Consider the following 56,287-nt stretch of genomic DNA (forward strand, 5'->3'; position numbering starts at 1 on the left):
ATAGAGCTAATTAACAATCTTTTCATTGTTATTCTCCTTGTTGTAATTTTTGCTTGTTTAAAAAACATAGCGGAGCGGTTGTAGCACCCCCCCCCCCCCCATTTGCCTTAAAACAAGGCAAATGATAAGAAAAAAGTAAAATGTATGTAACAAAATGTAATAATTTAAGTCAAAATCTCTTGTGGTGTGAGTGGAATCAATACAAATCCCATAAGCAAAACCAATAAAACTACATTAGCACTCTCCACAACCCCATAAAAATACAAAACACTTAAGTTCTATAAAGTCAGAAAATTTTTCATAATCCTTTTGCCTTTTTGTTGCAGAATAGATTCAGGGTGAAACTGCACACCATAGCAATCATAATCCTTAGTCTTAAGCACCATAAGCACATTATTTTCACTATATCCCAACGCCTCACACTCCCCAAGCTTACTGACATAAAGCGAATGATAGAGGGCTACTTGTATGCCTTGTGGGATACCTTCAAACAAAGCATTTGGCGTAAAATATAATCTTACACTCTTTGCGTGAGTGGGATTTGGCAAAGAGATGACTTCCCCACCAAAAGCTTGAGCGATACATTGATGTCCTAGGCAGATTCCTAGAATCTTATGCGTTGGAGCAAAAGTTACAATTGCTTCCAAACACACGCCTGAATCTAGCGGGTGGCTGGGACCGGGCGAGATGATAAGATGAGAAAAATCAAGCTTTTTTATACAAGATAGTGGCGTGTCATTTGGCACAATTTGTGGTTTAACACCAAGGGTTGAGAGCAGATATACGACATTGTAAGTAAAAGAATCATAATTATCAATAATCAATACTTGCTTATGTGAAAAGCTGCTTGTATGGCTTGTGGGGGTTGCATTATTTGTTGGGTTTGCGTTACCTGTGGGGCGTTTTTTATGTTTTTTATGTTGATTATGTTTCATCGCTTATCGCCTTGAAGATTTTTAAGATTCTGCGTTTCTAGCTCCACTTGCACTATGCCCCGCACGGAGTTAAGAGCAAAGATTCTATCTGCCTTATGCAAATGCTTAATTGTGAGCCTTTTTTCAAAAATAAGCCCAGAATCTAAAAGCACATTCCGCAATGTGCCTTGCAGTAGCCCACTTTGTGAATGCGGAGTGCAAAATCTCCCTTTCATCTCGCACACAATATTGCTTCTGCTGCCTTCTGTAATCTCACCTTTTTGATTATAAAAAATCATATCAAAAATTTTTCCCTGCTCTATCATCTTTTGTGCCGTTGAAAAATGTGAGCGGTAGGTTGTTTTATGCGAAACAAGCAAATGAGTAGAATCTAGTGTCTTAGAAGAGATTATCACTTTATTGGTAGAAAGTGGCAATAGGGGTAAGGATTCTAAACGCAAATTGCCATTATGACATAAGGTAAGTCGCAATATACATTCATTACTAAGCTTACTTATATTTTTGCTCCCATTTATGCCAAGATTCTCACAAAACTGCGTTGAATCCTGCCACATCGTGTTATCAATACAAGACAAATCTCCACATTGCATACAAAATGCGTCAAAAGTAGTAATGTCTAGCTGATTTGTGCGTTGCGATGAGACAAGGCGGGAGAGCTGCTCTGTATTGAACCCCAAGGCTAAGGCACTGCTTTGCAATCGCTTCAAATGCCTATCAAGCAGAAAAATACGCCCATTCCTATAAAGCATTGTTTCAAATAAGTCATACTGCCGATTTTGAGCGTTTAAAAACTTACTTTTTAGTTTTAATTCAGCAAACTCATCTTCACATACAGAATCCCACACTACCCCACTTCCCACGCCATAGCGATATATCTTTTCATTGTGAATCTTACTCAAAGTGCGGATAGGTACACAAAAGCAAGTCTCCTTATGTGAAACAACACCCAAAGCCCCACAATACACACCTCTTGGGCGAGATTCTAGCTGTGAGATAAGCTCCATCGTCTTAAGCTTTGGTGCGCCTGTGATAGAGCCACACGGAAAGAGTGCTTGAAAAATCTGTGAAAGCAAAAAGCCCTTATTTACATCATTGTGTAAGCGCCCCTTGATTGTGGAAATCATTTGATGAACGGAGGGGTAGGAATGAATAGCACACAGCTCTTTAACCTTCAGCGAGTTTGGCACAATCACCTTGCTTAAATCATTACGCAATAAATCAACAATCATTAAATTTTCACTGCGATTTTTACTATCCTTTTGTAAGGCAAGTTTCAAGGCTTTATCTTTTGCTTTTTGCTCTTTTATATTGAGATTCTCATCGTGTAATGCCCTTTTTATCGTGCCTTTCATAGGCTGAGTTGTAATGATATTATGTTTTATTTTGAAAAATAATTCTGGCGAAAAACATAGGACTTTAAGAAAAGCATTGCTGATGTATGCCTTGTATGGGGTGTTTTGCCTAAGGGAGAGATGTTGAAAAAGTTGTTTTGATGACAGGGAAGAGTGGAGCAAAATCTCTTGAGTGTAGTTCAGCTGATAGGTGTGTCCTTGTTTAATATTTTCTTTAATGGCAAGAAAATGTTGATTGTAGGCTTTGTAATCTAAGTCTTTAGCGACATTGAGAGAAAACTTACCTTTGGGCTTAAGTGATTTTATTTTTTTTCGCTTATGATAAAGGGCAAAATATAATAGGGGCTGCTTTTTGTGTTGATGTGTGATGACAGGCAGAGTGGCATAGGCATTCATACAATGGGCTTGGAGCAAGATTCCAGCCTCGTAAGTCATATAGCCTAGAAAATAGCCCTTTTGCTTTGTAGTGATAAACTCATCAAGAATCTGTAAAGCTTGAAGTAATCCATTTATATCAAAAGCATAAAGTTTCCGCACACAATGTGTATAACTATAATCCCCATATATCGCTTTCATTTATGTCCTTTTGCCTAAGTCAAATAAAAGGAAAAGTATAGCTTAAAATATGAAAGTCACAGCAATATAACACTCATCATTAAGCAAGGTAACAAAAGATTGAAAGCGGACTAAAAGCGTTGAGAAACAACAATAAAAGAAAGAAATTTAGAAAGTAAAGTAAAAAGCTAGAAATCCTAGCTTTTTACTCATATTACACAAACTCAATGATGGCCATTTGCGAAGCATCACCCTTTCGCAATCTCGTGCGTTGGATTCTTGTATAGCCACCATTTCTATCTGCGTATTTTGGCGAAAGCTCTGTTACAAGCTTTTTTGTCGCTACCTTATCTTGCAAATACGCAAACACATAACGATGCGCGTTTAAGTCATTAGCCTTCCCAGCTGTGATAAGCTTTTCAATATAGCTTTGCAATTCTTTTGCCTTAAATACGCCCGTTTCTATTTTGCCGTGTGTGATAAGGGCAATCGCAAGATTCTTTAACAATGCCTTGCGATGTGATGAAGTCCGCCCTAGCTTTCTGTATCCGTGTCCGTGTCTCATATTCCTACTCCCTAACTATTTCTAATTTTTGCTAATTTGCGATTAAGAAGCTGCAAAATATCATCAGCAATCTCCCCACCAACAGGGTATCCAAGCTCCTCTAGCTTTTCAGCTATCTCATCATAAGATTTTTTGCCCATATTCTTAATGTTTTTAAGCTCATTTTCACTCATAATAACAAGCTCTCCCACATACTTCAAGCCTGATCTGTCAAGGCAGTTAAAGCATCTTGCACTAAGATTCAGCGTATCAATCTTAATCATCAATGTCTTCAACTCCCCAGAATCTTCAGCAATGCTTTTACTGCCATTTGGCGTAGCACTTAAATCAACACCAAAGATACTCATTTGCTTATGCATAACCGATATAGCCTCTTTAAAGGCAGTAAGTGGCTCTATCTGCCCATCTGTCTCTATATCAAAGATAATCTTCTCATAGTTTGGATTGTCCTCAACAAGCACATTTTCAATCTCATAAACAGCCTTTTTCACGGGCGTAAAATATGCATCAAGAGGAATATAATCCTCTGTTATCTTGCCACGGATACTCTCGCTTGGCACATAGCCTATACCCTTTTGCACGATGAGTGAAAAACTAATTGAAGCATTCTCATTAATTGTAGCCAAATACGCCTCAGGATTCACCACATCTACACTTTCATTGGCAAGCTCATTAGCACTTAGCACCATAGGTCCCTTAAACTCATAATGCACCTGCACACTATCAAGTGTCTCATCTTTGATAAGAAAGCGAATGTTTTTAAGATTGCTAATAAAATGAGAAACATCTTCAACAATCCCACGAATAGAATCAAACTCGTGTGTAACACCCTGAATCTTAAGTGCAGTAGGAGCATACCCCACAGAGCTTGAAAGCAACAAGCGACGCAATGGATGTGCCAAGGTAATAGCATAACCAGATTCAAAAGGATAAGCACTGATTTTAATTCTATTGCTTGAAACCTCTTCAATGCTTATATCTGTAGGGATATAAGGCTCAATTTTAATCATATTCATTCTGCGTCCTTAATATTATTTATTATTTAGAGTAAAGCTCAACAATCAATCTTTCTTCAATAGGTATCACTACCTCTTCTCTCTGTGGAAAACGTGTAAAAATACCAAACTTCTTTTCCTTATCCACATCTACCCAAGGCACTATACCTGTTTGAGCTGTCAAATCAATCGCTCGAACAACCTGTGGATTATTCTTGCTCTTTTCTTTTACTTCAATTTTTTGCCCGGGCTTAACCATATATGAAGGAATATCCACACGCTTACCATTTACAAGAATATGCCCGTGTGTAACGAGCTGACGCGCAAAGCGGCGAGTCGTAGCAAAGCCCATACGATACACAACATTATCAAGCCGTTGCTCTATGATACGCACAAGATTTTCACCCGTATTACCCTCTTGTCTGTTCGCCTCTCTAAACAACGCACGGAATTGCTTTTCACTTACACCATACATAATTTTAGCTTTTTGCTTCTCACGAAGCTGTAAGCCATATTCAGAAATTTTACCTCGCTTTTGTCCGTGCTGTCCGGGTCCATAAGGACGCTTATCAAGCGCACTTTTTCCCGCCAATCTTCTCTCACCTTTTAACGCTAAAGAAACGCCAAATCGTCTTTCTAGTTTTTCAACTGGTCCTCTATATCGTGCCATCTCTACCCCTTACACTCTTCTTCTTTTTGGTGGTCTGCACCCATTATGTGGCAGTGGCGTAACATCTTTAAGCCACAATACCTTAATGCCCTCAATCGCACCAACACTTTTTACCGCAGTCTCGCGTCCGCTTCCCGGTCCTTGCACTTTAATGCCAACTTCTTTAATACCGCATTCCTTTGCTTTTTCCATCGCAGATTCTACTGCTTGTTGTGCTGCATAAGGAGTGGATTTTTTACTCCCTTTGAATCCCAAACCACCAGCGGTAGCCCAGCACAACACATTACCCATTTCATCAGTAACAGTTACATTTGTATTGTTAAATGACGCAGAAATACACACAACACCTCGTGCAATATTCTTCTTAGCACCTTTTTTCTTTGTTATACTTTTTTTTGCCATTTGACTACTCCTTACTTGCTACCAACTGTTTTTTTCTTACCTTTGCGTGTGCGGGCGTTATTTTTAGTTGTCTGTCCGCGAACAGGTAAGCCTTTTCTATGTCTTAAACCACGATAGCTTCCCAAATCCATTAAGGCTTTGATATCCATTGTTACCTTTTTACGGAGATCTCCCTCCACCATATAACTCTCTTGAATCTTTTTTGCAATTGATGAAACTTCATCTTCGCTGAGATCAAAAACTCGCTTATCAAAAGAAATATTTACAGCCTTGAGAATATCTCTTGAACTTTTAAGCCCAATGCCGTAAATATAAGTGAGAGCATATTCTACTCTTTTCTTTTTTGGCAAATCTACACCAGCAATTCTAGCCATTGTTTATCCTTGTCTTTGTTTATGTTTTGGGGTTGAGCAAATCACTCTAACCACGCCCTTACGCTTAATAACCTTGCATTTGTCGCACATCTTTTTGACTGAAGGTCTAACTTTCATACCTACTCCTTATGATTTTTTAACTTTTTTGAGTTAAAACCGCGGATTTTACAGAAAAAATATTTAAAAACTACTTACACGAATTATTTATGTCTATAAGTAATCCTACCCTTATCCAAACTATAAGGTGTAAGCTCAATTTTGACCGCATCACCGGGTAAAATCTTAATGTAGTGCATACGCATTTTTCCAGCAATATGACACAACACTATATGCCCATTTTCAAGCTGAACGCGAAAAGTAGCATTTGGCAATGCCTCAATCACCTTCCCATCAACTTCAATCACATCATCTTTTGCCATTTTATACCTCCGTTAAAATCTCTGCCTTGCCACCTACAATAGCAATGGTATGTTCATAATGACTTCCATTTAATCCATCTTTAGCCACAACAGACCACTTATCGCCCAAAATCACAGGCTCACCATCTTTTTGAGCAATCATTGGCTCTATACAAAACACCATACCCTCTTTAATCTTTGGACCCTGCTTCATATTAGGAGATTCTATATAGTTTGGAATCTCTGGCTCTTCGTGGGGAGCTCTCCCTATTCCGTGTCCGCAAAAGCCACGCAATGGCACAAAACCACGCTTTATAATAGAATCTTGTAAAAAAAAGCTCAATTCCTTAAATCGCATACCCACTTTAATGTGTGAAATAGCCTCATACAAGACATCTTTTGCACACGCAATAAGATTCTCATTCTCCGTGCTTATCTCACCAATCCCAACACTAATCGCTGCATCGCCATACCAGCCACCATATTCCACACCGATATCAATCCCCAAAATATCGCCATTTTGCAAACGATACTCATTAGGTATGCCGTGAATGATAACTTGGTTAAGTGATGTGCAGATTGATTGTGGGAATCCATAAAGTTTATAAAAAGCAGCTCTTCCGCCTTGTGAAGCGATAAAATCTTTTGCCATACTATCAAGCTCAAGGAGAGAAACCCCCTCTTTTGCTTGAGAAGCTAAAAGCTGCAAAGTTTGAGCGACAATCCTATTTGGTATCCGCAAAGATTCTATATCTTTTTTGCTCTTAATACTAATCGCCATACTCTTAGAGCCCTACGGCACTTAGCGTTTGATATTTACTCATATAGATTTGGGCTTCAATGCGTCTCATCGTATCAATGGCAACCTGCACGACAATAAGCACTGCTGTCCCACCAAAATAGAAAGGCACCCCCGTAAATTTCACAAGCACCCAAGGAAGTGTGGAGACAAGAGCTAAATACAACGCGCCCCAAAATGTAAGATTACTTGCAACATTATTAAGGAAATTTGTCGTTCCTTCACCGGGACGCAAACCGGGTATAAAACCACCCTGCCTTTTAAGATTATCTGCAATATCCTTGGCATTAAACACAATAGAAGCATAAAAATATGCAAAGAAAATTACAAAGATAAACATTAAAAGATTATATATATACCCATCAGGTCGTAAAATATCCGCCACAGCTTGAATCACGCTATTTGAAGAAGCTTGTAAAATCGTGGAAGGAAACACAAGCAACGCGGAAGCAAAAATAGGGGGGATAACGCCACTTAGATTCATTTTTACAGGAATGTAATTCATAATGCGTTTGTTTTGATTTTGCATAACAACCTTGCGTGCATATGAAACAGGTATGCGTCTCTCAGCCAACTCAATGAAAATAATTACCCCAACAGTAACCAAAATTACCACAAGAAGAATAAGGAGTACAAAGACATTGAGTTGTCCGGTATTTACAAGATTAAAAGTCTTACCAATATCTGAAGGAATTACTGAAACAATCCCAGCAAAAATAATAAGGCTTATCCCATTACCCACACCGCGTTGCGTAATCTGCTCCCCAATCCACATAAGCAACATTGTCCCCGTAAGCATAGAAAACACAGCCACAACGATGAATAGATTCAAATCAATCTTAATAGCCCCATTGCTCATACTATTTAGTCCAATACTTACACTCACTGCTTGAATAATCGTAATTCCAATAGTTGCATAACGCACGATTTGCATATATTTTTGCATACCATCGCGTTCTTTTTTCATTTTGCCAAGATTAGGAAAAGTCGCTGCGAGAAGCTCCATAATGATAGAAGCTGTGATGTAGGGCATAATACCCAAGGAGATGATACTAAAACGCTCTACCGCATTACCGCTAAACATATTAAACAAGCCTAAGGCATTATTTGCATTATCATCAATAAATGACTTAATGATAGATACATCAACACCCGGGACTGGCACATACGCCAAGATTCTATACGCAAATAAAAAAGCAAGTGTGATAAGAATCTTATTTACAATGCCTTTTGTCATTATTTACTTCCACTTGTTTTAATACACTCATCTTTGATTTTAGACACCAAACCCTTAGCTTTTGAGCCAATAAGTTTAACACTTACCGCATTTTTAGGAATACTAAAATGTTTGCGTAAAGTCTCCATATCAATTTGTGCCATTGAATCAAAGATTTGTGATTTATCTACATTGATGACAATAGGCTTTTGCACACGCGAAGTAAAGCCCACTTTAGGCAAACGCCTTTGCAATGGCTGTTGTCCACCTTCAAATCCTCTCTTTGCCTTATAACCACTTCTAGCAGTTTGTCCTTTGCCACCACGAGTGGAGGTTTTTCCCATACCACTGCCTTGCCCTCTACCTACACGCTTAATGTCTTTTGTGCTACCTTGTGCGGGTTTAATTTTTTCTAGCATAAGTTACTCCTTAAGCTTTAATTCGTGCAAGTGCATCAATAGTCGCACGCACCACATTGTAAGGATTATTTGACCCAAGTGATTTTGTCAAAATATCCTTAATGCCTGCAAGTTCTATTACCGGACGCGTAGAGCCACCAGCGATAACACCTGTTCCCTCACTTGCTGGTTTTAATAGAATCTTACTTGCATTATATTTATGCTCAATATCGTGAGCAATCGTTGTGCCTTTAATATTCACTTTGATGATATTTTTAAACGCATCATCAATAGCTTTTTTTATCGCATCGGGAACTTCCTTTGCCTTACCAAGCCCAAAGCCAACAAGTCCATTTTTATTCCCTACAACAACAAGTGCATTAAAGCGGAATCTACGCCCACCTTTTACAACCTTAGTAACCCTACCGATATTCACAACAACTTCGCTAAATTCTTCTCTATTGATTTCCATAAGCTTCCTTTTATAACTTTATGCCATTTTCACGCAAAGTATCAGCAAATGCCGCTACAACGCCGTGATAAAGGTATCCATTTCTATCAAATACCGCCTCTGTAATCTTGGCTTTTTTTAATAATCCTGCAAATTCAATGGCAATCTGCTTTGCATTTTCCCTGTTATTACCCAAGCCAAGCTTTTTGCCATCTACACTTGCCAATGTTACACCTGCTTCATCATTGATAGCTTGTGCATAAAGATACTTGTTAGACTTAAACACACTTATTCGCGGCTTATCTGCCACGCCAAAAATCCTACCCCTTGTGCGGAGCTTTCTCTTTACCTTGAGAAGTTGCTTTCGTTTCAACACCTTTTCTGTCATATCACGCCCCTATACTATTTTTTAGAAGTTTTACCCGCTTTGCGGACAATTGTCTCATCACTATATTTAATCCCTTTGCCCTTGTATGGCTCTGGTGGTCTAAACTCGCGAATCTCGGCAGCAATCTGCCCTACTTGCTGTTTATCAGCACCCTTAATGGTAATTGTATTTTTATCTACACTCATCTCAATTCCCGCAGGGATAGGATACACAACTGGGTGAGAGAAGCCTAATGCCATCTCTAGATTCTTACCATTAATACTTGCCTTGTAACCAACACCATTAATCTCAAGCACTTTACTAAATCCTTGACTCAAACCCACAACAATATTATTTGCCAACGCACGATAGGTTCCCCAATACGCACGAGATTGTGCCTGAGAATCTACACAAGCAAAACTCAAAGCATCGCCTTGCAAATCAATTTTAACGCGTCCATAAGTTTCAAGCTCTTTTTGCTCTTTTGCACCCTTAAATAGAATCTTGCTCCCTTGCAAAGATACTTCAACACCTTTTGGGATACTAATAGGTTTTTTTCCAACTCTTGACATCTCTCTCTCCTACCATATACTGCAAAGTGCTTCGCCACCGACATTTGCTTTATACGCTTCGTCATTGCCAATTACACCTTTGCTTGTGCTAACCACGATTGTGCCATAGCCATTTTTAAAACGCTTCAGCTCACTTCTTGCCTTATAGACACGGCGTCCGGGTTTGCTAATGCGTTTAATCTCATTAATCACGCTCTTACCTCGCTCATCATAAGCAAGCTGCACCATAATGGACTGCTTTCCATCTTTATCATTCACCTTGTAATCTTTAATAAAGCCTTTCGCTTTAAATACTTCTAAAATTGAAACAACAATTTTTGCGTAATACAAAGTCGTCACTTCCAATCGTCTCATAGAAGCATTACGAATTCTCGTTAAAGAATCTGCAATAATATCATTTACCATACTCTACTCCTTACCAACTTGCTTTACGCAATCCGGGTATCAAGCCCTCATTACCCATTTTTCGTAAGCATACTCTACATAGTCCAAAATCTCTATATACAGAATGAGGTCTTCCGCACACTTGACATCTTGTGTATGTCCTCGCACTAAATTTTGCTTTCCTTTTTGCCTTTGCAATTATTGATTTTTTCGCCATTTTATCGTCCTTTCGCAAAAGGCATACCAAGTAGCTCAAGCAACTTAAACGCCTCTTTATCGCTTTGAGTAGAAGTTACAAGTGTGATATTCATTCCGTGTGTTACCATAATGTCATCATATACGACTTCAGGGAACATAAGCTGCTCATTCAAACCAAAGCTATAATTTCCACGCCCATCAAAGCCATTGCGTTTCACACCTCTAAAGTCTTTCACACGAGGCAACGCAATGACAATGAGCTTTTCAAGGAAGTTATACATCATCTTACCACGCAAGGTTACTTTCACACCCATAGGCATACCTTCACGCATTTTGAATCCTGCAACAGACTTTTTAGCTAAGGTAATAACTGCCTTTTGCCCCGCTATGAGCGAAATCGTATCAGCAATATTTTGCATAATCTTAGAATCTTTTGCGTGATCACCTGCTCCCACACTAATAACAATTTTTTCAAGCTTTGGAAGCAACATAGGATTGCTTATATTAAGCTCACTTTTAAGCTGGGGGATAATCTCATTTTTATACTTGTCTCTTAAAGCAAACATTAATTATCTCCTTCCGCTTTTTTTACATTTGAAATACTCATTGGCATTTCCTTAGACACAAAACCACCTTTTGGATTCTTTTCACTTGCCTTAACTGATTTTTTTGCAAGTTTGCAACCTTCCACGATGACTTGCGCACTTTTAGGCAAAACTTGCAAAACCTTTGCTTTCTTGCCCTTATCATCTCCTGCGATAATTTGCACCATATCGCCTTTTTTAATCTTAAACTTTGCCACTATAACACCTCCGGAGCTAACGATACTATTTTCATAAAGTTTGCGTATCGCACTTCTCTACTTACTGGTCCAAAGATTCTCGTGCCAATAGGCTCACGCTTGGCATCAAGGATCACCGCCGCATTATCATCAAAACGCACTAAAGAGCCATTCTCACGATGAATCTCTTTTTTTGTTCTTACAACAACCGCTTTAACAACCTGTCCCTTTTTTACTTTTCCATTTGGAATAGCCTTTTTCACAGAAGCAACGATTACATCGCCCACGCGTGCATACCGCCTATGACTTCCGCCTAGAATCTTAATACACATAATTTCCTTTGCACCGCTATTATCAGCGACACTTAATCTTGTAAAACTTTGTATCATAGCTCTACTCCTGCGGTAATAATTTCTTTGAATCTAAACGCTTTTGTTTTTGAAATAGGCTTACATTCAATTGCACTCACCACATCACCAATCTTTGTTTCGTGATTTTCATCGTGAATAGTATATTTTTTGAAACGCTTAACGATCTTACGATACTTCGCGTGAACAACCTTGCGTTCCACCAAAATCACCACGCTTTTGTTACCAGCCTTGCTGACAACCCTACCCTGAATCACTCTCTTATGTGCTTGCTTTTCACTCATAGTCAATCCTTAATCTTTCCATTAATTTTTTTTGGCACTCAAGGCTGTGTTAATTCTAGCAATATCCTTGCGAATTGTTTTAATCTCGCTTGGATTGGTAAGTTGCATAGTTTTGAGTTGCAATCTTTTTTCAAAAAGCAACGACTTTTTCTCTTTCAACATTTTTTGCAATTCCGCAATGTCCTTATCTTGTAACTCAGTAAATTTCATTTTCACTCTCACTCGTTATGATTTTGGTTTTAAAAGGAAGCTTACTTTGAGCTAAAGCCAAAGCCTCTCTCGCCAAAGCTTCATCAATCCCAGCCATCTCATAAATCATACGACCGGGTTTAATATTCATAACCCATTTTTCTACACCACCTTTACCTTTACCCATTCTTGTTTCCAATGGCTTTGCTGTTAAAGGTTTATCAGGGAAAACGCGTATCCACACTTTTCCCGCTCTTTTGATATGACGCGTCATCGCGATACGCGCAGATTCTATTTGTCTTGAATCTATGCGTCCGTGTTCCACTGCCTTAATCCCAATATCGCCAAATGCCAAAGATGCTCCACGGAAAGATTTTCCGCGATTGCGACCTTTCATCTGTTTTCTATATTTAGTCCGTTTTGGCATTAACATAATTACTGCCTCCCTCTTCTTGATTTAGGACGCTCTTTATCCCCGCCCTTACTTTCTTCCCTTTTCTCAGGCATAATACCCTTATGCAACACTTCGCCCTTGAAAATCCATACTTTAACACCAATGATTCCATAAGTCGTCATCGCTTCTGCAAAGCCATAATCAATTTTTGCACGCAATGTATGCAAAGGCACACGCCCTTCCATATACCACTCTGTTCTTGCCATTTCAGCCCCAGCCAAACGACCAGAAACTTTCACCTTGATACCCTTTGCACCAGCTTTCATCGCTGCTTGCATTACCTTTTTCATAGCGCGTCTAAATGCTACGCGTTTTTCAAGCTGTGTTGCGATATTTTCAGCTGCAAGCTGTGCATTTGCTTGAGGGCGTTTAGCTTCTTTGATATTAATAAACACTTCTTTATTAAGAATCTTTTTCAAAGCTTCTTTATGCTTATCAATATCTACACCTTTTTTACCGATGATTAAGCCCGGACGAGAAGCCACCACTGTTACGCGAATCTTATTTGCTGCACGCTCAATGATAATCTCACTCACACCCGCATAATACATCTCACGCTTTAAAAACTTACGAATCTTGTGATCCTCTAAGATATTTGAAGGTGTCGCTTGGGACACAGAAAACCATCGAGAAGACCAGTTGCGATTGATACCTAATCTTAAACCTATTGGATTAACTTTTTGACCCATTGTTATTGTTCCTCACCTTCAGTTTTTTTCTTCGCTGTTGTCTTTTTCGTAGCAGGAGCTTTTAGAGTTGATTTTGGCTTAACCTCTTTGCTTTCTACCTTGTCAGCTTTTGGGGCTTTCTCTACTACTTTTGCTTTTGTAGCTGGTTTCTTAGTAGCACTAGCTTCTTTAGTTTCTATCTTTTTAGAATCTTTAGGTTTTGAATCTTTAGACTTAGATTCTACCTGCTTAGCTTGAGACTTTTGTGTGCCTACCTCGACCAAAATATGTGCTGTTGGCTTCCTAATAGGTGTAGCCCTACCTTTAGCGCGTGGCATAAATCTCCTCAACACAGGACCAGCATCAACACGGCAAGAAGTTACAATCACATCTTGTGCATCATAGCCACCATTTGCCACCGCTGAAGCAATCACTTTTGAAATAAGCTTAGCAGCTTTATTTGGAGTAAATTCCAAACTTGCAATCGCAAGTTCAGCATTCATACCCTGCACTTCTCTTGCAATAAGACGCGCTTTTGTTGGAGACAACCGAATATATCTTAACAATGCTCTACTCATTCTCTCCCCTTATTTACCAATTTTCTTTTGGACACTGCCTTTGTGTCCTTTAAAAGTCCGCGTAGGCGCAAACTCGCCAAGTTTGTAGCCCACGTGGTTTTCAGTGATATACACAGGCACAAACGCTCTGCCATTATGGACATTGAAAGTTAGCCCTATCATATCAGGTAAAATCGTGCTTCTTCTTGACCAAGTCTTGATGGGTTTATTATCCTTGCCCTCTTTTGCTTTCTCAACTTTTTTGATGAGATAATCATCAACAAAAGGACCTTTCTTAATTGATCTTGCCATACTTCCCTACCTTATTTTTTCTTTCTTGAAATAATCAATCTATCACTCGCTTTTTTCTTACGAGTTTTAAAGCCTTTAGCCGGAGTTCCCCAAGGAGAAACAGGGTGTCCGCTTGAGCCGGTTTTGCCCTCACCACCGCCGTGTGGGTGATCAACAGGGTTCATCGCACTACCACGAGTTTGTGGGCGGATACCACGATGGCGATTGCGTCCAGCCTTACCAATAGAGATATTAGCAAAATCTTCATTGCCAACAACGCCGATAGTCGCCATACATTCTTCTAAGATATATCTCATCTCGCCACTTGGCATTCTAAGGATAATGTATTTTCCCTCACGCCCCATAATCTGCGCACTCGCTCCAGCACTTCTTGCAAGCTGCCCACCAGCACCCGGGTGCATTTCTATATTATGCACAATCGTCCCAATGGGTATGCTTTTAAGCTTCATTGCAAAACCTGTTTTAATGTCCAACCCAGATTCAGCTGCAAATACTACATCGCCAACCTTCAAGCCACTTGGCTGGATAATGTATCGTTTTTCTCCATCAACATAATGAATAAGTGCAATACGACAATTTCTGTATGGATCATACTCAATCGCAGCAACCTTGCCTTCAATATTAAACTTGTTGCGTTTAAAGTCAATGATTCTATACAGCTTCTTTGCACCACCTTCTTTGTGGCGGCTTGTAATACGACCATTATTATTTCTTCCCGCACTCACAGGCAACTTGATAAGCAACCCTCTTACACTCGCCTTGTCAGTAATATCCTTTGAGCTAAGATTACTCATAAATCTTCGGCTTGGGGTATAGGGCTTATATGTTTTTACTGCCATATCCTACTCCTTACACTGATAGCGCATCAAGTTTTGCGCCCTCTGGAACTTTTACATAAAATTTCTTATAAGACGCACGCTGACCAATTTTGCCTCTGAATCTTTTGACTTTACCTTCCTGTCGCAAGGAGTTAATCCTTACAGGCGTAATCCCAAAATATTCTTTAAAAATCTCTTTGAGCTGATTTTTACTCACATTGACAGCAGTTTGCACCACTAGCACACCGCTTTCTTGAAGAGAAAGAGATTTTTCTGTATAGAGGATTGACTTAATATCTGTAATGTCTGCCATTTATTCCCCCTTTTTATCCGCAATGATTTCATCAAACACTGCTTTTTCAATCACAACCGAGCGGAATGCCGCTACCAAATACGCATTCAGCTCATTTGCATCTGCCAAATAGCATTGTTGCAAATTCCTAAAAGCCAAGAAAGTTGGTTCATCACTCATCTGTGCTACAAACAAAGTGCTTCTTTGCTTCAATGCCTTAAACATCGCATACGCATCTTTCGTTTTCCCACTTGGCATAGCTACTGAACCTATCACAAAAAGTTTGCCTTCCTGTGCTTTTTGGTGTAACGCACACTCAAGGGCAAGTCGCTTTTGTTTTTTATTAATCTTAAGATTATAATTTCTATCATTGCTTGGTCCGTGAGATACACCACCGCCAACAAACACCGGAGAAGTGATACTTCCCGCACGCGCACGACCACCGCCTTTTTGATTCCAAGGCTTTTTACCACCGCCACTTACTTCGCCGCGTTTTTTCGCACGAGCATTATTTGCCCTAAGCGAAGCAAGATAAGATTTCACATACAAATAAAGATTATGCTCTTTAATTTGCGTGTATCTCTCGGGCAACGCAAGCTCACTGCTTTGTTGAAGCTTGTTGTCTAACAAAATTGCTTTACTCATTCTGCCTTACCTTACTTTATGATTTGTATTCTGCCAAATGCACCATTGAATCCAGCCACTGAACCCTTTAGCACCAAAATAGCACTTTCTTTATCAAATGACATTACATCATTTTTTCCACTCACTAGCTCATTTCCATAATGTCCAGCCATCTTCTTACCCGGCTGAACGCGTCCGGGCCACTCACGATTACCGATAGAGCCTAAGCGTCTATGGAATCTGCTTCCGTGTGCGGCTGGACCACCTTGAAAATTCCATCGTTTCATCGCACCGCTAAATCCACGCCCCTTTGTTTTGAATCTCACTTGAACGCGTTTTGCTTCACCCAAGACACCTGTGTCAAGCTCACCTACTTCCTTGTTGCTCAGTTTCAAGGTAGCAAAGCGATTAAACTCTTTGCTTAGGCTATATTTCTTCTGTTGCCCTGCAACAGCCTTGTTTGTAGCCTTTCCTTGTGAATATGCTACAAGTCCCTTGCCATTTTCATACACCTCGCACACCTTTGCACCAAGCACACGAAGCAATGTTACCGCTTCGCTCTTTGTGCCTATTGTGCGGCTCATACCGATTTTTTCAACTATAAATTCCATTCTTAAAATCCTTATGCTTAGTATTATTTACTCATAGACATAACTTCAACATCTACTTCAGGTGCCAAATCAAGCTTCATAAGACTATCCACGGTATCAGGAGTAGCCGACATAATGTCAATAATACGATGATGCACTCTAATTTCAAACTGCTCACGAGAATCTTTGTTGATATGTGGCGAACGAAGAACGGTGTATCGCTTCTTTTTGGTAGGAAGTGGCACTGGACCTCTTATTTCCGAACCTGTCCTCTTAACTGCTTCTATGATAGATGCAACCGACCTATCAAGAACCCTATGATCATAAGCTTTGAGCCTAAGTCGTATTCTTTCCATATTCTTTCCTTATCTAAAGAACTCACCAAATAATTTGATGTTTTTGGCTCGTGATTATAATCAATTTTGAAAAAAAAGTCAAGCACTTTGCCTATTTTTAGACATTTTTCAATTTTTTATTTTCCTTATTATAAGGATAAATTATAGAATCTCAAAGCCACTTAACCTATATTTTTTCACAAAACTCACTCAAATTCTCGCACAAAAGTATCCATTACATCACTTTTTAGCATTATTTTATCTATGCGTGTGCCTATTTCACTGCTTTGCCAAGATTCTAAAGCTACCCATTGAAACTTTTGAGCATCAATTTTACGAGAATCCTTTTGATATGGAAAATGCCACGAGGGCAATTCCGTTGAAATCAAATGATTTGTATGGGGGATAAGCTGCTCAATTCTATCATAGAGAATCTCAAATTTTAAGCCAAAATTATTGATAAGCCAATGATCCCCCTCATATACTTCAGTGCAGCTACTCTGAATCCTTACTCCATTCTCATCAGCAAGAAAATTAATGCGTGAATGCAACACCATATCCCATACTTTTTGTGCGAGATAAAAACTCTTAAAAAGCTTTCTTGCTTCATATATATGATCCACATCAATTTTTACAAGCCACTCATACTTTGGCACGACTTTTAGCACATAGGCATAATACATATAAAGTTTATTTTCTTCGCTCTGTGGATGGCTAAAGTCTATATGATGTGGATATTTCACAGGAATAAAGCTTGGAAACTTTTCACAAAACTCTAAAATAATCTCTTCACTTCCATCATCACAATCATTATATCCTATGACACCTCTTTGGATTGCTGGCAAAATAGAATACAAACACGCCCTTAATGTATGAGCCTCATTTCTAACACGAATATACGCCCAAGGATTGCGTGGAGAATATATTGAAGTAGCATTCTTATCAGCCTGAAAATACCCCTTATGTTTGACATACAAATGTGCTTTTTTAGCTTTTTCTTGTAAAGCTTCTAATGGGGGGGGGGATAAGAAACTATGTCGCCACTTGCTCTATTTTTCAAAATTTCTTCAAGTGTTTTTGGTTGCAATACACTCTTATAATCTCCTAAAAAATCTACCGGTGAAAGGGTATCCATCATCTTTAGCACATCTTGTGGCACATAAGAATCTACATCTTTAAGCACCACCAACTTTTTACCAAAACGCAACTTACTCCTTACATCTACACGCCATTGCTTAGTTGGAATAAACCAACACAACACTTTTGCAAATAAACGCTTGATATAAAACTCTAACATTTCTTTTTTCACTTTTTACTCCTTTGTTTCTTTACCCCACAAGATCTTTTGCCAAATCTTTAGCACCCTTTAAATCTACCTTGCCCGAGCCTAGCACGGGAATTGCCTCCACATACAGAATCTTTGATGGCTTAAAGAGTGTAGGCAGGGCAGAATCTTTTAATGCAGATTCTAATTTTTGACATTGCTCTTGCTCCCCGCTCACAAGCAGCACTACACTCTCACCCTTTTTACTATCTTCAAGTGCCACAGCGACATATTTCACACTCTCATCAATCTCTTCTTTCTTTATAATCTTAGCAATCTCCTCTTCAATCCCCCCAAGGCTCACCATCTCTCCGCCAATCTTAGCAAAACGCGAATACCTATCCACAATATGAATAAAGCCATTACTATCCAAATGCCCCTTATCTCCGCTCTTATACCACCGAATCCCATCAAGCTCTACAATCACTTCACGCGTTTTCTCTTCATCATTGAGATAGCCTACCATTACTTGATGTCCGCCGATGAGAATCAAGCCATCTTCCCCCACAGGAAGCTCTTCCATAGTATTTGGATCAACAATTCTTATCGCACTTCCGGGCAATGGCATACCCACACTTCCATCTTTGCTTGCCTTATGTAGCTCCCAATTATCCGCATCAAACTCACTAGGCAGATTCACACTCGCCACAGGTGTAGTCTCTGTCGCTCCATAGCCCTCATAAATCTCTTTATTAAACTTCATCACAAAGGCTTCTTTGACATCTTTTTTAAGCTTCTCTGCCCCAGCCACAACAAGTCGCAAGGAATCAAACATCATCTTATCAACCTTGCTATTTCTCGCATAAATCCCTAAAAATGTAGAAGTCCCACACATCACACTTACCTTGTTTTTTGCTACCGCTTTGGCAATACCCACCGCGTCTGTTGGGTCTGCGTGAGTAACTGAAAGCATTCCCTCAAGCAAAGGCATAAGCATTGTAACAGTTAGCCCAAAGGCGTGAAAAGGTGGCAGAGATGAAAGCATAGAATCTTCACTCCTTGCGTGAATCACATCAGAAATTTGCAAAATATTACTCATAATATTAAGGTGAGAAAGCATAACACCCTTTGGCTTCCCCTCACTCCCACTGCTAAATAAAATCGCCGCTACATCGGTATTTTTCACACCCTTTACATACAGCCACTTCAACATAAAAGATGGAAGCAAAATTGCCTGAATCATCTTGCAAACAAAATCAATCTTGTTTGATTTAACAATACCGATTAAATCTTCCATATACAGCACTTTCACATTTTGTGGAAAGCTCAAAGCCACCCCCTTGCCCATAAGCTTATCCATAAACTTTTGCGAAGTATAAATAGTCTCAATCTGTGCTGAAGCAATAGCAGCATCAATGGCTTTTTGCCCCGCGGTGAAGTTAAGATTCACAATAGTTTTTGACGCCATAAGGAGTGAAAGATTACATAACGAGCTAGCAAGTGAGGCAGGGAGTATAATCCCCACATTCTGCTGTCCTTTAGTTTGATTAGCAAAAAGTTTGGAGAGAATAAGCGTAATGGCAAGCATTCTTGTATAGCTCATAGAGCCACTCATACTATCTACAATCGCCACTTCACTGCCCCATTTTTTTGCAGAATCTATCCACGCTCTGCCAAGCGTTGGTAAGAATTCACATTGGGACTTCCACGCACTAAAAGAAAGCTCAAAAACCTTAGCCTTTACTTGCTGGGCGTTTGAATGAATATCTAAAGATTCTCCAAAGGCAATGGTAATATTGCGTTTAGCAAAGCTTTTGCGTCTCTCTTGGAATCCTGTGTGGCTACGCGAAAACGCACTCCCCCACAAACCACGGATATAAAAGGGCAAAATCACTGCTTGATGAGATTCTAGGTGTTTGGCTGCTAACTCAAAGCCACTTTTAAACTCATTCAAATGTCCGTGCCGAGAGATTGACCCCTCAGGAAAAAGGCAGACCATATGCCCTTCTTGCAGTTTTTGTGCGATAGATTCTAATGCCCTTTTACTCCCCGCATTTGAGACAGGAATCACCCCAAAAAGATCAAGGAAAATGCGTATATACCATCTATCATAATAGCTTCGCTCCATTACAAAATACACTTTTCTAGGCAGGGCAAGTTGCACCATCGCCCAATCCACAAAAGAAATATGATTACCTAGCAAAAGCACACCGCCTTGTTCGGGTATATTCTCAAAACCTTCAACATTTAAGCGATAGCGTTGAAAAAAAGCGAGAGTAACAAGCATTCTAACCAAAGAAAAAGGCAGAAGTCTCACAACATAAATCATTCCGCCAATGGCTACAACCATACAAAGATAAAATAAATAGCTCACTTCAATTTGTGCTAATGACGCGATTGTGCCAATGGCCAAGAATCCTAGCATTCCAATATTTTGGATAAAGTTATTCCCAGCTAAAACCTTGCCTAGCTCCCCCTCTTTTGCGTGAAACTGAATGAGTGCATTCAGCGGTATCACAAACAACGCCCCACCCATACCAAAAAGAAAAAACACAATCGCATAAGGTGCGAGTGAAGAAAAACTTAAAAGCAAAAGTGTCATTAGACACACAAGCAAAGCTCCTAAGGGGATAAGACCCGTTTCAATATATTGCTTAGAAAATCGCCCCGCAATAATTGAGCCAACAATAATCCCAAGCCCAGAAAAACCTATAATCATTTGCACCTTGAAAGTATTGAGTTCATTGAACTCGGCTTTCACATAGGTTGGAAATGAGGCGAGTAAAAGCTGTGAGATTGACCAAAATACGGCTATGCCAACGACGGAGAGCCAAATATTGCGATGAGATTGTAAAAGGGCAAGATTCCTTTTCAGCGATTTACCGCTTACATATGCTTCTTTATCAAAGCTTTCACTGCTGCCTTGTGTCATTGTAGGCAAACGATAGCATAAATATAGCTCCGCCACCGCACACGCCATAAGAACAAAACCAAGTGGGGCAATGCTTTGTAAAATCTCACCTTTTGTTGCTAAAAATCCCAAGCCACTTGCACTATACATTGTCTCAAAAAAGAGTGAAAACACACTCATACCTGCCAAAATCGCCACGATAGCCGTTGCCTGCATAGCTCCATTTCCCCAAGCAAGCATATCTTTGCCTACCAAATCCTTGATAAAACCATACTTCGCAGGAGAGTAAATCGCTGATTGCACCGCCATAAGCAGTGTAGCAATAAATGCAAGCCAAAACCAACCCATAAAATAACAAAGTGTAATAAAGCTCACAATCGCCACAGAAAACCACGCACTCACACGCATAACGATATTTTTAGGAAATTTATCAGCCAAGAATCCAGAAGGCGTAAAAAGCAGAATAAAAGGCAGCAAAATAAGGGCGTTAATAATACTTGTAAGCAATGTCAATTCACTGCCATCATAGACTTTATACAGCGTATTTTGGATAGTGATTTTGTGTCCCAAATCCACAAAGGCATTAATGAAAGCCACTAAAACAAATGGTGTGAATCCGATAATTTTCCATAGTTTATTCATAATCCTTAACTCCTTAATATGATAATGTTGTTTAAACTAGATTCTACCCGAATTAAAAAAAAGACAACGCAGGATAGGCAGATTCTACCTTTCACTTAGAATCTTCATTTTACCATTCTCCACCACAACATACATATCTTTCTTGCCCACAGAGCTAAAGCTTGGCTTACCTTTGAGTGTGGCTTTGTAATCCTGCATAAAGCTAATGCGATACATATTTCTATGGGCTTCATTTGGGTAGATTGAGACATTTACAAGTGAGATTCTAATCACCTTATCTTCATTTTTAGCAAAAATATTTTTCTTATGCTCCCTAAAAGATTTAAAGCTCATACCATCGGGGCGATAGAAGTCTTTTTCATCATAAAAGGCAAGATAGCTTGTCAAATCGCTTTTTTGCCACGCATTTTTCCACTGATACAAGCTTGAAAGCACAAGGGCGAGTTCATCAACATCAGCAGGTTTTAACTCCCCCTCATAAGTAATAAGCATTGTTTTTTTCCAATCAATGAGCCTATCATACTTTTTCAATAACTCATTATCAATAGCAATACAACCTCGCGTATTCAGCTCTTCTCTATTGCCATTTAAAGGCAATCCGTGAATCCAGATTCCACCGCCTGTTTTTTTAAGCGATTGATCATACACATTTGGGTAGCTTGTAGAAAATGCCAAAGGTCCATAATACTGATCAAGCCCGGTTAATCGTGCATTTAAATCATACGAGCCAATGGGCGTTGTCAAATCACCCTCTTTTTTCTTATTGCCCTTACCTTTTGCCACAAGAGCTGAAGAGCTGCCAAGCTCGTGCAATGCAGAATCTTTAAATTGATACAAATGCAGTGATGGGGCAGATTTGTTTGATACAAATAAAAATTTCAAATCCTCAAAATACCCATATTCTGTCGCACTCTCTTTGAGATACTCTGCCCAATATTCTTTGCTTGTCAAATACCCTTCAAGCTTAGATTCTATACTGCCTATGCCATTTTTTTTATATTCATTAACCAATGCTACAAGCTGTGGATCTAGGGCATATACATACCCCACACACATCGCCATACATATAAGCACTTTTTTCACAAATCCCATACTTTTCACTCCTTTATTTATAAAGTAAAATCATACCCTATTTTTTTCAATAGGTCTTTTTGCTTACTCCAGCCTTTATACACGCTCACATCAAGCTTGAGATACACAGGCTTTGGGCTTAAAGCTAAAATTTTTTCTCTCGCACATTTGCTAATGCGTTTAATACTAGAACCACCCTTGCCTATCACAACGCCCTTTTGACTTTGCTTCTCCACAATAATTTCCGCAAAAATCCTATCTAGCTTTTCCCCCTTCTCAAATTGCTTTAACATCACATCTGCTTCATAAGGAATCTCATCGCTAAGATTCTCAAACAAACTTTCTCGTATCATTTCTTTATAAATTTCTTTAATTGAAGATGGTGTTAGCAACTCTTCATCATAATAAAAGGGCGATTGTGGCAGAAAACTCGCAATGCTCTTTAAAAGCAAATCCCTATCAAAGCCCTTTTTTACACTAAAAGGCAAAAGAGCTAGAAAATGCTTATCAAATTTTTGATATTCCGCCATTTTTGCGAGTATCGCTTCATTACTGCAAGTATCACTTTTACTTAAAAGTAAAATATGTTTGCCCTGATAGAGTTCTAAAAAATGCTGATAATGCTTCACATCATCGGTAATCGGTGCGAGATAAAGTGCTAAATCACAATCACCCATAGCCTTCAAAGCCTGTGAAAGCATATATTGATTCAGCAGTTTTTCTTGATGATGAATCCCGGGCGTATCTACAAACACTATTTGTGCGTTAAGCGGGGCATAAGGCACAATGATTTGGAGTTGCTTACGCGTAGCGTTTGCTTTATGTGAAACAAGGGCTAGATTTTCCCCTAAAAGATGATTTAAAAGCGTTGATTTCCCAGCATTTGGTCTGCCAAGTGTAGCCACAAACCCAGAGCGGGTAGGCAGCTTCACACTAGATTCTAAACTCACTTGAGATTCTATATTTTCATAAGATTCTAAGTTTGTGCCAGATTCCAAACAAGATTTAGACATATAATCCCCCTTGCCTAAAGCTACAAGCCCACTGCTTAGAGAATATATCGTGCCAAATCCACATTTTCTACCACATCTCCCAATCGCTCTTTCACCATCTCCGCTGTAATAGTAATCTCCCTACCTTGATAAGTATCAATATCAAAACTAATCTCTTCTAGCACTCTTTCAATAGTCGTATGCAACCGCCTTGCACCAATATCTTCTGTGCGTTCATTGGCACTATGAGAGAGCTTTGCTATCTCGCGTATAGCCTCATCGCTAAATTCAAGCCTAATATTTTCTGTATCAAGTAAGAGCTGATACTGCCGCAAAAGTGAGCTTTTGGTTTGGGTTAGAATCTTATACAAACTCTCTTCATTGAGTGAATCTAGCTCCACACGCAAGGGAAATCGCCCCTGCAATTCTGGTATCAAATCACTTGGTTTGCTAAAGTGAAACGCCCCTGCGGCGATAAATAAAATATAATCTGTCTTTATCTGCCCATATTTTGTATTGACCACACTACCTTCAACAATAGGCAACAAATCCCTTTGCACACCCTCTTTGCTAGGATCCTGCCTTGAGCTATCCTTACTTCCCACGGCGACCTTATCAATCTCATCAATGAAAATCACACCATTAGATTCTGCCCTTTTTAGCCCCTCTGCTCGTATAGCTTCTGAATCTAGCACGGATTCTGTGGCTTCATACATTAAAGCCTCTTTTGCCTCTTTGACACTCACTTCCTTTTTGACCTTATCATTTGTAACATTTAGCACTTTAAAAATGGACTCTTGGACTTTTATCATATCCGGTGGCAGATTATCATCGCCCACTTGTGCCTTTTTGCTTATCTCTATTTCAATTTTTAGCTCATCAACCTCGCCTTTAAGTACTTTTTGCTTCATTTTAGCAAAGCTTATATCATACTCATTTTGCTTAGATTCACTAGCCCCCTGCGGCAGTGGTGGCAAAAGCTTTTTGGTAATTTTTTCAATAATGTAGTCATTAATCTCCGCTTGTGCTTTTTGTCTATGCTCATTCTCTACAAGATTGACACTTGCTAAGACTAAATCTCGCACCATAGATTCTACATCTCGCCCCACAAAGCCAACTTCTGTATATTTACTCGCCTCCACTTTGACAAAGGGCAATCCCATCATTTTTGCCATTCTGCGAGCAATTTCCGTTTTTCCCACACCTGTTGAACCAATCATCAAAATATTTTTAGGCGTTATCTCATCTTGCACTTCCTTATCAAGCTTCATTCTGCGATAGCGGTTTCTTAACGCAATCGCCACAGCTTTTTTAGCCTCACTCTGCCCTATAATATAGCCATCAAGGTATTCTACAATCTGCTTTGGTGTCATATTTTCTTTCATTTTTACTCCATTAAAGTTCTAAGATTCTAATATTTGTATTTGTGTAGATACATAGCTCCCCTGCGATATGCAAAGACTTCTCCACAAGCTCCTTTGGCGGAATCTGTGCGTATCTGTCTAATGCCCTAGCCGCACTTAGAGCATAGTTCCCCCCACTGCCAATCGCAGCAATCTTGCCATCTTCTGGCTCCACCACATCGCCTGTCCCACTTAAAATATAAATATGCTCGGTATTTAGCACAATCATCATCGCTTCAAGCTTTCGCAAATACTTATCCTTACGCCATTCTTTGCTAAACTCAAGCACACTTCGCACCAAATCGCCCTTGCGTCCTTCCAAAATCCGCTCAAACATATCAAATAAAGAAAACGCATCAGCCGTGCTTCCCGCAAAGCCGCTTAGAATCTGCCCATTATAAAGCGTGCGGATTTTTGTGGCATTATTTTTCAATACACAATTCCCAAAGGTTACTTGCCCATCGCCGCCGATAATAGCACATTTCTTCCCTTCAAATTCGCCCTTATAGCCAAGTATGGTTGTCGCTTCAAACATTATTAATCCTTTTGTGCTTTGATAGTGAGCTTAAGCGTAGCATTTATGCTGTGTCCAAGTTTTACAAGAGCGGAAAAATCGCCAATATGCTTTATTGCCTTATCAATCTCAATATGCTTTTTATCAATTTCAATTTTATGTGCGAGTAAGGCTTGGGCTATCTCATCTTTTGTAATAGAGCCAAAAAGCGTATCATTTGCCCCAACTTTTTTCTCTAAAACAAGATGTAAAGATTCTAAAGTTTGTTTTAATTGCTTAAGTTCGGCAATTTCAAGGGCTTCAAGCTCGGCTAATTTTCTCTGCTCTGCCTTATATTTATTAATCACTTCATTTGTAGCGTGTTTTGCCTTGCCCTTAGCGATAAGGAAGTTTTGCCCATAACCATCTTTGACTTCTACAATCTCGCCCTTTTTGCCAAGCCCCTGCACATTCTCTAAAAGTAAAACTTTCATATTTTCTCCATTGCGTTATAATAAAAGGCAAGATTATAGCTAAAAGTGGCAATATTATGTTAAAAGCTCTGCAAAATTCCTATCCCAACGCCAAGTCCATTTATATTGAATCTAAGGCGATTATGTATCCACGCATTGTGATTAAGGCGGATTTATCTGTGTATGTGCGTGTGCCTAAAGCCTTTAGCCAAGAGCAGATTTTAGATTTTATTCACACTCATCAAAGCTGGATTCACACTACCCTTGCTAAGCTCCAAACACAAAAGCAAGATTCTCACATTTTTTTACAATCTCACACAGGAGAAATACTTGTCTTTGGAGAGTGGCTAAGGTATGAAAAGATTTTGACAGAATCTACCGCAGAATCTACGCCCAACTCCCCACAACCCCACCGCCTTAAAGCCATTTTACGCACTTTACTTTTAGAATACATCACGCAACAATGTGCCTTTTATGCTTCGCTTATGGGGCTTGTGTATAAGGATATAAAAATCACAAATGCCCTTAGTCGCTTTGGGAGCTGCACTTTTGACAATCGCTTAAAATTCTCATTTATGCTCATTTTTGCGGATAAAAAACTCATTGATTATGTGATTATCCACGAGTTAAGCCACATCGTGCATAAAAATCACTCACAAAGTTTTTGGAATCTTGTAGAAAGATTCTGCCCAAATGCCAAAGCTCATCGCAAAGCCTTACGCAAAGAGGCAAAATTCTACCCTGCATTACTACAAAGGCTCTCTATATAAATTTCTTTGATGCCACTACTCTTTTGACACTACTCTTTTGATAGCTTTGCAAACGCATCTAGCACTTCAAGCACACGCTTAGATTCTATAATCTTTTCTGCTAGGAAATAGCCCTCTTTTATGCTCTCTGCCTTCCCTGCTAGATACAATCCCGCCCCGGTATTGAGAGCGACAAGCTGGGCTTTTGGGGAAGATTTCACAGGTAATTTGGAGTTAAAAATATCAAGCGTGATTTGTTTATTCTCTTCACTATCCCCGCCTTTTAGCACACTATAAGGGACAAAGTCTAGCCCCACAACAGAGGGATTAAACACATAGCTGTGAATCTTGCCATTATCTAGCTCTGTAATTTGTGTAGGGGCGGAGAGTGAAATCTCATCATAGTTATCAAAGCCACTTACAACTATCGCTCTTTTTATGCCTAAAATCGCTAAAGCCCTAGCCATAATCTCCGTATAAGCTTTATCAAATACACCAATACATTGATGGGTAACACTCGCAGGATTTGCTAGGGGACCGATAAGATTAAAAGCTGTCTTAAAGCCTAGACTTGCCCTTGCTGGAGCGGCAAACCGCATAGCAGCGTGAAACTTTTGAGCAAACAAAAATGTAATGCCTAGCTGATTATAGATATTTTGAGCGGTGTGAATCTCCATATTGATATTAACCCCCAAGGCTTGAAGCAAATCAACCGAGCCAGATTGCGAGGTTACAGCCTTATTGCCGTGTTTAATAATCTTCACTCCACCAGTAGCAAGGAGCAAAGCACTTGTTGTAGAAACATTAAAAGTCTTATTGGGACTGCCGCCCGTGCCTACCATATCAAGCCGCACCTCATCACTCTTAGGCAAAGCAAAGGAAATTGCCTTTTTCTTTAGCACAGAAGCAAAGCCGGCTAGCTCCTCTTCATTTACCCCTTTTATCTCAAGGCTTGTAAGAATACTGCCAATTTGCGCATCATTCACATTCCCTTCTGTAATCTCATCCATCACATCATAGGCTTGTTTAAAGCTAAGATTCTGCCCTTGTAATGTGCTTTTTAGATAATCTTTTATGGGGATAATCTCATTTCTATAATGCAGGAAATTAAGTAGCATTTTTTCACCATCAATTGTGCCAATAGATTCTGGGTGAAACTGCACACCCACAAGATGATACGACTTATGAGTAATCGCCATAATCTCGCCATCTTCACTCCACGCGCTCACCTCTAAGCTTGTGGGCAAATCCTGCACTCTACCCACAAGCGAGTGATACCGCACGATAGGCGTATTTTGTGCGATATTGCGAAAAAGCCCTTTTTGATTATGTTTTATTGGCTCAACTTTGCCGTGAATGATATGTTTAGCATTTACTATCTCCATACCAAAAGCCGCCATAATCGCCTGATGTCCTAGGCAGATTCCAAGAATGGGGATAATGCCTTGAAACTCCTTTACAATCTCAATGGATATTCCCGCTTCTTTTGGGCTTTTTGGACCCGGACCGATGATGATATATTGCGGATTTATATCTTTTATCTCTTGAATGCTTATCTTATCGCTTCTTGCGACTTGAATAGGAAAGCCAAAGCGGTAAAAAGCCTGATAAATATTAAAGGTAAAAGAATCGTAATTATCAATCAATAAAATCATTCTGCCCCCTCCTTTAATCCTTTTTTATTCCGCTCTCCATTATTTTGCTTGACTTTACCCTGCTCCACTTCATTCTGCCCCCTTAGCATATCTAACAAGGATTGAATCTTATTTTGTGTCTCAAGGTATTCTGCCCTAGGATTTGAATCTTGCACCACACCAGCACCAGAACGCATATAATAAACGCCATTTTGATACACAGCACTGCGAATAGCAATAGCAAAGTCCATATCTTCATTTTGCGTAAAATAGCCTATCGCTCCGCCATACACACCCCTACGCGTAGATTCTAAGGATTCTATCATTTCTATGGCGGCAATCTTTGGCGCACCGCTTAGTGTCCCAGCGGGGAATGCAGCCTTGAGTGCATCTCTTTTTGCAAAACGCTTAGAATCTAGCTCCCCTTGCACTGATGAGACAATATGCATAACACGCGAATATCGCTCAATCTTATTCCTTGCTATCACACTCACGCCTCCGCCCACACTCACTTTTCCCGCGTCATTTCTTGCCAAATCTAAGAGCATTAAATGCTCGGCATTTTCTTTTTCATCATTTAAAAGCTCTTTTTCAAGCTCTAAATCCTCTGCTACACTTTTGCCCCTTGGGCGTGTCCCCGCAATGGGTCGCAGGATAAAATGGCTTATCTCATCACTTGTTTTTAGGCGAATCATAATCTCCGGACTTGCTCCCAAAATCACAAAATCATCAAAATCATAATAAAACATATAGGGGCTAGGATTTTGATGACGCAGATTTCTATACGCCTGAAGTGGCGGGATAGGGGATTTTACCTGCATAGATTGGCTTGGCACACATTGCAGCAAGTCTCCTTTATAGATTGAATCTTTAATCTTTTCTACCATTGTTTCATATTCTTTTTGGGAAGTGGCATTTTGTATCTCATAGCCTTGAGCCTGTGAATCTGGCGTAGATTCTAAAGACGATGAAGCTACATTTAAAGTTTCTAGCTTTTTAGCAATACTAGCCACTCGCCCTGCCACATCAATGGCTTCTTTTTCATACGCATAGCTTACACTCACAATATGCAGTCTATCAAACAAATGATCAAAAATGAGAAAATCTCTTCCAAAGATAAAGCCACATTCTGGTGCATTATACAGTGGTGGATTACTAAACTCCACATTTTCAATCTCGGTAAAAAACTCATAGCCGATATATCCCGCCCCACCAAGTGGCAGGGGCAAATCTAGTGGTAAATGTGGGCTTTGCTCTGGCTTTGGAGCAAGACTTCTCACAATGGCTAAATTCTCTAAAAAGTCCTGCTTAGAATCCGCCCCTTTAGATTCTCTAGATTCTGCAAAACCCACAGAATCCGCCCTTATCCCTAAAGATTTTTTGATATTCTCGCTTGTGAGATAGCCTTGTAATGCCTGATGCAAGGGCGTTTTCACACCTTTTACTACAAGATAATGTATGCCCTCTTCCTTATACACCCTAAAAGCTTCATTTAAAATCACAAGCGAGTATCTATCCTTGCCCGTTTCATTGTATGCAGATTCTAAAAGCACCTTTGCTTTGAGTGCAAAAAGCACAGATAAAGGACTCAAGCTATCACATAATACTTCTTTGTGTGCGATTTGTGGCTTATTGTGTGTGTGAAAATCAAACATTCTTAAACCCCTTTGCTATCGCGTTTTTATATCCACAACCTCAACACCCTTGGGAATGCTAAACTCAAAAATCTTATCTTGAATCTTTGGATTAAGCTTAACCTTTGTGAGTTTTAATATCGTCTTTGATCCCATAGAATCCACAAATTCAATGCGTTCTGGCGTGTCATTTTTATCCACAAAAAGCACATATTGTGTGCCTTCAATCTTTGTGTGATATGTGCCATCAGGCTGTTTTTTAGCAGATTTGATAATAGAGATAAAATCCGTTTTTTCTTTCAAATGTGAGCGACTGACCTGCTCAAGGCTTGGCTCATAGATAAGCACAGCATTGTCTTTCATATAAATTTCTTTTTTTAAAGGATTTGTATAGTCCCATTTCACTTTGTTTGGGGCTTTTCCATAGATTTTACCCTCATAATGGGCTGGAATCCCTTCTTCACTGACAATAAACTGCTCAAAATCCGCCTCAATGCTTTGGAGATTTTCCCCCAACGCAAAGCTAAGGTTCAAACTTAGCAACACCAACACACAGATTCTAAAAATTTTCATTTTTACTCCTTTTATCTTATTTGCCTTGTAATCTTTTGTTTTAAAGCCGGGATTTTACCCAAAGTATGTTACAAATTGCGTTAAAAATGTGCTAGAATACCGCCTAATTTTTCAAGTTTGCTCAAATGGTTTGCTAAATTTAAACCCAAACTTTTTCACATCATTTTATATCAAAGGCTTTTCAATGCTAAAATCTCTTGTTTCAAAAATACTTGGCTCACGCAATAATAAACTCATCAAACTCTACACCAAAGAAGTGCAAAAAATAAATGCCTTAGAATCTAGCTATGCCTCACTTAGTGATACAGAGTTGCAAAATGCTTTTAATGAGCTAAAGATACTTGTGCAAAATGGTGAAGCTTCCTTGCAAGATGTATTGCACAAAAGCTTTGCGTTCACGCGCGAAGCAAGCAAACGCACACTTGGTATGCGACATTTTGATGTGCAGCTTATCGGCGGTATGACGCTTAATGATGGACGCATAGCGGAAATGAAAACAGGAGAAGGCAAAACGCTTGTAGCCACACTTGCAGTGTGCTTAAACGCACTTTGTGGGCGAGGCGTTCACGTAGTAACTGTGAATGACTATCTTGCTAACCGCGATGCAAAGGAGCTAGAGCCATTGTATAACTTCTTAGGCTTTAGTGTGGGGATTATCACTAATGATTTGCGTGATGATAATGCACGGCTTGAAGCTTACAGGGCGGATATTGTCTATGGCACAAATAATGAGTTTGGCTTTGATTATTTGCGTGATAATATGAAATACGATTTAAGCCAAAAAGTCCAAAGGGAGCATTATTTTGCCATTATTGATGAAGTAGATTCTATCCTTATAGATGAAGCTAGAACGCCCCTTATCATATCCGGTCCGGTTAATCGCACACTAGAGCATTATCAAATCGCTAATAGCGTAGCCCAAAAGCTTAAAAATGAAATAGACTTTACCATAGATGAGAAAAATCGCGTGATTTTACTCACAGAAGAGGGGATTAAAAATGCTGAATCTTTATTTAAGGTAGATAATCTTTACAGCATAGAAAACGCCACTTTATCCCACCACCTAGACCAAGCTTTGAAAGCAAACTATCTTTTTATTAAAGACAAAGACTATGTCGTGCAGGATAATGAAGTGGTGATTGTTGATGAATTTACCGGTAGGCTAAGTGAGGGCAGACGCTTTAGTGAAGGACTGCACCAAGCCATTGAAGCAAAGGAAAAAGTGGATATTAAAGAAGAAAGCCAAACTTTGGCTGATATTACATTCCAAAACTACTTCCGCTTGTATGAAAAACTCTCAGGTATGACAGGGACAGCTCAAACCGAAGCCACTGAATTTTTACAAATCTATAATCTTGAAGTGGTGAGTATCCCTACAAATGTCCCTGTGCAACGCAGGGATTTAAATGACTTAATTTATAAAAGTGAAAGGGAGAAATTTAATGCTGTCATCAACAAGATTACAGAGCTACATAAGAAAGGGCAGCCCGTGCTTGTGGGGACAGCAAGTATTGAAAAGAGTGAGATTCTCCACGAACTGCTTAAAAAATGTAGAATCCCACACACAATTCTTAATGCCAAACAACACAGCAAGGAAGCTGAAATCATTAAAGATGCGGGCGTTAAGGGAGCAGTAACCATTGCTACAAATATGGCAGGACGCGGGGTTGATATAAAAATCACAGATGAGATTAGAGAGCTTGGAGGGCTATATATCATCGGCACGGAAAGACACGAGAGTCGCCGCATTGACAATCAACTACGCGGTAGAGCTGGAAGACAGGGCGATCCGGGAGTGAGCCAATTTTATTTAAGCCTAGAAGATTCACTGCTTAGAATCTTTGGGAGTGATAAGATTAAAGGCATTATGGAGCGGCTAGGCTTGAAAGAAGGCGAACATATAGAATCTGGGCTTGTTACACGCTCGGTGGAGAGTGCGCAAAAAAAGGTGGAAAATCTCCATTTTGAATCTAGAAAGCATTTGCTTGAATATGATGATGTGGCAAATGAGCAAAGAAAGGCGGTGTATAAGTTAAGAAATGAGCTACTAAGTGAAGATTTTTCCCTTGAAGAGCGTATCAAAACAAACCGCGAAATCACCGCACAATCTTTGCTGTATAAAGCACAGATATTACCCGGTGATGATGCCTCTAATTTTGATTTATCTTCCCTTCAAGCTCAACTTAGTGAAGAGCTAGGATTCAAACTAGAATCTTGTGAAAATCTTAGCTATGATGAGCTTTTAGAAAAGCTTATCACCCAAATGAGCCAAAGCTATGAAGAAAAAATGTCAAAACTAGAATCTTCCCAACGCTCCCAAATTGAACGCATCATCTACTTACAAGTGCTTGATAGCTCGTGGCGAGAGCATCTCTACACAATGGATAATCTCAAAACCGGTATCGGTTTAAGAGGCTATAATCAAAAAGATCCGCTCGTGGAATACAAAAAGGAAAGCTACAATCTCTTTTTGGAATTTATAGAGAATCTCAAAATCGAAACAACAAGAATGCTCCATATTATCCAGCTACGAGAGCAAGAAGAGGAAGTGGCTGATAAAATGCTCCAAGATATGCAAGAAGAACTCAATGAAGATTTACAAACTTTTGAAGCACAAGATTCAAGTTCAAAGCCCCAAAAAGCAAAAATCTCTCGCAACGACCCTTGCCCTTGTGGTAGTGGCAAAAAATACAAACTCTGCCACGGCAAGAGCGGACCAAAAAAAGGGTTACTTGCTTAATGAAAGCTTTGATTCTCTATTTACTGCCGCGATATTTACGCTTTGATAAAACACAGCCATTTATCTCTATCACGGCACTTTTAGCGTTTTTTGGCGTTGGCATTGGTGTGATGGTGCTATGTGTGGCGATGGCTATAATGAATGGTATGACAAAGGAATTTGAACGCAAACTTTTTGTGATGAACTACCCTTTGAGCGTGTATTCTATGACTTATGCGGGTGTTGATGATGAGATTTTAGAGGCTTTAAAGAAGCAGTTTCCGCAATTTCTCTTTAGCCCATATCTGCGTTATCAAGCCGTTGGTAAAGTAGGCAACACAATGAATGCAGCAATGGTCTTTGGCGTAGATATGAATGCAGAATCTCAAATCAACGAAGTGGTAAGAAAAGCCTTAGAATCACAAGAGATTCTGCAAGATTCTATAGAATCTCAAAATTTTGACAACTCTAACAATGCAAATAATACTCAAGATTCTATCCAAACACCACAAAATATAAGGGAGCAAAATATCCTTGCCTTTAGTCAAAAAGAGTTTTCAATCCTTATTGGCAAGGGTTTTGAAGAAAACTTTGGCTTAGAAGTCAATGATAAGCTGGATTTATTCTTCACACAGCTTGAGCCTTCTGGCTTTGGCTACACGCCCATTACAAAGCGATTTAACATTGCTGGATTCTTTGAATCTGGACTTAGGGCGTATGATGAAGCCTATACCTATACAAATTTAAGTGCCTTGCAGAAAATCCGCCGACTACCGCCGGGCATTTATGATGGTATCCATATCCACACACCAAAGCCTATGGAGGATATTATACCTATCCGCAATTTTTTGGAGACAAAATTCCCACAAAGAGCTGGGATTGAAGGCTGGTGGCAGCAAAATGGTAACTTTTTCTCCGCTATGGAGCTTGAAAAACGCGCACTTTTTATCGTGCTTATGCTGATTATCGTAATGGCTAGTTTGAATATTATTAGCTCCTTGCTTATGGTTGTGATGAATCGTAGAAAAGAGATTGCCCTGCTTCTCTCACTAGGTGCGAGTAGGCAGGAGATTAAAGGGGTATTTTTCTGGGTTGGCAATACCATTGGCTTAAGTGGCATTGTGCTAGGCATTGTGCTAACGGGCGTGGCATTGTATGTGCTAGATACCTTTCCTATCATCTCTTTGCCCGCTGATGTGTATGGCAGCTCAAAACTTCCGCTTGATTTATCACTTTTAGATTTTTCACTCACCATTCTTGGAGCGGTGCTTATTGTCTGTCTGTCATCGTATTATCCTGCAAAAAAGGCGGCAATGGTAGATACCTTGCAAGTTTTACGCAACGAGTAGCATAAAGCTCCTTTTTTAAGAGACTTGTAAGTAAATAAATCTTAGCATACCAAACGCCCGATAAATGCGGATATTACTTTATTTAGGAGTTCCTTTGAAAACACTTTATGTAGGAAATTTGGTCTATGCGGTTACACAAGATGAGTTAAGAGAGCTATTTTCTCAATTTGGCGAGGTTTTTTCTGCAAAACTTATTAATGACAGGGAAAGTGGCAGACCAAAAGGTTTTGGGTTTGTTGAAATGGAAGATAATGCCGCGTTAAAGGCTATTGAAGCACTGAATGAAAAAGATTTTCGCGGACGCAACTTGCGAGTGAATGAAGCACGACCCCGCGAGTAATAAAACAAAAAAAGTAATGCCATATCTTAATAAACAAGTCTTAGCAGATTCTAAAATCCGTTTTTAAAGAGTGGTTTTTAGGGATTCTGCTATTTATCATTGGCTAAAGACTTTGAGTATGCAATATTTGTTTTAGAATCTAAAATCTTAAGCCTACCAAAATATAGGCTATAAAACCAAATGAACGCATAAGTTTCATATTGTGTTAAGTTTGCCTTGCTCTAGCAAATACACCCTTTCACAAAATCGCAGGGCAATGTTTTCATCGTGGGTAATCAACACCACACTCGCCCTACTCTCCCCCTGCCACTCACGCAAAAATGCCAATACCTCATCGCATAGCTCATAATCAAGCCCTGATAAACTCTCATCTAAAATTAAGATTCTAGGATTAAGCAATAAAGCACGGATAAGGCAGATTCTCTGTGCCTCCCCACCGGAAATCATCGCTACGCTTTTGCCTAAAATATCTTTAGGCAAACCTAACTTTTGGCATAGCTCAACTATCCGCTTATCTATCTGCTCTTTTCTCTGCCCTGCCCCAAGATACAAAAACGGCTCTAATATATTTTCATAACAGCTAAATCGCGGATTCAAGCTAGAAATAGAATCTTGAAAGAGCATTTGCACTTGTGAGTAAAAGCTCCGCCTTTGACTAAGCTCATTAAGATGAAGAGCCTTGCCATTAAAACGCACCTGCCCTACCTGCCCTAGCTCATCAAGGCTAGGAGATAAGATTCCACACATTATTTGTGCAAGTGTGCTTTTCCCACAGCCGCTATTCCCCATAATCGCATAGTTTCTCCTACTCTCAATTTTCAAAGAAATATGCGACAAAATCTGCTTTTCACTCTTATAAAACACACGATAAGTGCGATGATAAAAAGAGATATTCTCTAGCTCTAGCATAACTCCCCTTGTGGCAGATTCTTGTGATTGTGTGATATGCCTTGAGCCAAGATTCTATTTAGGCGTTTTAATGTTGAGCTTTGCGGTGAGCTTATACACTCGCCTTGAGTATTTTCCACGCTTACATTTCCACGCCCTTTAGTCTCATCTCTTTGAAGCCCATCTCTTTGAATCTTGCCTTTTTCAATAATCCCTTTTTCAATGATTCTGCCTTGAGAGATGACATTGACATAATCCGCATACTCTGCTACCACCTCCAAATCGTGCGTGATAAGCAAAATCCCCAAAGACTTTTGCTTTTGCAAACTTTTTAAGGTGCTTAGAATCTCCTTTGCTTTTCCTTTATCTAAATCACTGCTAGGCTCATCGGCGATAATAAAAGGTGCTTGTGTCAGCAAAGCAAGGGCTATCATCGCCCTTTGTAGCATTCCCCCACTTAGCTCAAAGGGATAAGATTCTAAATAGGCTACATCTAGTCCAGCTTGTGTAAAGCACTCTAGGATAAATGCCTTATTATATGGCTTTTTCAGGGCTTTTAAAGTCTCTTTGCAGTGGGCGTGGAGAGTTAGAAGCGGATTAAAGCAAGTCCTAGGATTTTGCATAATGCTTATAAACGCCCTGCCCCGATACGCCACGGGATTTATCGCTACATTATTAAGACGCACTTCGCCGCTTATTTGCGTGAGATTATTAGCAAGAAAGCCCTGCAACGCATAGGCGATAAGCGACTTGCCACTGCCACTTCTGCCAAGCAGTGCTACACATTCCCCACGCTTTAGCTCCAAGTCTATGGACGATAAAAGCTTGGTGCAAGAATCTAGCATTATAGAATCCTGTGTTTTAGAATCTCGCTTAAGATTCAAATCCCCCTTAGAATCCCGCCCCTTATAATTGTTTTTGGCAACACTCAAATTCACAACGCTCAAACTCTGTATATCGCTTATGGCTAGATTCTCCAAATCTTTACCTACGCCTTTTATGTCATCTAGCCCAACTTTCACTCCAAGCCCATCTCTCAAACTCTCCCCCACAAGATTACACAACGCCACGCTTACAAATAACGCCAATCCCGGATATATAATCAAATGCGGATAATCCCACATATACTCCTTTGCTTCACTTATCATTACACCCCATTCTGCATTTGGTGGCTGCACCCCAAGTCCTAGGAATGATAGCCCCGCAATATGCAGTATAATATGTCCCACATCCATACTTGCCAACACAAGACATTGACTCATAATAGGCGTAAAAAGATGTCGCTTAAAGCGTTGAAATCCACTTGCTCCAAATGTATAAGATAAAAGGATATATTCCTTATTTTTAAGGCTAAAGACAATTCCACGCACGATTCTTGCATACCACGCCCAATGTGTTAAAACAATGGCAAGGATTACATTTTCTAGTCCAGCTCCTAAGATTCCCACCATAAACAGAGAAAGGGCGATTGTAGGCACACTCATAAAAATATCACAAATCCGCATACACACACTATCAAGCCACCCACCTAAAAAGCCGCATAATCCCCCTATGCAAATCCCTAACACCATAATCCAAGCTAAAATCACAAAGGTGCTACCAAGTGAGATTCTAGCGCCATACAAAAGCCGAGAGTATATATCCCTCCCTAAATAATCCGTGCCTAAAATATGCTCCACACTGCTTGGGAAAAGCCTTGCATCAAGATTTTGCATATCAGGCGGATAGGGTGCGATAAATGGGGTAAAAACCGCCATAACACACAAAATCATCACTCCGCACAAAGCTATTTTTCCATACAAATCCATCTTGCCTAAAAGGCTTAGCCCCCTTAGAGAATCTACTCTCATAGAATCTTGCCCTTTTGCTTCTGCATAGTCGCCCTTACGCGTGGGTCAAGCACACTATAGAGAATATCCACTATCGCATTACACACCACAAAGCACACACACATCACCACGATAAAGCACTCAATCACCGGATAATCGTGATTAGCAATACCTTGAATGCTATATAGCCCAATGCCGGGCAACGCAAACACGCACTCAATCACAATCGCCCCGCCAATCAGCTCCCCTATATGCATACCCATTGCGGTAAGAATAGGTAAAAATGCGTTATAAAAAATATGCACGATATGCAATCTCACACCGCGAATATTCCGCATTTTAGCATACACGACATACCGCTCTTTCTGCACTTCTAGCATATTTGCACGGATAAGTCTAGCATTGATACACATAGACATCAAAGCTATACTCACGCTAGGCAAAATAAAGCTTTTGCCCCCCTCCATTCCCACAGCTGGAAGCCACCCAAGATAAACGCTAAAAAACAGCACAAGCAAAAAGGCAAGCCAAAAGTTTGGCATACTCACACCCACAAAGCAAAAAATCCTTATCACAAAATCCAGCAATCTATTATGATAATACGCACTTAAAATCCCAAGCAGCAAGGAACAAGCAAAGCTTAACACAAACCCACAACACACAAGCATCAAAGTCGTAGGCAAAAAATGTAAAAAATCTTCGCTCACACTTCTACCTGTCATATACGAAGTGCCAAAATCAAGCCTTATGGCGTCTTTAAGCCACAAGGCATATTGTGTCAAAAGCGATTTATCTAAGCCAAACTCCGCTTTTAGCTCATTTATTAGCTCAGGCGTAGCGGGGAGATTTGATTGTAAAATGTAGCTCATCACTGGATCGCTCCCACCCAAACGCAACAAGCAAAATGCCACAAACGAGCTTATAAGTACAATGGGGATAATCCACAAGATTCTAGAAATAAATATTGACTTCACGCTTTTTGCTCACTTTTGATAGAATCTTGTATTACAGCCACTCAAATCGCAGCTTTGAATCTTACTCATACATTTCCCAAAATGGCACTTCATACCCCACAACCCCCATTTGTATGCCTTTCATCTTTTTATGTGCGATGGCTTTATTTTTTTGTAATGTAAGCGGAAGATACACGCCACTATTTTCAAGCATAACCAATACTTTACTTAGCTTACTTTTAAAATCCTTAGATTCTGTATTTGTAGCAATCACATCACGCAAAGCCTTTTCAAGCAAAGGCTTATTCTCTAGCCCTGATTGTGCGGAAAAATCAATATGCCCGGGCACAAGCATAGAATGCAACACACTCAAAGGCTCATAGGGTGCGCCCCAAGTCTCGCTAAAGGCTAAGTCAAACTGCCCCTTTAACAAGCGATTTTGATACATACTTGACTCACTTGCCTTAAGTCGCACTTTTATTCCTGCTTTTTGTAAATCACTTTGGACTATTTCAGCCATCATTTTATGGGCTGGATTATCCCCACTAAATAGAATCTCAATCCCTTTTTGAGTAAGATTTTCTAGCACGGCTGGATTCACGCCGCTTGGTATATTTTCTTTATTCAAAAGTGAAAGCACAAAGGCTTTAGAATCCGCCCCATTACCCTGCCCTGTCTTGTTAGCCTGATACTCACAGCTCATAAAACACTCCGCCACTTCTTGCAGCCCCCCATACACCGCTAAAACAAGCTTTTGCTTATCAATCATAGAGCCTAAGCCTTTGCGTAGTTTTTGATTCAGCGTAAAATCCCCAAGCTTAAGGTTAGGTGAGCTAGAGTTAAACACAAGGCTTGTGGTAGATAGGGGCAAACTCATATAGGTAGCAAACTTTTTGTCATTTTGCATACTTTTAAATATTTCAAGCGGAATTTGATCATTCCCATAAATCAAGTCAATCTGCCCACTTTTAAGGGCGGCAAGTTTGGCATTTGGATCAAAAATAACCTTTAAAACTATCTCATCATAGTAGATTCCATTATATCGCTCCGCGTCCCAATAATGCGGATTTTTCTGCAAGGTATCGCTTATGCCAAGCTTTGAATCTACAAGCATATACGCACCTGTGCCGATGGGCTTTGGATTATATTTAATTAAATCCAAATCTTTTGGAAAAGCACTTGGGGCTAGGAATCTAAATGGACGCACCACGGCTAATTCGTTGAGCGTTGGACTATATGGGGCTTTTAGGGTAAGTTTTATGCTGTAATCATCAAGCTTTTTTACAGATTCAATATGGCTCACCAAACCACTCCAAGAATGACGCACTTTGTTTTTGAGAATAGATTCAAAATTAATAAGCACTGCATCGGCGTTAAACGTCTCCCCATTTGAAAATTTCACCCCCTTACGCAAGATGAAAGTATAAGATAACCCATCTTTACTTATCTGCCAAGAAGTGGCTAAATGCGGGATAATCCTGCCCTGTTTATCCACACTCACTAAGCCTTCATAAATGCTATTTTGAGCAAACATCGCATTGCCCTGATAACCTTGTGGATTCATCACGCAAATATTACTTGAAACCGCCATAATCAAGGTGTTTTTTGCACACAATGTCCCAAGCGTGAAACTCACCAAAAATAGAATCTTTACCATATAACCACGCATACACACTCCATAGACTTAAATTAATACGAAATTCTATTGTATCATATTTAACGCACAAAAAAAATGAAATAAGTAATACTAAAGCATTGTTAGAATTATTTTTTTGTCAAGCAAGTTTTTATACTCTATATTTCTTGTGTTTTATGTCTATTGTTTTTTGTATAAAATTTTGTGATAAAATCCCGCTATCAATATTGTTTCAAGCTAGGGGATAATTATGACTAAGAATTCTAGAATCTTTATTGCTGGGCATAGGGGGCTTGTAGGCTCAAGCATACTTGCTTTGCTTCAATCACAAGGCTATCACAATCTCATCACAAAAACAAAAGAAGAACTTAATTTACTTGATAGTGTCAGTGTTGAAAAGTTTTTTGCTAGTGTGCGTCCGGAGTATGTATTTTTGGCTGCGGCAAAGGTAGGCGGGATTGTGGCAAATAACACCTATCGTGCGGATTTTATCTATGAAAATCTCGCCATTCAAAATCACATTATCTTTAACGCCTACAAATACAAGGTTAAAAAGCTTCTATTTTTGGGCAGTTCATGCATTTACCCCAAAAATGCCAAGCAACCGATGCGTGAAGATTCCCTGCTTACTAGCGAGCTAGAATACACTAATGAACCTTATGCTATTGCCAAAATCGCTGGAATAAAGATGTGTGAAAGCTTTGCGTTGCAGTATGGTTGCGATTTTGTTTCAGTTATGCCAACTAATCTTTATGGCAACAATGATAATTTTAACTTGCAGACTTCACACGTCTTACCCGCTTTGCTTCGCAAGATTCATCTAGCCAAACTCCTATCCCTTGGGAAGCTAGAGCAAGTAGAGAAAGATGTAGGGCTACAAGGGGCGGAACTAAAAGCCTTTTTGCAAACCTATGGTATCACTGAAAGAAGTGTGGCAATATGGGGGAGCGGGAATCCACGCAGAGAGCTACTGCACGTAAATGATATGGCAGAAGCCTGTGTGTTTGTAATGCAGAATCTTAGCTTTAAAGATTGTATTACACATCACAATGAGATTTGTCCAAATGAAATCCGCAATACGCATCTTAATGTCGGCTATGGCAGTGATGTGAGTATCGCTGAACTTGCAAATCTTATTAAAGAAATTGTGGGCTTTGAAGGGGAGCTTGTGTTTGATACAAGTAAGCCTGATGGCACTTATCAAAAGCTTATGGATTCAAGTAAGCTCAACGCTCTAGGCTGGAAGCCAAAAATCCCTTTGAGAGAAGGAATCCAAAGCGTGTATCAGCATTATCTTTCAAAAAACTAGGAGTTTTAGCCTTATGCATAAACCAAGAATCGTTATAAAAATAGGTAGCTCAAATCTCTGTAATGGCGAGATGATTGATGAAGGGCAGATTAATGCCTTAGCAAAACTCATTAGCGAGATTAAAATCCGCTTTGATGTGATTTTAGTAAGCTCTGGGGCGGTAGCAAGTGGCTATACGCGAGTGCAGCTTGATAAAAGCACATTGCAAAATAAACAAGCCCTTGCAAGTATCGGGCAGCCCTTGCTTATGGAATCTTACCGCAAGGCTTTTGCTCAATTTGACATTCCAACCGCTCAAATTCTCTTAGCCGGACACGACTTTGATTCTCGTAAAAGCACCGCCTTTGCGAGAAATACCATTGACGCACTTTTAGCCAACAATGCCCTGCCTATTATTAATGAAAATGACGCCATTGCCACAAGCGAGATTATCTTTGGCGATAATGACAGGCTAAGCGCACACGCGGCGTATTATTTTGGAGCGAAACTTTTAGCCATTCTAAGCGATATTGATGGCTATTTTGATAAGAATCCACATACAGATTCTACTGCCAAGCTTCTCTCTCAAGTGCATACAATCCCCCAAAATGCGTTAAATCAATCCCATACGCCACATAGTAGCTTTGCCACCGGCGGGATTGTTACCAAGCTTATGGCAGCGGACTTTTTACTGCAACGCCATTGTATGATGTTCCTAAGCCACGGAAGAAAGCTTGATGTACTAAAAAACTTCCTTTTACATAACACTCAAGATTCTGGCACACTGTTTCGCCCTGTAGATTCTAAAGGACTACAAGAATTAGACACCCCCAAATCACTCAAGCAAAAGGTGTAAAATGAGAGTTATCCTTGCTGGGACGCCAAGCTTTGCGAGTGCGATTTTTGCGCCCCTGCTTGAAGATTCTAGTTTTGAAATCCTAGCCCTTATCTGCCAGCCCGATAAGCCCTTTGGACGCAAAGGGGAGCTAAAAGCCCCGCACACCAAAGAGATGATTATCCAAAAAAACCTAAAACATATACAAATCCTGCAACCTAGCAGTATAGATTCTACCTTTATAGAATCTATCCGTGATTTAAAACCTGATATGATTTTAGTCGTGGCGTATGGGAAGATTCTGCCACAGGCGTTTTTAGACATTGCCCCTTGTGTAAATATCCACGCCTCGCTTCTGCCGCAATGGCGAGGGGCTAGCCCAATTCAGCAAATGCTTTTAACCCAACCCAAATTTTTTGGCATAACGGCTATGAAAATGAATCTACAGCTTGATAGTGGGGAGATTCTAGGCTTTTCTTACCTTGCTAACACGGGGCAAAACTTCACTCTTTTATGCGAGCAGCTTTCCCACCTTGGGGCAAAACTCGCCATACATACACTCAAGCATTTTAATGAAATTAAACCCCTTAAGCAATATGACTTAGATTCAAGCTATTGTGGGAAGATTGTAAAATCTTTTGGCAAAGTAGAGCTAGAAAATGCTAAGAGTGTGTATTATGCGTATTTAGCCTATTGTGAGTGGCCCCATATCTTTATCCAAAGCGAGAGTGGCTACACACTGAAGCTTTTTGATTTACATTTGGTGGAATCCACGCAAACCCACAAACAAGGCGAGATTCTAAGCATAGATTCTCAATCTATTATAGTTGGCTGCTTAATGGGGAGTTTGCGTATTGGCTTTTTACAGCAAGAGGGCAAGGCTAAAATCCAAGCTCCGCTTTATATCAATGGCAAACGGCTTAAAATCGGCGATATATTATGCTAGATTCTCACACACTCCAAAAGCTCAAGGCTCAAATGTATCATTTTGATACACTGCCTTCAACGCAACAATACGCACTAGATTCTATCAAAAATGGCACTTTACATAGCCCCTTTTGTATCCACGCAAGAACGCAAACACAGGGCATTGGCAGCAGGGGTAATCAGTGGAATAATGTAGAATCTAGCCTAATGTTTTCCTTTGCTTTAGAGACTAAAATGCTTCCAAATGATTTAAAAATAGAATCTAGCTCCATTTTTTTTGGCGTGATTATGCAGCAGTTTTTACGCTCCCTAGGCTCGCAAGTCTGGCTCAAATACCCAAATGATTTGTATATAGATAGGCAAAAAATTGGCGGGATTCTTACCCAAAAAGTGCGGAATAGCATTGTGTGTGGTATAGGAATAAACCTCATCTCCCAAGACTACACCACTTTAGAATCTCACATAAGCCAAAATCTCACGCCACAGGGATTTTTGAATGATTTTTTTGAAAGCTTTGTAAATTTTACATCGTGGAAGCAGATTTTTAGTATTTATAAGCTAGAATTTCACAAAAATAATTCTTTCTCTTTTCATTTTCGCAACCAACGCCTTGCTTTAAAAGATGCCATATTGAATAATGATGGCTCTTTGAGTGTGAGTGGAGAAAGAATTTATAGCTTACGATAAAGGAGATACTATGTGTGAAGTCCTTACTATAGCAAATCAAAAAGGCGGGGTTGGCAAAACGACAACGGCTGTAAATCTTGCTGCCTTTCTCGCAAATGCTGGAAGAAAGGTGCTTGTGATTGACTATGATCCACAAGCAAATGCTACAACAAGCTTTGGCTTTAGACGCAACAAGATAGAATCTGATATTTATCACGTCCTTACCGGATCTAAGAAGCTTTCTAAAATTATTCTTAAGACAGAGATTCCAAATCTTGATCTTGCCCCCTCAAACATCGGGTTAGCGGGAATTGAAAAGGAATTTTATAGCAAAAATAGCATAAAAGGTCGTGAGCTACTTTTAAGCAAAAAAATTGAAGAGGTCAAAGATCAATATGATTTTATCGTTATAGATTCTCCACCTGCTCTTGGCTCACTCACTGTGAATGCCTTAGCAGCAGCAGATTCTGTAATCGTGCCAATTCAGTGCGAGTTTTTCGCACTTGAGGGCTTATCACAGCTACTTAGCACGATTAAGCTTTTAAAAGACACGATTAATCCAAAGCTCACTATTAAGGGCTTTTTACCCACAATGTATTCAGGGCAGCATAATCTTTCAAGGCAGGTTTTTGATGAGCTAAAAGAGCATTTCAGCAAGGAGCTTTTCAAAAATAATGATGAGTTTGTCATTATCCCTCGTAGCGTTAAACTCGCCGAGTCGCCTAGCTTTGCCCAACCTATTATGCTTTATGATGCACGATCTAATGGAAGTATGGCATATGAAAATCTTGCACGCGCTATCTTACAAGGAGCGTAAGAACAATGGCTAAAAAAAAGTTAGCAATAGGCAGGGGCTTAGGGGCGATATTAGCCGAAACGGCTGAAGCCTATGAGCAGAATCTTAGCGATAACTCATCGCTCGTCTTAGATCTTGATATTGATATTATTAAGCCAAATCCCTACCAGCCTAGAAAAACATTCAACCAAGAAGCTCTTCAGGAGCTTTCAGAATCTATAAAAGAACACGGCTTGTTGCAACCTGTAGTCGTGTATGATAATGGCGATGGTGATTATGTCCTTATTGCTGGAGAGCGGAGACTGCGTGCATCAAAACTCGCTGGGCTAAGCAATATAAGAGCAATTGTAGCTGAAATTGAGCAAAAGAAAATGCGTGAGCTTGCTATCATTGAAAATATCCAACGCGAAGAGCTTAACGCCATTGAATTGGCACTATCCTATCAAGAGTTGCTTGAAGAGTATGATATTACACACGAAGAGCTTTCAAAACGCATTAACAAATCAAGGACGCAAATCACAAATACCCTGCGTTTATTGCAGCTCTGTGATGAAGTTAAGACTATGCTAGGTGAAGAGAAAATCACGCAAGGACACGCTAAAATGCTTGTTACACTGAGTGAATCCGAACAAAAACTTGTAGCAGATTCTATCATAGGGCAAAGACTAAGCGTGCGTGATACCGAAACACTGATTAAAAAGCTTAAAAATGGGCAGGATTCCACAGCCAAAGATTCTATCAGCAAAGCAAAGCCAAAAGGGCAGGCTAAAAACCTTGATATATCCTTGCTAGAAGAACTTAGAATGGAGCTATCATCACTTGGAATTCAAAGCAGTATCAATGCAACAAAACTAAGCATAGATTTCAAAAGTGATGCAGAAATTACCACATTGTTAAAAAAAATAGTAAAATAATACATTCTTTAAGGTTTAATATATTTTAACTTGTTAGAATGCTTGAAGTTTTTGATGTAATTTTTACCACAAGGAGTTCAGATGAGCATTACTCTTAATCCATATTTAATGTTGCTCGTTTTTGTTACTTTTATCCTTCTTATTTACCTACTTAATCAATGGCTTTTTAAACCAATGATGACCTTTATAGGCAATCGTGATGCGTCTATTGAACGAGACTTGTCAAGCACACAAAGTCATAAAGGCGATATCCAACGCATTGATGAAGAGATTACTCAAATCCTATCAAATGCGAGAAAAGAAGCTGCTCAAATCCTAGAAGTAGCCACAAAAGAAGCAAAGGCTACTTATGAAGAAAAGATTAATGCCAAAAAAGCAGAGAATGAAAAGAAATTAGCTGAATCTAAACAAGCATTGCAGGAGCAACAGGCACAGCTTTACGCGGAATTGCTAGAACAGCTTCCAGTGTTTAAACTCGCTTTAGATTCAAAGCTTAAGCAAATTTAGGAGGATATGATGAGAAAGATTTTGTGTTGTGCATTGTTTGTAGCTTTTCCCTCTTTTCTCCTAGCTTCGGCGAGTATCGAAGAGAGTGATTTTATCCCGCGTGTTATTAACTTTGTTATCTTTTTGGCAATTTTGTGGTATTTCGCTTTTGACTCTATTAAAGGTATTTTTACAACAAGGAAAAATGCGATTGCCACGCGTTTGCAAGAAGTCCAAGACAATCTTCATAAAGCCAAGCAAGAAAGAGAAAACGCACAAAAACGCTTAGAAGAGAGCAAAGAAAGGGCTAAGGAAATTGTTAGTGCTGCCAAACAGGAGGAATATCTCATTCGTCAAAAATATGATGAACAAATCAAGAGAGACATTGAAATATTAAAGCATTCGCTTGAGGCAAATATTGAATTTGAACACAGAAAAGCCGTGCAACAAAGTGTTGAAAATCTCCTTAATGAGCTGACTAAAAGTCAGAATCTGCAGCTCAACAAAGAAGATTATGTGAATATTATTACAAAAAGGATTTCGTAATGCTCAATATTATTTCCAAGAAATATACTCAAGCTCTTATGGATTCTGGCTGTGATTTAGATGAGTCTCTTAGCATTCTTAAGGCTTTTTCAGCTGTCTTAAAAAGTAAAAAGGTCGCCGATATTATCGCCTCCCCATTTTTGAGCAAAACACAAAAAGAGGAGTTTTTGTTAGATTCTCTTAAAAATGTTGATACGAAGATTCAAAACTTCTTCCGTCTCATCGCTCAAACAGATAGAATCTTACTTATCCCCTATATCAGCAATGAGCTTGAAAAGCGTCTGCTTGCGCGTAAGAAAGAGTATGCAGCGGTGCTTATCAGCAAAGATGAGCTTGATACCAAAACACTTGAAAAGATTCAAGATTCCCTAGCCAAAAAACTTGGTGTCAAGCTTAGTATCAAGCAGGAGCTAAGTGGAACAGATGGTATTAAACTAAGCGTTGAAGATTTAGGTATTGAGGTATCTTTTTCCAAAGATCGCTTTAGCAGTGATTTAAAAAATCATATTCTCAAAGCACTTTAAATTAACATAAGGAGAAACAAAGTGGCAACAAAAATTAAGTCAGAAGAAATCAGCTCAATCATCAAAGAAAGAATTGAGAACTTCAATATTAATATTGATATTAGCGAGACAGGTAAAGTTATAGCCTATGCTGATGGTGTGGCAAAGGTATATGGGCTAAATAATGTAATGTATTATGAAATGGTGGAGTTTGACACAGGCGACACTGGAATTGCTTTCAATCTTGAAGAAAGTAGTGTGGGTGTGGTTGTGCTTGGCTCTGGACGCACAATCAAAGAAGGGACCCCTGTCAAAAGACTAAAGAAACTTATGAAAGTGCCTGTTGGCGATGCTGTGGTTGGACGCGTTATTAATACGCTTGGAGAACCCATTGATGGTAAGGGAGCGATTGAGGCGAGTGAATATCGCTTTGTAGAAGAAAAAGCACCGGGCATTATGGCTAGAAAATCAGTTCATCAACCGCTTCAAACCGGTATCAAAGCCATTGACGCACTCGTGCCAATCGGTAGAGGGCAAAGAGAGCTTATTATCGGCGATAGACAAACAGGTAAAACAACCGTTGCTGTGGATACGATTATCAATCAAAAAGGTCAAGATGTTGTATGTATCTATGTCGCCGTGGGACAAAAAGAATCTACGGTTGCACAAGTTGTAAGAAAGCTTGAAGAACACGGGGCTATGGAATACACAATCGTTGTTAATGCTCCAGCATCTTTTTCTGCGGCAATGCAGTTCCTAGCACCTTATACAGGTGTAACTATTGGCGAGTATTTTAGAGATAACGCACGACACGCACTTATCATTTACGATGATTTGAGTAAGCACGCTGTGGCGTACCGAGAAATGTCTCTTATTTTGAGAAGACCTCCGGGGCGTGAAGCATTCCCGGGTGATGTGTTCTATCTCCACTCTCGTTTGCTTGAACGAGCTGCGAAGCTTAATGATGATTTGGGTGCAGGCTCACTTACAGCGTTGCCAATCATTGAAACACAAGCGGGAGATGTTGCCGCTTACATTCCAACTAATGTTATATCAATCACAGATGGGCAAATATTCCTTGAGACAGATTTGTTTAACTCCGGTATTCGTCCAGCTATTAATGTGGGCTTATCCGTATCGCGTGTTGGTGGAGCAGCACAGATTAAGGCAACCAAACAAGTAGCCGGGACATTGCGTCTTGATTTGGCACAATATAGAGAGCTTCAAGCATTTTCGCAATTTGCTTCAGACCTTGATGAATCAAGTCGCAAACAGCTTGAAAGAGGACAAAGGATGGTTGAGATTCTAAAACAACCACCTTATTCTCCTTTGGCTATTGAAAAGCAGGTAATTATTATTTATGCTGGGGCTAATGGCTTTTTAGATAATATTCCAGCTAATAGAGTTGTGGCATTTGAATCTGAACTTTATCCATTTCTTGAAGCGAAATATCCAAAAATATTTGAAGAGATCAGCGTGAAAAAGGCGTTAGATAAAGATATTGAAGCTGAGCTAAGCAAAGCCTTTGAAGAGTTTAAAATGAGCTTTGGGGCGTAATAAGGAGCTATTATGGGTGGCAACCTTAAAGAGATACGAAAACAGATAACGAGTGTCAAGAACACACAAAAGACAACAAAAGCAATGAAGCTTGTCTCTAGCTCCAAGCTCAAAAAAGCCGAAGAGTTAGCGAGACGCTCAAAGGTGTATGCCAATCAGCTTAACGCAATGTTTGATGATGTTGTGAAAAAAATCCGTTTAAGGGGGCTTGATAGCATTAATAGTCGCTTTTTTGTCAAATCTAAAGACAGAGAGATTAAAAAGCTTGATATTATTTTCATCACAGCCGATAAGGGTTTGTGTGGTGGCTTTAACACGACAACTATTAAGGAAGTTGTTCGTCTTATGGAAAGCTACAAGCAAAAAAATATCAAGGTCCGCCTAAGAGGCATCGGTAAAAAGGGCATATCATTTTTTGCTTTCAATGATATTGAGGTGCTTGATAAGGTTGTTGGGCTAAGTGCTATGCCTACCTTTGAAAAAGCAGCGGAATTTATTGATAGTGTTGTGGAAGATTTTCTCAATGGTGCGACAGATGAAGTCATCATCATCCATAATGGGTTTAAAAATATGATTTCTCAAGAGCTAGAAACTCGTGCTATCCTTCCGCTTACAATCAATATAGAACAAGATTCACAGGCTTCTATTCTTAATATTGAACCAGAAGATGAAGAAGATGCTATCCTTGATGAACTTGCTAAAAAATACATTCAATACAATATGTATTATGCTTTAGTAGATTCATTAGCAGCAGAACATAGTGCGAGAATCCAAGCTATGGACGCGGCGACAAACAATGCTGGGGATTTGGTAAAAAGTCTTACCATTTCACTCAACAAAGCACGGCAAGAAGCAATCACAACAGAGCTTGTTGAGATTAATGCTGGTGCAGAAGCAATAAAATAAACTTATAAAAAGGAGAACAAATGCAAGGTAAAATTACGCAAGTAATGGGTCCCGTGGTAGATGTGGAATTTGAATCTTATCTACCGATGATTAATGAAGCCATTGATGTTATATTTGATGTTGAAGGCAGAGAAAACAGACTTGTGCTAGAGGTTGCTGCACATCTTGGCGATAATCGTGTCCGCACAATTGCTATGGATATGACAGAAGGTTTGACTCGTGGGCAGGAAGTAAAAGCTCGTGGCAAAATGATTGAAGTGCCTGTTGGCGAAGCAGTGCTAGGGAGAATATTTAATGTTACAGGCGATGTGATTGATGGTGGTGAGCCACTTGCTACCGATCTTAAATGGGCGATTCACCGAGAAGCACCAAGCTTTGAGAATCAAAGCACAAGAACAGAAATGTTTGAAACAGGTATCAAAGTTGTTGATTTACTTGCTCCTTACTCTAAAGGTGGAAAAGTTGGATTATTTGGTGGTGCTGGAGTTGGCAAGACCGTTGTTATTATGGAGCTTATTCATAATGTTGCTTACAAACATAGTGGCTATTCTGTGTTTGCGGGCGTTGGTGAGCGGACAAGAGAGGGCAATGACCTTTATAATGAAATGAAAGAAGGTGGTGTTTTAGATAAGGTTGCACTCTGCTATGGGCAAATGAATGAGCCACCGGGTGCTAGAAATCGTATTGCCTTTACAGGTTTGACTATGGCGGAATATTTCCGTGATGAAAAAGGGCTTGATGTGCTAATGTTTATTGATAATATTTTCCGCTACGCGCAATCTGGATCTGAAATGTCTGCGTTGCTTGGACGGATTCCATCTGCGGTTGGTTATCAGCCAACACTTGCAGGAGAAATGGGTAAATTGCAAGAAAGAATCACATCAACCAAAAAAGGTTCTATCACATCAGTTCAAGCTGTGTATGTTCCTGCTGACGACTTAACTGACCCAGCTCCTGCGTCTGTTTTCTCTCACCTTGATGCTACAACGGTGCTTAATAGAAAGATTTCTGAAAAGGGCATTTATCCGGCTGTTGATCCACTTGATTCTACCTCTAGAATCCTTGATCCGCAAGTTGTTGGAGAGGAACATTACAAGGTAGCTACTGGGATTCAGCAAGTGCTACAAAAATATAAAGACTTGCAGGATATTATTGCTATTTTGGGAATGGATGAGCTTTCAGAAGAAGATAAGCAGATTGTTGATAGGGCAAGAAAAATTGAAAAATTTCTTTCTCAACCTTTCTTTGTTGCTGAAATATTCACAGGCAGTCCGGGCAAATATGTAACACTTGAAGAGACGCTAGAGGGCTTCAAGGGAATACTTGAAGGCAAATATGATGATATTCCTGAAAATGCGTTTTATATGGTGGGCAATATCCAAGAAGCATTGGAAAAAGCACAAAAACTTAAAAGTGCATAGTTAGGAGAGAATATGGAGCATCTTACATTAAGTATTGTTACTCCTTATGGAAGTATTTATAATGGCGAAGTGAAATATGTCATTATGCCCGGGAGCGAAGGGGAATTCGGCGTTTATCCTGGGCATTGCAACATTCTTTCCCTTCTTAAAGTTGGTGTGATTGAGTTTGAAAATACACAGGGTAATAGGGAGCTTGTCGCTATTAATTGGGGATATGCTAAAGTGTCTTCTGCTGATGTTAAAATCATAGCTGATGGTGCAGTTGCTATCGGTGGAAGTGCTGAATCCGAAATCGCTTCAGCACTTGATAATGCCAGAACTCTTCTCACTGAAGCTACGACAGATAATGCACTCATTGGAGCGGTGGTCTCTCGCATAGAAAATGCGGCAAAGAGCAGAATCTAACCTATGGATTTTCTCAAAACCTTCTTCGCAGAAAGCACGATAACGACGATTATTGTGCTTTTGTGGCTCTCAATATATTTTCTTTTAACACTTTGGATATATTTTTATAAGAATTTTACGCTAGGCGATTGGCTTTCAACTGAAAAATATCATCTTGATATGCTGATAGCCAAAAGCATTTTGATTCCAAAAAATAGCTTTATTACAGCACTGCTTGAAAAAAGTGAAGGGCGTATCTCAAAAGAGATTTTACAAGTGTGGAAACTTAAAGCCACACAAAGGGCGACTGCTTCGTTGGTATTTTTAAGCATTATTGCTTCAACCGCACCATTTATAGGGCTATTTGGCACGGTGGTTGAGATTCTTGAAACTTTTAGCGTGTTGGGTGGGGGCAATGTGTCTTTTGATGTTATCGCACCTGTTATTTCAAAGGCACTTGTAGCTACTGCGGCTGGGATTCTTGTTGCCATTCCTGCCTACTCTTTTCATTTGCTTCTCAAACGCAAAGCATATCACATCATCACTTGCATTCAAATGCAAATAGACCTTATCCTTGCAAATAAGTAAGCCAAATGAATCTTAGCGAATTTGATTGGGAAGAAAAGCCTGAACTCAACATCACACCCCTTGTTGATATTATGCTTGTGCTTTTGGCAATCCTTATGGTAAGCACCCCTACTATCACCTACCAAGAAGACATTACACTCCCTAAAGGCTCAAAGTCAAAGAAAATTGCCAAAGATTCTATAATTGAAATCCGTGTAAGCTCGGATAGAAAAATCCATATCCGCGATAAAACCTATGAATTTAAAAACTTTGCTGATAGTTTTGTGCTTTTTAGTAAAAACTTTGATAAAGACACGAGCATTTTTATCCGTGCTGATAAGAATCTCAAATATGAAGACATTATCTATATCCTAAAAGTTGCAAAAGAATCTGGCTTCTTAAAAGTATCTCTTGTAACCAGTAGCTAAAATGAACAACGCCCTTTTATTTATCACAAGCGGTATTATCTCATTTTGTATCTATTGTCTGCTTCTTATCGCCCTAGTTTTTACTTTTTTTTACCAAAAGCCCACACATTATTCATCTTTGCTAGAATCTACCCTAGCACTTAATGCCATTAGCGTTGAAGCCATCATTGATGATAAGCCAACACCCGCTCCAAATAAACAAGATTCAAGCACAAATAACCCGCTTGCTGGCTCTGGCATAAAAGATATGTTTAGCAAAATAGATAGTGATATACCCAGCCAAAACTCGCCCATTGGCGATAATAGAGAGAAGCTAGAGCAAAATACCAAAGACAAGCTCAAAGAATTGCAATCCTCCGCCCAAGAGCTACAAAACAAATTAAACAGCCTAAGCAATCTCACTATCAGCACAGACACAAGCCAAAATGATGGGGAATATGATGAGTGGTATGCCCAGATTGAAAAAATTATGCTCCAGCAATGGCAAAAAACTTTTTCCATTGAAGAAAAAATGCAAGCATTAGTCTATATTCGCATAGCAAACAATGGAGATTTTAGCTATAACATTGTAAAATACTCAGGCAATGTAGCCTTTGATGATTCTCTAAAAGCAATGCTAGAGGAATGCAAACAAATGCGTTTCCCTCCACACCCAAAAGGTTCAAAAGAGATCGCTACTACTTTTAAAAATTAAAGGAGTCCTATGAGATTTATTGGTTTAATATTATTACTTAGCTTGAAGCTTTTTGCCGTTGATGCGACATTAGAAATAGTCAAAAATGGCAATAAGATTCCCTACATTATGGTAGAAAAGCTAGATTCTGAAAATGCAGATTTTGGCACAAAAGTACTTAAAATGCTTGTGGCAGACCTTAAAGTAAGCGGACATTTTCAGGCTGATGATGGCGGTGTCAATAAGTCTAATGACATAAATTACGCAGACTATGCAGAGAAAAAAGTGGATTTACTTGCACAAATTAAAGTTGCCAAATCCTCCACACTAACAGCTACTCTCTCTCTTTATGACATCAACACTTCAAAGCATATATTCACTAAAACCTATACTGAAAACGACATAAAACGCTTTCCTTTTTTGGCTCACAATATGACAATTGACATAAACTCATATATCAAAGCCCCTAGCATTCAGTGGATGCAACGCTTAGTTGTTCTATCTCGCTATGTTGGCTCTGGTAGTAGTGAGATTCTCATCTGTGATTATACTTTGACTTATCAAAAAGTCGTTGTCAAAGGTGGGCTAAATATTTTCCCAAAATGGGCAGATTCAAAGCAGGAAAGCATTTATTATACAAAATATCTTGAAGTGCCAACTATTGTTAAACACAACCTTGCCACAGGGCAAATTGAACAGCTTGTAGGCAGTGAGGGGGTTGCCATCGTATCTGATGTTAGCAAAAATGGCGAGAATCTTATCCTTAGCCTTTCTCCTACCGCACTTTCTGATTTATATATTTTTAACACCAAAAGCAAAAATTTGCGTAGGCTGACAAACTATTCAGGTATTGATGTTGATGGGAAATTTGTTAATGATGAAAAGGAAATCATCTTTGTATCCGATAGACTTGGCTATCCAAATATCTTTATGATGCGACTTGATGGCGGTGGCACAGAACAAGTCGTGCTACACGGAAGAAACAATAGTGCCATTACCTCAAATGGCAAATATGCTGTCTATACAAGCCGCGAGACAAACAATGAATTTGGTGGAAATACCTTTAATCTCTACCTTATCTCTCTAGCTCCGGGATCAAACTATATCCGCCGCTTAACCGCAAATGGCAAAAATCAAATGCCAAAATACTCAAGCGATGGTGGAAGCATTATGTATCTTAAGCATTACAAAAATCAAAGTGCGTTAGGAATTATCCGTGTAGATTATAATGCTAATTACTTTTTTCCACTTAGCAAGATGAAGATTCAGGCTTTTGACTGGTAAAAGTGTTATCTATTTACTTTTACAAAATACAATCAGGAGATACCATTTTCAAAGGAGACAAAATGAAAAAATACATTGCAATAGGCGTTCTAACTGCTCTTATGTCGGTTGGCTGTTCAGAGCCTGAAGCTGCAGATACCGGATCAGGCACGGCTGCAAGTTCTGGTCAAGATAACTTTGTAGATTTAGCAGCAGATACAGCTGCTGGATATGCGAAAGTTTTGTTTGATTTTGACAAATACGATATCCGCCAAGATATGGAAGATGGATTAGAAAAGGGTGCGGCTGCACTTAAATCTACAGGCGCTAAAGTCGTGCTTGAAGGACATACAGATTCTTATGGATCAGATGCTTACAACTACGCCCTTGGCACAAAAAGAGCAAATGCAGTAAAAAATGCTCTTACAACTCGTGGTGTTAGTGCTTCTCAAATCAAAACTGTAAGCTATGGTGAAAGCAAACCAGCTTGCACAAGTGGAGATACACCGGAGTGCAACCAAGAAAATAGACGCGTTGAGTTCAAACTCGCTAAATAATGTAACTTAGGGACTAGAAATTGAAAAAGCTTTATTCTTTTTTGCTTCTTTTCCCCTTTTTTTGTCTCGCCGAGCCTTCCGCTTTTGAAAAGCAAAGCGGTGCGACAAAAAATGATCTAAAGGCTCTGCAGGGTGTCGTTACAAAACTTCAACAAAAAGTAGAGACTATCCAACAAGCCCAAGAAGGAATCTCAAGTCTCCACGAATCTCAAAGCTCAAAGATTCAACAACAGCTTATTCAAACAACCCAACAATCAAAAGATCTTGAAGAGTTAAAAACACAAGCCGAGTTATACAAAAAACTTCAGCAACAGGTTGATACAAACACCCAAAATATTACCTTACTTAAAACACAAATTGAAGAACTTAACACAAGCCTAAAAACCCTAAATCAAACTATTCTCAACGAACTTAAAAAACTTAGCAACCAGCCAAACCAAACAAATAACGCCAATGCAGATTCTAAAACATCAACTTCTTTCACAAAAGATAAAACTAAAAAGGCAGAGATATTTACTCAAGCCAAAGACTTATTCACAAAAACAAAATACGATTCTGCAAAAGCTCGGTTTGAATGGCTACTTAGCCTTGAATACAAAAAAGCAGATAATCACTTTTATCTTGGTGAGATTGCCTTTACTAGCAAAGCTTACAATGATGCCATCTATCACTACAAGCAGAGTGCCTTAGCAAATGATAAGGCAAAATATATGCCTACACTTTTACTCCATACTGCTCAATCTTTCAACGCTATCAAAGATACAAAAAACTATAATAAGTTTTTGGATTCCTTGATAAGTAACTACCCTACGAGCAAGGAAGCCCAAAATGCAAAAAAACTTAAAGAAAAAAAGGATAAAAAATGATTGCACAAAATAAAGTTGTTAGCATAGAATACGAAGTATTCAATCAAGAGGATAATGCTCTACTTGATTCAAATAAGGGAGGCTCTCCACTAGAGTTTCTCGTTGGCTCTGGACAGGTGATAAGCGGACTTGAAAATGCCCTTATGGGTGCAAAAGTTGGCGAAAATATTAAAGCCACAATCAAACCAGAAGATGCTTATGGAATCTACAATAGTGATTTTATCCACGAAGTTCCACGCGAGCAATTT

Annotated in this window: 68 protein-coding genes and 2 pseudogenes (1 of these 70 cut by a window edge); 24 read left to right on the plus strand and 46 right to left on the minus strand. The window is 39.5% G+C overall.

What is annotated here, in order from left to right; all coding sequences use genetic code 11:
• Positions 1–278 precede the first annotated feature (278 nt).
• The 39 genes and pseudogenes from LS74_RS03455 to rplI form a co-directional block, all read right to left on the minus strand.
• Positions 279–935: an anthranilate synthase component II gene (locus tag LS74_RS03455; protein WP_236096790.1), complete on the minus strand. Its 657-nt coding sequence runs from the start codon at positions 933–935 to the stop codon at positions 279–281.
• Positions 932–2,863 (minus strand): bifunctional anthranilate synthase component I family protein/class IV aminotransferase, encoded by a 1,932-nt coding sequence (locus LS74_RS03460; RefSeq protein ID WP_052086377.1) that lies wholly within the window; start codon positions 2,861–2,863, stop codon positions 932–934. The genes LS74_RS03455 and LS74_RS03460 overlap by 4 nt, the downstream gene beginning before the upstream one ends.
• 193 nt (positions 2,864–3,056) lie before the next feature.
• The gene (gene rplQ / locus LS74_RS03465) at positions 3,057–3,407 is read right to left on the minus strand and encodes a 50S ribosomal protein L17 (protein ID WP_034586002.1); all 351 of its coding nucleotides are present in this window, start codon (positions 3,405–3,407) and stop codon (positions 3,057–3,059) included.
• Positions 3,408–3,418: 11 nt separating this feature from the next.
• Entirely contained in the window at positions 3,419–4,423 is a 1,005-nt protein-coding gene (locus LS74_RS03470; protein ID WP_034585999.1) for a DNA-directed RNA polymerase subunit alpha, read from the minus strand.
• A 22-nt stretch (positions 4,424–4,445) separates the two neighbouring features.
• Positions 4,446–5,072: a 30S ribosomal protein S4 gene (rpsD, locus tag LS74_RS03475; protein WP_034585996.1), complete on the minus strand. Its 627-nt coding sequence runs from the start codon at positions 5,070–5,072 to the stop codon at positions 4,446–4,448.
• A 9-nt stretch (positions 5,073–5,081) separates the two neighbouring features.
• The gene (gene rpsK, locus LS74_RS03480) at positions 5,082–5,474 is read right to left on the minus strand and encodes a 30S ribosomal protein S11 (protein WP_014666496.1); all 393 of its coding nucleotides are present in this window, start codon (positions 5,472–5,474) and stop codon (positions 5,082–5,084) included.
• Between the two features lie 11 nt (positions 5,475–5,485).
• Positions 5,486–5,848, minus strand: coding sequence for a 30S ribosomal protein S13 (gene rpsM, locus LS74_RS03485; RefSeq protein WP_002956267.1), 363 nt, complete (start codon positions 5,846–5,848; stop codon positions 5,486–5,488).
• Positions 5,849–5,851: 3 nt separating this feature from the next.
• The gene (gene rpmJ, locus LS74_RS03490; RefSeq protein ID WP_002956266.1) at positions 5,852–5,965 is read right to left on the minus strand and encodes a 50S ribosomal protein L36; all 114 of its coding nucleotides are present in this window, start codon (positions 5,963–5,965) and stop codon (positions 5,852–5,854) included.
• Positions 5,966–6,048: 83 nt separating this feature from the next.
• Positions 6,049–6,267, minus strand: coding sequence for a translation initiation factor IF-1 (gene infA / locus LS74_RS03495; protein WP_034585993.1), 219 nt, complete (start codon positions 6,265–6,267; stop codon positions 6,049–6,051).
• A 1-nt stretch (position 6,268) separates the two neighbouring features.
• Positions 6,269–7,027, minus strand: a complete 759-nt coding sequence (map, locus tag LS74_RS03500; protein WP_034585990.1) for a type I methionyl aminopeptidase — start codon at positions 7,025–7,027, stop codon at positions 6,269–6,271.
• 4 nt (positions 7,028–7,031) lie between these two features.
• Positions 7,032–8,282 (minus strand): preprotein translocase subunit SecY, encoded by a 1,251-nt coding sequence (secY, locus tag LS74_RS03505; RefSeq protein WP_034585987.1) that lies wholly within the window; start codon positions 8,280–8,282, stop codon positions 7,032–7,034.
• Positions 8,282–8,680: a 50S ribosomal protein L15 gene (gene rplO, locus LS74_RS03510; RefSeq protein ID WP_034585984.1), complete on the minus strand. Its 399-nt coding sequence runs from the start codon at positions 8,678–8,680 to the stop codon at positions 8,282–8,284. The genes secY and rplO overlap by 1 nt, the downstream gene beginning before the upstream one ends.
• Positions 8,681–8,690: 10 nt before the next feature.
• The gene (rpsE, locus tag LS74_RS03515; RefSeq protein WP_002956261.1) at positions 8,691–9,131 is read right to left on the minus strand and encodes a 30S ribosomal protein S5; all 441 of its coding nucleotides are present in this window, start codon (positions 9,129–9,131) and stop codon (positions 8,691–8,693) included.
• 10 nt (positions 9,132–9,141) lie between these two features.
• The gene (gene rplR, locus LS74_RS03520; RefSeq protein WP_034585981.1) at positions 9,142–9,498 is read right to left on the minus strand and encodes a 50S ribosomal protein L18; all 357 of its coding nucleotides are present in this window, start codon (positions 9,496–9,498) and stop codon (positions 9,142–9,144) included.
• Between the two features lie 14 nt (positions 9,499–9,512).
• The gene (gene rplF / locus LS74_RS03525) at positions 9,513–10,049 is read right to left on the minus strand and encodes a 50S ribosomal protein L6 (protein WP_034585979.1); all 537 of its coding nucleotides are present in this window, start codon (positions 10,047–10,049) and stop codon (positions 9,513–9,515) included.
• A gap of 9 nt (positions 10,050–10,058) precedes the next feature.
• On the minus strand, positions 10,059–10,454 hold the full coding sequence (gene rpsH, locus LS74_RS03530) for a 30S ribosomal protein S8 (protein WP_002956258.1): 396 nt from the start codon (positions 10,452–10,454) through the stop codon (positions 10,059–10,061).
• Positions 10,455–10,464: 10 nt separating this feature from the next.
• The gene (locus tag LS74_RS03535) at positions 10,465–10,650 is read right to left on the minus strand and encodes a type Z 30S ribosomal protein S14 (RefSeq protein WP_034585977.1); all 186 of its coding nucleotides are present in this window, start codon (positions 10,648–10,650) and stop codon (positions 10,465–10,467) included.
• Position 10,651: 1 nt separating this feature from the next.
• Positions 10,652–11,197, minus strand: a complete 546-nt coding sequence (gene rplE, locus LS74_RS03540) for a 50S ribosomal protein L5 (protein ID WP_014666494.1) — start codon at positions 11,195–11,197, stop codon at positions 10,652–10,654.
• Complete coding sequence (gene rplX / locus LS74_RS03545; protein ID WP_034585972.1) at positions 11,197–11,433, minus strand: 50S ribosomal protein L24; 237 nt, start codon at positions 11,431–11,433, stop codon at positions 11,197–11,199. Before rplX ends, rplE begins: the two co-directional genes overlap by 1 nt.
• On the minus strand, positions 11,433–11,801 hold the full coding sequence (rplN, locus tag LS74_RS03550) for a 50S ribosomal protein L14 (RefSeq protein ID WP_002956254.1): 369 nt from the start codon (positions 11,799–11,801) through the stop codon (positions 11,433–11,435). The genes rplX and rplN overlap by 1 nt, the downstream gene beginning before the upstream one ends.
• Positions 11,798–12,064, minus strand: coding sequence for a 30S ribosomal protein S17 (gene rpsQ, locus LS74_RS03555; RefSeq protein WP_002956253.1), 267 nt, complete (start codon positions 12,062–12,064; stop codon positions 11,798–11,800). Before rpsQ ends, rplN begins: the two co-directional genes overlap by 4 nt.
• Before the next feature lie 21 nt (positions 12,065–12,085).
• A complete protein-coding gene (rpmC, locus tag LS74_RS03560; RefSeq protein ID WP_002956252.1) occupies positions 12,086–12,274 on the minus strand; it encodes a 50S ribosomal protein L29 in 189 nt (62 codons plus the stop codon).
• On the minus strand, positions 12,261–12,686 hold the full coding sequence (gene rplP / locus LS74_RS03565) for a 50S ribosomal protein L16 (protein WP_002956251.1): 426 nt from the start codon (positions 12,684–12,686) through the stop codon (positions 12,261–12,263). The genes rpmC and rplP overlap by 14 nt, the downstream gene beginning before the upstream one ends.
• Before the next feature lie 2 nt (positions 12,687–12,688).
• Complete coding sequence (gene rpsC, locus LS74_RS03570; protein WP_002956250.1) at positions 12,689–13,396, minus strand: 30S ribosomal protein S3; 708 nt, start codon at positions 13,394–13,396, stop codon at positions 12,689–12,691.
• Positions 13,397–13,512: 116 nt separating this feature from the next.
• A pseudogene (rplV, locus tag LS74_RS03575) lies at positions 13,513–13,953 on the minus strand (50S ribosomal protein L22); the annotation flags it as partial.
• A gap of 9 nt (positions 13,954–13,962) precedes the next feature.
• On the minus strand, positions 13,963–14,244 hold the full coding sequence (gene rpsS, locus LS74_RS03580) for a 30S ribosomal protein S19 (RefSeq protein WP_002956248.1): 282 nt from the start codon (positions 14,242–14,244) through the stop codon (positions 13,963–13,965).
• An 11-nt stretch (positions 14,245–14,255) separates the two neighbouring features.
• Positions 14,256–15,083, minus strand: a complete 828-nt coding sequence (gene rplB / locus LS74_RS03585) for a 50S ribosomal protein L2 (protein WP_034585965.1) — start codon at positions 15,081–15,083, stop codon at positions 14,256–14,258.
• A gap of 10 nt (positions 15,084–15,093) precedes the next feature.
• Entirely contained in the window at positions 15,094–15,375 is a 282-nt protein-coding gene (locus tag LS74_RS03590) for a 50S ribosomal protein L23 (protein ID WP_002956246.1), read from the minus strand.
• Positions 15,376–15,999, minus strand: coding sequence for a 50S ribosomal protein L4 (rplD, locus tag LS74_RS03595; protein ID WP_034585962.1), 624 nt, complete (start codon positions 15,997–15,999; stop codon positions 15,376–15,378).
• An 11-nt stretch (positions 16,000–16,010) separates the two neighbouring features.
• Positions 16,011–16,589, minus strand: a complete 579-nt coding sequence (rplC, locus tag LS74_RS03600) for a 50S ribosomal protein L3 (RefSeq protein ID WP_034585959.1) — start codon at positions 16,587–16,589, stop codon at positions 16,011–16,013.
• A 23-nt stretch (positions 16,590–16,612) separates the two neighbouring features.
• On the minus strand, positions 16,613–16,924 hold the full coding sequence (gene rpsJ / locus LS74_RS03605; protein WP_002956243.1) for a 30S ribosomal protein S10: 312 nt from the start codon (positions 16,922–16,924) through the stop codon (positions 16,613–16,615).
• A 185-nt stretch (positions 16,925–17,109) separates the two neighbouring features.
• Positions 17,110–17,886: pseudogene (locus LS74_RS03610) on the minus strand (beta-1,4-N-acetylgalactosaminyltransferase); the annotation flags it as partial.
• 26 nt (positions 17,887–17,912) lie between these two features.
• The gene (locus LS74_RS03615; protein ID WP_034585956.1) at positions 17,913–18,212 is read right to left on the minus strand and encodes a hypothetical protein; all 300 of its coding nucleotides are present in this window, start codon (positions 18,210–18,212) and stop codon (positions 17,913–17,915) included.
• 19 nt (positions 18,213–18,231) lie between these two features.
• Positions 18,232–21,720, minus strand: a complete 3,489-nt coding sequence (locus tag LS74_RS03620) for an acyl-[ACP]--phospholipid O-acyltransferase (RefSeq protein ID WP_138128817.1) — start codon at positions 21,718–21,720, stop codon at positions 18,232–18,234.
• A gap of 84 nt (positions 21,721–21,804) precedes the next feature.
• The gene (locus LS74_RS03625; RefSeq protein WP_138128819.1) at positions 21,805–22,812 is read right to left on the minus strand and encodes a L,D-transpeptidase Cds6 family protein; all 1,008 of its coding nucleotides are present in this window, start codon (positions 22,810–22,812) and stop codon (positions 21,805–21,807) included.
• Between the two features lie 17 nt (positions 22,813–22,829).
• Positions 22,830–23,717, minus strand: coding sequence for a GTPase Era (gene era / locus LS74_RS03630; RefSeq protein WP_034589600.1), 888 nt, complete (start codon positions 23,715–23,717; stop codon positions 22,830–22,832).
• 122 nt (positions 23,718–23,839) lie between these two features.
• Positions 23,840–25,168: an HslU--HslV peptidase ATPase subunit gene (hslU, locus tag LS74_RS03635; protein WP_084584331.1), complete on the minus strand. Its 1,329-nt coding sequence runs from the start codon at positions 25,166–25,168 to the stop codon at positions 23,840–23,842.
• 10 nt (positions 25,169–25,178) lie between these two features.
• Complete coding sequence (gene hslV, locus LS74_RS03640) at positions 25,179–25,721, minus strand: ATP-dependent protease subunit HslV (RefSeq protein WP_034588718.1); 543 nt, start codon at positions 25,719–25,721, stop codon at positions 25,179–25,181.
• A 2-nt stretch (positions 25,722–25,723) separates the two neighbouring features.
• Positions 25,724–26,173: a 50S ribosomal protein L9 gene (gene rplI, locus LS74_RS03645; protein ID WP_034588721.1), complete on the minus strand. Its 450-nt coding sequence runs from the start codon at positions 26,171–26,173 to the stop codon at positions 25,724–25,726.
• A 56-nt stretch (positions 26,174–26,229) separates the two neighbouring features.
• Here rplI and LS74_RS03650 point away from each other — a divergent pair, with 56 nt between their 5' ends.
• Positions 26,230–26,922: a M48 family metallopeptidase gene (locus LS74_RS03650; protein ID WP_034588723.1), complete on the plus strand. Its 693-nt coding sequence runs from the start codon at positions 26,230–26,232 to the stop codon at positions 26,920–26,922.
• A 29-nt stretch (positions 26,923–26,951) separates the two neighbouring features.
• On the opposite strand, the gene LS74_RS03655 is transcribed toward LS74_RS03650, so the two are convergent.
• The 3 genes from LS74_RS03655 to lolA are packed head-to-tail and all read right to left on the minus strand — an operon-like array spanning position 26,952 to position 30,742.
• On the minus strand, positions 26,952–28,556 hold the full coding sequence (locus LS74_RS03655; protein WP_034588725.1) for a bifunctional anthranilate synthase component II/anthranilate phosphoribosyltransferase: 1,605 nt from the start codon (positions 28,554–28,556) through the stop codon (positions 26,952–26,954).
• On the minus strand, positions 28,553–30,190 hold the full coding sequence (locus LS74_RS03660; protein ID WP_138128821.1) for a chorismate-binding protein: 1,638 nt from the start codon (positions 30,188–30,190) through the stop codon (positions 28,553–28,555). The genes LS74_RS03655 and LS74_RS03660 overlap by 4 nt, the downstream gene beginning before the upstream one ends.
• Before the next feature lie 15 nt (positions 30,191–30,205).
• On the minus strand, positions 30,206–30,742 hold the full coding sequence (lolA, locus tag LS74_RS03665; protein WP_034589374.1) for a LolA-like outer membrane lipoprotein chaperone: 537 nt from the start codon (positions 30,740–30,742) through the stop codon (positions 30,206–30,208).
• Positions 30,743–30,926: 184 nt separating this feature from the next.
• Here lolA and secA point away from each other — a divergent pair, with 184 nt between their 5' ends.
• The 3 genes from secA to LS74_RS03680 all read left to right on the plus strand — a co-directional run bounded on the left by secA (position 30,927) and on the right by LS74_RS03680 (position 35,150).
• Positions 30,927–33,482, plus strand: coding sequence for a preprotein translocase subunit SecA (gene secA, locus LS74_RS03670; RefSeq protein ID WP_138128823.1), 2,556 nt, complete (start codon positions 30,927–30,929; stop codon positions 33,480–33,482).
• Positions 33,482–34,810: an ABC transporter permease gene (locus tag LS74_RS03675; RefSeq protein WP_034589179.1), complete on the plus strand. Its 1,329-nt coding sequence runs from the start codon at positions 33,482–33,484 to the stop codon at positions 34,808–34,810. The genes secA and LS74_RS03675 overlap by 1 nt, the downstream gene beginning before the upstream one ends.
• A 94-nt stretch (positions 34,811–34,904) precedes the next feature.
• Positions 34,905–35,150, plus strand: a complete 246-nt coding sequence (locus LS74_RS03680) for an RNA recognition motif domain-containing protein (RefSeq protein WP_034589177.1) — start codon at positions 34,905–34,907, stop codon at positions 35,148–35,150.
• A 195-nt stretch (positions 35,151–35,345) separates the two neighbouring features.
• On the opposite strand, the gene LS74_RS03685 is transcribed toward LS74_RS03680, so the two are convergent.
• The 4 genes from LS74_RS03685 to nikA all read right to left on the minus strand — a co-directional run bounded on the left by LS74_RS03685 (position 35,346) and on the right by nikA (position 40,489).
• Positions 35,346–36,059: an ABC transporter ATP-binding protein gene (locus LS74_RS03685; RefSeq protein WP_138128825.1), complete on the minus strand. Its 714-nt coding sequence runs from the start codon at positions 36,057–36,059 to the stop codon at positions 35,346–35,348.
• Positions 36,053–37,888: a nickel ABC transporter permease subunit NikC gene (gene nikC, locus LS74_RS03690; RefSeq protein ID WP_034586530.1), complete on the minus strand. Its 1,836-nt coding sequence runs from the start codon at positions 37,886–37,888 to the stop codon at positions 36,053–36,055. The genes LS74_RS03685 and nikC overlap by 7 nt, the downstream gene beginning before the upstream one ends.
• Positions 37,885–38,841 carry an ABC transporter permease subunit gene (locus tag LS74_RS03695; protein ID WP_236096792.1) on the minus strand — a complete coding sequence of 319 codons (957 nt, stop codon included), beginning with the start codon at positions 38,839–38,841 and terminating at the stop codon, positions 37,885–37,887. The genes nikC and LS74_RS03695 overlap by 4 nt, the downstream gene beginning before the upstream one ends.
• Before the next feature lie 61 nt (positions 38,842–38,902).
• Entirely contained in the window at positions 38,903–40,489 is a 1,587-nt protein-coding gene (gene nikA / locus LS74_RS03700; RefSeq protein WP_138128827.1) for a nickel ABC transporter substrate-binding protein, read from the minus strand.
• Positions 40,490–40,706: 217 nt separating this feature from the next.
• Between nikA and LS74_RS03705 the strand changes: the two genes are divergently transcribed.
• From LS74_RS03705 to LS74_RS03800, 20 genes are all read left to right on the plus strand, one after another.
• Positions 40,707–41,765, plus strand: a complete 1,059-nt coding sequence (locus tag LS74_RS03705; protein ID WP_034586539.1) for a GDP-L-fucose synthase family protein — start codon at positions 40,707–40,709, stop codon at positions 41,763–41,765.
• Positions 41,766–41,778: 13 nt separating this feature from the next.
• Complete coding sequence (gene proB, locus LS74_RS03710) at positions 41,779–42,600, plus strand: glutamate 5-kinase (protein WP_034586542.1); 822 nt, start codon at positions 41,779–41,781, stop codon at positions 42,598–42,600.
• A 1-nt stretch (position 42,601) separates the two neighbouring features.
• Complete coding sequence (locus LS74_RS03715) at positions 42,602–43,525, plus strand: methionyl-tRNA formyltransferase (RefSeq protein WP_034586544.1); 924 nt, start codon at positions 42,602–42,604, stop codon at positions 43,523–43,525.
• Positions 43,519–44,193 (plus strand): biotin--[acetyl-CoA-carboxylase] ligase, encoded by a 675-nt coding sequence (locus LS74_RS03720; protein WP_034586546.1) that lies wholly within the window; start codon positions 43,519–43,521, stop codon positions 44,191–44,193. The genes LS74_RS03715 and LS74_RS03720 overlap by 7 nt, the downstream gene beginning before the upstream one ends.
• 10 nt (positions 44,194–44,203) lie before the next feature.
• The gene (locus LS74_RS03725) at positions 44,204–44,989 is read left to right on the plus strand and encodes a ParA family protein (RefSeq protein ID WP_034586549.1); all 786 of its coding nucleotides are present in this window, start codon (positions 44,204–44,206) and stop codon (positions 44,987–44,989) included.
• A gap of 5 nt (positions 44,990–44,994) precedes the next feature.
• Positions 44,995–45,882 (plus strand): ParB/RepB/Spo0J family partition protein, encoded by an 888-nt coding sequence (locus LS74_RS03730; RefSeq protein ID WP_034586552.1) that lies wholly within the window; start codon positions 44,995–44,997, stop codon positions 45,880–45,882.
• An 81-nt stretch (positions 45,883–45,963) separates the two neighbouring features.
• Positions 45,964–46,389 carry a FoF1 ATP synthase subunit B' gene (locus tag LS74_RS03735; RefSeq protein ID WP_034586555.1) on the plus strand — a complete coding sequence of 142 codons (426 nt, stop codon included), beginning with the start codon at positions 45,964–45,966 and terminating at the stop codon, positions 46,387–46,389.
• Positions 46,390–46,398: 9 nt separating this feature from the next.
• A complete protein-coding gene (locus tag LS74_RS03740) occupies positions 46,399–46,914 on the plus strand; it encodes a F0F1 ATP synthase subunit B (protein ID WP_034586557.1) in 516 nt (171 codons plus the stop codon).
• Positions 46,914–47,438: a F0F1 ATP synthase subunit delta gene (locus LS74_RS03745; RefSeq protein ID WP_034586560.1), complete on the plus strand. Its 525-nt coding sequence runs from the start codon at positions 46,914–46,916 to the stop codon at positions 47,436–47,438. Before LS74_RS03740 ends, LS74_RS03745 begins: the two co-directional genes overlap by 1 nt.
• A gap of 21 nt (positions 47,439–47,459) precedes the next feature.
• Positions 47,460–48,974 carry a F0F1 ATP synthase subunit alpha gene (atpA, locus tag LS74_RS03750; protein ID WP_034586563.1) on the plus strand — a complete coding sequence of 505 codons (1,515 nt, stop codon included), beginning with the start codon at positions 47,460–47,462 and terminating at the stop codon, positions 48,972–48,974.
• A gap of 12 nt (positions 48,975–48,986) precedes the next feature.
• Positions 48,987–49,880, plus strand: a complete 894-nt coding sequence (atpG, locus tag LS74_RS03755) for an ATP synthase F1 subunit gamma (RefSeq protein ID WP_034586566.1) — start codon at positions 48,987–48,989, stop codon at positions 49,878–49,880.
• 20 nt (positions 49,881–49,900) lie between these two features.
• Positions 49,901–51,301 carry a F0F1 ATP synthase subunit beta gene (gene atpD, locus LS74_RS03760; RefSeq protein ID WP_034586569.1) on the plus strand — a complete coding sequence of 467 codons (1,401 nt, stop codon included), beginning with the start codon at positions 49,901–49,903 and terminating at the stop codon, positions 51,299–51,301.
• A gap of 12 nt (positions 51,302–51,313) precedes the next feature.
• Positions 51,314–51,706, plus strand: coding sequence for an ATP synthase F1 subunit epsilon (gene atpC, locus LS74_RS03765; protein WP_138128829.1), 393 nt, complete (start codon positions 51,314–51,316; stop codon positions 51,704–51,706).
• Positions 51,707–51,709: 3 nt separating this feature from the next.
• Positions 51,710–52,273, plus strand: a complete 564-nt coding sequence (locus LS74_RS03770; protein ID WP_002957514.1) for a MotA/TolQ/ExbB proton channel family protein — start codon at positions 51,710–51,712, stop codon at positions 52,271–52,273.
• A 5-nt stretch (positions 52,274–52,278) separates the two neighbouring features.
• Entirely contained in the window at positions 52,279–52,680 is a 402-nt protein-coding gene (locus tag LS74_RS03775) for an ExbD/TolR family protein (RefSeq protein WP_034585592.1), read from the plus strand.
• 1 nt (position 52,681) lies between these two features.
• On the plus strand, positions 52,682–53,374 hold the full coding sequence (locus LS74_RS03780) for an energy transducer TonB (RefSeq protein ID WP_034585589.1): 693 nt from the start codon (positions 52,682–52,684) through the stop codon (positions 53,372–53,374).
• 9 nt (positions 53,375–53,383) lie between these two features.
• Positions 53,384–54,637, plus strand: coding sequence for a Tol-Pal system protein TolB (tolB, locus tag LS74_RS03785; RefSeq protein WP_034585586.1), 1,254 nt, complete (start codon positions 53,384–53,386; stop codon positions 54,635–54,637).
• 62 nt (positions 54,638–54,699) lie between these two features.
• Complete coding sequence (locus tag LS74_RS03790; protein WP_034585584.1) at positions 54,700–55,173, plus strand: OmpA family protein; 474 nt, start codon at positions 54,700–54,702, stop codon at positions 55,171–55,173.
• Between the two features lie 20 nt (positions 55,174–55,193).
• Complete coding sequence (locus LS74_RS03795) at positions 55,194–56,039, plus strand: tetratricopeptide repeat protein (RefSeq protein ID WP_034585581.1); 846 nt, start codon at positions 55,194–55,196, stop codon at positions 56,037–56,039.
• Positions 56,036–56,287: the 5' portion of an FKBP-type peptidyl-prolyl cis-trans isomerase gene (locus tag LS74_RS03800; RefSeq protein ID WP_034585578.1), read on the plus strand. It continues 309 nt past the right edge of the window; only the first 252 of its 561 coding nucleotides appear in the window; the start codon lies at positions 56,036–56,038; the stop codon falls past the right edge of the window. Before LS74_RS03795 ends, LS74_RS03800 begins: the two co-directional genes overlap by 4 nt.

It is taken from the genome of Helicobacter magdeburgensis (assembly GCF_000765825.2).
In the GTDB taxonomy this organism is placed as follows: domain Bacteria; phylum Campylobacterota; class Campylobacteria; order Campylobacterales; family Helicobacteraceae; genus Helicobacter_C; species Helicobacter_C magdeburgensis.

What these genes read in the sequence shown, in the direction of transcription:
- rpsH (WP_002956258.1), bottom strand. Translation starts at nt 10,454, where the DNA reads ATGGTAAATGATATTATTGCAGATTCTTTAACGAGAATTCGTAATGCT.
- proB (WP_034586542.1), top strand. Translation starts at nt 41,779, where the DNA reads ATGCATAAACCAAGAATCGTTATAAAAATAGGTAGCTCAAATCTCTGT.
- tolB (WP_034585586.1), top strand. Translation starts at nt 53,384, where the DNA reads ATGAGATTTATTGGTTTAATATTATTACTTAGCTTGAAGCTTTTTGCC.
- LS74_RS03590 (WP_002956246.1), bottom strand. Translation starts at nt 15,375, where the DNA reads ATGGCAGACATTACAGATATTAAGTCAATCCTCTATACAGAAAAATCT.
- LS74_RS03455 (WP_236096790.1), bottom strand. Translation starts at nt 935, where the DNA reads ATGAAACATAATCAACATAAAAAACATAAAAAACGCCCCACAGGTAAC.
- LS74_RS03625 (WP_138128819.1), bottom strand. Translation starts at nt 22,812, where the DNA reads ATGGGATTTGTGAAAAAAGTGCTTATATGTATGGCGATGTGTGTGGGG.
- LS74_RS03720 (WP_034586546.1), top strand. Translation starts at nt 43,519, where the DNA reads ATGCTAGATTCTCACACACTCCAAAAGCTCAAGGCTCAAATGTATCAT.
- rplE (WP_014666494.1), bottom strand. Translation starts at nt 11,197, where the DNA reads ATGTTTGCTTTAAGAGACAAGTATAAAAATGAGATTATCCCCCAGCTT.
- rplD (WP_034585962.1), bottom strand. Translation starts at nt 15,999, where the DNA reads ATGAGTAAAGCAATTTTGTTAGACAACAAGCTTCAACAAAGCAGTGAG.
- LS74_RS03660 (WP_138128821.1), bottom strand. Translation starts at nt 30,190, where the DNA reads ATGTTTGATTTTCACACACACAATAAGCCACAAATCGCACACAAAGAA.
- LS74_RS03705 (WP_034586539.1), top strand. Translation starts at nt 40,707, where the DNA reads ATGACTAAGAATTCTAGAATCTTTATTGCTGGGCATAGGGGGCTTGTA.
- LS74_RS03650 (WP_034588723.1), top strand. Translation starts at nt 26,230, where the DNA reads ATGTTAAAAGCTCTGCAAAATTCCTATCCCAACGCCAAGTCCATTTAT.
- rpsD (WP_034585996.1), bottom strand. Translation starts at nt 5,072, where the DNA reads ATGGCACGATATAGAGGACCAGTTGAAAAACTAGAAAGACGATTTGGC.
- rpmC (WP_002956252.1), bottom strand. Translation starts at nt 12,274, where the DNA reads ATGAAATTTACTGAGTTACAAGATAAGGACATTGCGGAATTGCAAAAA.
- LS74_RS03460 (WP_052086377.1), bottom strand. Translation starts at nt 2,863, where the DNA reads ATGAAAGCGATATATGGGGATTATAGTTATACACATTGTGTGCGGAAA.
- LS74_RS03790 (WP_034585584.1), top strand. Translation starts at nt 54,700, where the DNA reads ATGAAAAAATACATTGCAATAGGCGTTCTAACTGCTCTTATGTCGGTT.
- rplF (WP_034585979.1), bottom strand. Translation starts at nt 10,049, where the DNA reads ATGTCAAGAGTTGGAAAAAAACCTATTAGTATCCCAAAAGGTGTTGAA.
- LS74_RS03620 (WP_138128817.1), bottom strand. Translation starts at nt 21,720, where the DNA reads ATGAATAAACTATGGAAAATTATCGGATTCACACCATTTGTTTTAGTG.
- atpD (WP_034586569.1), top strand. Translation starts at nt 49,901, where the DNA reads ATGCAAGGTAAAATTACGCAAGTAATGGGTCCCGTGGTAGATGTGGAA.
- atpC (WP_138128829.1), top strand. Translation starts at nt 51,314, where the DNA reads ATGGAGCATCTTACATTAAGTATTGTTACTCCTTATGGAAGTATTTAT.
- secA (WP_138128823.1), top strand. Translation starts at nt 30,927, where the DNA reads ATGCTAAAATCTCTTGTTTCAAAAATACTTGGCTCACGCAATAATAAA.
- hslV (WP_034588718.1), bottom strand. Translation starts at nt 25,721, where the DNA reads ATGTTTGAAGCGACAACCATACTTGGCTATAAGGGCGAATTTGAAGGG.
- rpsE (WP_002956261.1), bottom strand. Translation starts at nt 9,131, where the DNA reads ATGGAAATCAATAGAGAAGAATTTAGCGAAGTTGTTGTGAATATCGGT.
- LS74_RS03655 (WP_034588725.1), bottom strand. Translation starts at nt 28,556, where the DNA reads ATGATTTTATTGATTGATAATTACGATTCTTTTACCTTTAATATTTAT.
- secY (WP_034585987.1), bottom strand. Translation starts at nt 8,282, where the DNA reads ATGACAAAAGGCATTGTAAATAAGATTCTTATCACACTTGCTTTTTTA.
- rpmJ (WP_002956266.1), bottom strand. Translation starts at nt 5,965, where the DNA reads ATGAAAGTTAGACCTTCAGTCAAAAAGATGTGCGACAAATGCAAGGTT.
- LS74_RS03780 (WP_034585589.1), top strand. Translation starts at nt 52,682, where the DNA reads ATGAACAACGCCCTTTTATTTATCACAAGCGGTATTATCTCATTTTGT.
- rpsS (WP_002956248.1), bottom strand. Translation starts at nt 14,244, where the DNA reads ATGGCAAGATCAATTAAGAAAGGTCCTTTTGTTGATGATTATCTCATC.
- LS74_RS03725 (WP_034586549.1), top strand. Translation starts at nt 44,204, where the DNA reads ATGTGTGAAGTCCTTACTATAGCAAATCAAAAAGGCGGGGTTGGCAAA.
- nikA (WP_138128827.1), bottom strand. Translation starts at nt 40,489, where the DNA reads ATGCGTGGTTATATGGTAAAGATTCTATTTTTGGTGAGTTTCACGCTT.
- atpG (WP_034586566.1), top strand. Translation starts at nt 48,987, where the DNA reads ATGGGTGGCAACCTTAAAGAGATACGAAAACAGATAACGAGTGTCAAG.
- rpsJ (WP_002956243.1), bottom strand. Translation starts at nt 16,924, where the DNA reads ATGGAAAGAATACGACTTAGGCTCAAAGCTTATGATCATAGGGTTCTT.
- LS74_RS03770 (WP_002957514.1), top strand. Translation starts at nt 51,710, where the DNA reads ATGGATTTTCTCAAAACCTTCTTCGCAGAAAGCACGATAACGACGATT.
- rplC (WP_034585959.1), bottom strand. Translation starts at nt 16,589, where the DNA reads ATGGAATTTATAGTTGAAAAAATCGGTATGAGCCGCACAATAGGCACA.
- infA (WP_034585993.1), bottom strand. Translation starts at nt 6,267, where the DNA reads ATGGCAAAAGATGATGTGATTGAAGTTGATGGGAAGGTGATTGAGGCA.
- rplI (WP_034588721.1), bottom strand. Translation starts at nt 26,173, where the DNA reads ATGAAAGTTTTACTTTTAGAGAATGTGCAGGGGCTTGGCAAAAAGGGC.
- rpsM (WP_002956267.1), bottom strand. Translation starts at nt 5,848, where the DNA reads ATGGCTAGAATTGCTGGTGTAGATTTGCCAAAAAAGAAAAGAGTAGAA.
- LS74_RS03775 (WP_034585592.1), top strand. Translation starts at nt 52,279, where the DNA reads ATGAATCTTAGCGAATTTGATTGGGAAGAAAAGCCTGAACTCAACATC.
- rpsC (WP_002956250.1), bottom strand. Translation starts at nt 13,396, where the DNA reads ATGGGTCAAAAAGTTAATCCAATAGGTTTAAGATTAGGTATCAATCGC.
- lolA (WP_034589374.1), bottom strand. Translation starts at nt 30,742, where the DNA reads ATGAAAATTTTTAGAATCTGTGTGTTGGTGTTGCTAAGTTTGAACCTT.
- rpsK (WP_014666496.1), bottom strand. Translation starts at nt 5,474, where the DNA reads ATGGCAAAAAAAAGTATAACAAAGAAAAAAGGTGCTAAGAAGAATATT.
- rplO (WP_034585984.1), bottom strand. Translation starts at nt 8,680, where the DNA reads ATGCTAGAAAAAATTAAACCCGCACAAGGTAGCACAAAAGACATTAAG.
- LS74_RS03740 (WP_034586557.1), top strand. Translation starts at nt 46,399, where the DNA reads ATGAGAAAGATTTTGTGTTGTGCATTGTTTGTAGCTTTTCCCTCTTTT.
- rplN (WP_002956254.1), bottom strand. Translation starts at nt 11,801, where the DNA reads ATGATACAAAGTTTTACAAGATTAAGTGTCGCTGATAATAGCGGTGCA.
- LS74_RS03715 (WP_034586544.1), top strand. Translation starts at nt 42,602, where the DNA reads ATGAGAGTTATCCTTGCTGGGACGCCAAGCTTTGCGAGTGCGATTTTT.
- rplR (WP_034585981.1), bottom strand. Translation starts at nt 9,498, where the DNA reads ATGACAGAAAAGGTGTTGAAACGAAAGCAACTTCTCAAGGTAAAGAGA.
- LS74_RS03735 (WP_034586555.1), top strand. Translation starts at nt 45,964, where the DNA reads ATGAGCATTACTCTTAATCCATATTTAATGTTGCTCGTTTTTGTTACT.
- LS74_RS03745 (WP_034586560.1), top strand. Translation starts at nt 46,914, where the DNA reads ATGCTCAATATTATTTCCAAGAAATATACTCAAGCTCTTATGGATTCT.
- rplB (WP_034585965.1), bottom strand. Translation starts at nt 15,083, where the DNA reads ATGGCAGTAAAAACATATAAGCCCTATACCCCAAGCCGAAGATTTATG.
- rplP (WP_002956251.1), bottom strand. Translation starts at nt 12,686, where the DNA reads ATGTTAATGCCAAAACGGACTAAATATAGAAAACAGATGAAAGGTCGC.
- LS74_RS03535 (WP_034585977.1), bottom strand. Translation starts at nt 10,650, where the DNA reads ATGGCGAAAAAATCAATAATTGCAAAGGCAAAAAGGAAAGCAAAATTT.
- LS74_RS03675 (WP_034589179.1), top strand. Translation starts at nt 33,482, where the DNA reads ATGAAAGCTTTGATTCTCTATTTACTGCCGCGATATTTACGCTTTGAT.
- hslU (WP_084584331.1), bottom strand. Translation starts at nt 25,168, where the DNA reads ATGAAAGAAAATATGACACCAAAGCAGATTGTAGAATACCTTGATGGC.
- nikC (WP_034586530.1), bottom strand. Translation starts at nt 37,888, where the DNA reads ATGAGAGTAGATTCTCTAAGGGGGCTAAGCCTTTTAGGCAAGATGGAT.
- map (WP_034585990.1), bottom strand. Translation starts at nt 7,027, where the DNA reads ATGGCGATTAGTATTAAGAGCAAAAAAGATATAGAATCTTTGCGGATA.
- LS74_RS03730 (WP_034586552.1), top strand. Translation starts at nt 44,995, where the DNA reads ATGGCTAAAAAAAAGTTAGCAATAGGCAGGGGCTTAGGGGCGATATTA.
- rpsQ (WP_002956253.1), bottom strand. Translation starts at nt 12,064, where the DNA reads ATGAGTGAAAAGCAAGCACATAAGAGAGTGATTCAGGGTAGGGTTGTC.
- rplQ (WP_034586002.1), bottom strand. Translation starts at nt 3,407, where the DNA reads ATGAGACACGGACACGGATACAGAAAGCTAGGGCGGACTTCATCACAT.
- LS74_RS03685 (WP_138128825.1), bottom strand. Translation starts at nt 36,059, where the DNA reads ATGCTAGAGCTAGAGAATATCTCTTTTTATCATCGCACTTATCGTGTG.
- LS74_RS03470 (WP_034585999.1), bottom strand. Translation starts at nt 4,423, where the DNA reads ATGAATATGATTAAAATTGAGCCTTATATCCCTACAGATATAAGCATT.